Genomic DNA, 54,970 nt, shown 5'->3' on the forward strand with positions numbered 1-54,970 from the left:
GCGGCGAGGGAGGGCAGGAGTTCGCGGCGGGCGGTCCGCCACGGTCCGGAGCCGGCGAGCCGCGAGGCGGCGACGAAGTCGAGGCTGCGCAGGGTGAGGGTCTGGGCGCGGACGATCCGCGAGGTCCCGGCCCAGCCGAGGAGGCCGATGACGAGGACCAGCAGCAGGGGCCGGGGGAAGTCGCGCGGCACGACGGCGGTCAGGGCGACGGCGAGGACGAGCATCGGGAGGGCGACGAGGACGTCGGTGAGCCGGCCGAGGACGCCGTCGGCCCAGCGGCCGCCGAGCCCGGCGGCGAGTCCGACGAGGACGCCGACGAGGACCTGGACGACGGTCGCGCCGACGGCGACGAGCAGCGAGATCCGGGCCCCGTACAGGAGGCGGACGAAGAGGTCGCGGCCGGTGCCGGGCTCGACGCCGAGCCAGTGGTCGGCGCTCGCCCCGCCGAAGGCGCCGTACGGGACGCCGCCGCGGGCCGAGTCGACGAGGTCGTCGTGGTACGTGTGGGGGTCCTGGCCCTCCAGGGCCGCGAGCAGCGGTGCGGCGAGGGCGAGGACGACGAGCAGGAGGAGGACGGCGGCGGAGACGAGGGCGGCGGGGCGGGTGCGGAGCCGTCGCCACACCTGCCGGGCGGCGCCCGCGGCGGGGAGACCCGCCACGGGCGCCGTCGTGTCGGTCGGAGCGGTCACCTGACCGCGACCTGCGAGACGTCGAGGACGCCGGTCCAGTCGCTGATGACGACGTTCTTGACGTTCTTGCCGACCAGCCGCTTGTAGACGGGGTGGAAGAGCGGCACGTCGAGGGCCTGCTCGCCGATCTTCTTGTCGAGCGCGCCCCAGCGGGCGGCGGCGGCCTTGAGGTCGGTCAGCTTGTTGATCTCGTCGATCTCCCGGTTGACCGCCGGGTCGTTCAGCTGGGCGTGGTTGTAGTTGGAGCCGTCGGCGACGATCTGCCGTCCGTCGAAGATCGGCGCGAGGAACGGTCCGCCGGCGGGCCAGTCGGCGCCCCAGCGGGAGAGGAAGAAGCCGGGGGCGTTCTTGACGCTCCAGCGCTTCTCGTTGAAGGAGTTGGGCTCCTGGCCGTCGAGCTCGACCGTGATGCCGGCCTTGCCGAGGGCCTCCTGGACGGCGGTGGCGATCTCGGGGCTCGTGGTGCGGTTCTGCGCGGTGGAGTGCAGCAGGGTGACGGTGAGCCCGTCGGGGTGGCCGGCCTCCTTCAGGAGCTGCCTGGCCTTCTCCGGGTCGCCGGTCTTCCCGGCCGGGAAGTGGTCGTACGGCGTGTGGCCGAAGGCCTTCTGCTCGGGCAGGAAGGTGGTGGCGGGCTCGGCGAGCGCGGAGCCGCCGGCCGCGTTGACGACGCTGGTGCGGTTGATCGCGTACGAGATCGCCTGGCGGACCTTGGGGTTGTCGAAGGGCTTCACCTTGGGGTTGAAGGCGATGTAGTTGGTGAAGCCGAAGTGGCCGGTGCCGACGCGGGCGGCGAGGGCCTTGTCGGAGCCCACCTGGGCGAGCTCGGCCGGGCCGAGGTTGGTGTCGGTGGTGACGGCGGAGGCGTCGGCGCCGGAGGAGGTGGCGAGGCGCTGGTTGATGACGGCCTCGTCGAGCCCGGACCGGACGTCGATCCGGTCCGGGTAGGCCTTGCGCTCCTGGTCGGTGGCGGGGTCCCAGTGCTCGTTGCGCTCCAGGGTGAGGCGCTCGCCGTCGTTCTCGTTCCTGACGACCTTGTACGGGCCGGAGGAGACGGGGTGCTCCTCGTACGTCGCGCCGGTGTCCTTGGCCTTAGGCACCGGGGTGAACTGGGTCTGGGTGGCGACGAAGGGGAACTCGCCCTCGGGCTTGCGCAGCTTGAAGACGAGGGTGCGGGCGTCGGGGGTGACGATGGACGCCAGGCCCTTCTTGTCCTTGTAGGGGCCCTGGTACGTGTCCCCGCCGATGAGCCAGTCGCGCAGGTAGGGGGCGCCGCCGGAGAGTTCGGCGGCGAAGGACCGCTCGATGCCGTACTTGACGTCGGCGCTGGTGATGGGCGTGCCGTCCTCGAACTTCAGGCCCTCCTTCAGCGTGTACGTCCACTCGGTGGCGTCCTTGTTGGGGCGGCCGGTGTCGGTGGCGAGGTCGGGGACGACCTGGGTGCCGGCGGCGCCCGCCTCGCGGTTGCGGGTGGTGAGCGTGCGGAAGACGAGCGAGGGGACGTTGCCGCCGCCGGAGGTGTAGAGGCGGGCGGGGTCGAAGTCGGTCTGGGCCTCGGAGTTGAGGACGGTGAGCGTGCCGCCCTTCTGCGGGGCGCTCGCGGCCTTGCCGGAGGTGCCGCCCGCGGCGCCGGTGTCCTCGGGTCCGGCGCAGGCGGTGACGCCCAGGGTCAGGACGAGACCGGCGGCGGTCGCCGCCACGCGGCGGGGGACGGCGGACGATTGACGCATCGGAGAAAGCCTCTCGGAGAACTGCGGTCAGGGAGACGGGAGTTCCCCGCAGGCAGCGGCGAGCGGCGGCATTCGGGAGGAATGGCCGGGCAAGGGAGATCCGACGAGGGGAGCCGCGCCTGCGGGAATGGGGGACCCGGGCGCGGGAAACCGTCGGAATCGCGGGAGAAAGGCGGCTGACGGGGCGCTCGGGCCGGGGGTACCGCCCGGGCCGTCGGACCCGGGGGTGTCAGCTACAGAGAACGTCGGCGACGCAATGCCCGGCCACGCCGATGAGCGCCAGCTCGAAGGCGGCGCGATCGGAGACGACGTGACGGGGCGACATGCCGAGAAATATGAACGAACGCCCGAACGATGTCAACGCGAATCGATCATTCCTGAGACGCTCGTCTCGGCATGTGATCACCGGAGGATGAGGGGCCGTCTCAACTTCCCGGGTAGACCCAGGGGTTGGGGCGGCACTTGATTCCGCCGATGTCCAGCGACTTCGTCTGCTGCTGCATCACAGGGGCGAGGGCGCCCTCGGTGCCGCAGTTCACATGGCCGTGCCCGAGCCGGTGCCCGACCTCGTGGTTGATGAGCATCTGGCGGTACGCGAACATCGCCTTGGGGCCGAAGGTCTCCGAACCCTGCGCCCACCGGTACGCGTTGATCATCACCCGGTCCGTCTGGGCCGAGTCGCAGGACACGTTCTCGGCCAGGGTGTCGAGCCCGGACTTGGCGCACCAGACGCCGGTGGTGCCCGGACTGGCCAGCGTGATGACGAACTGGGGCTCTCCGCTGGAGACGCGCTCGAAGGTCATCTCGCCCTTGCCGGCCCAGCTGCGACGGTCGTTGAGGGTCTTGAAGACCGTCGTGGCGAAGAGGTTCTGGTCGAGGCCGAGCCCCTCCTCGACGTCGATCCGGTAGCGGACCAGATTCCCCTTGCCGGGGGCCTTCTGGAAGCCCGGCACCGCCTTGAACCTGCCGTTCCCCTTGAGCTTCGGGTCGATCGGGAACTGGCGGGCGATGAGCTGCTCGTACGTGGGCGGCGGCTTGACGGCCGCGGAGGGCGCGTTCGACGGGACGGCCCGCTGGTCGGAGCGGGACGCGGAGTCGTCCGAGGGCCGCTCGCCCGGCTGCTCGGCGGCGTGGGCGGTGCCCGGCGCCTCGTCCTTCTCGGCGACCTGTCCGGTGACGACGACGGCGAGGACGGTGGCGACGGCGGCGGCCGCGACACCGGTGAGGGTGCGGCCGAGACCGCCCCGGGCGGCCTGCTCGTCGGCCTCGGTCCCGGTCTCGTGACGGGGACCCGGGACGATCGGCGCCTCGGCGGCTTCGTCGTCGGCCCCGGCGGGGCGGGGGGCGCCGGTCCGCGGCGCGTACGGCCGGGGGGCGGTGCCCTCCTGGTGCTGCGGGTGCCCGCCGCGGACGGATCCCCCGTAGACGGGGACGCCGTGCGCGGGCGTGCCGAGGGCCGCGTGCGAGCCGGTGTCGTGGACCCCGCCGCCGTAGGCGGGAGTGCCGTGCGCGGGGGTGCCGTGCGCGGGGGTCCCGTACATCGGCGTGCCGTGCGCGGGCGTCCCCGTCGGGTCCTGGCCCGCGGGCCTGCGGCGGCGTCCGGTGCCGCCCTGCGGCGCGCGGGCGGCCTGCGGGGCCGGGGCCGCGGCACGCGCGACCGCCGGTTGCTGCCCGGTGTCGGCCACCGAGGGCGCGGCGCCCTTGCGACTGTGTCGTCCCACGCCCCGGATCAGCTCCCGCCGTGATCGGCGATCAGGTCCCGGGCGGCCTGCGCGACCGTCTCGGGGTACTCCATCATCGCCACGTGCCCCGCCTCGGGCAGGGTCAGCAGGCGGGAGCCGCGGAACGCCGCGGCCGCCTTGCGGGCCATCCGGTACGAGACGAGCTGGTCGCGCCCACCGTAGACGAGGAGCGTCGGCGCGAGAACCCGTTCGGCCTGACGCCACAGGCCGTGCTGGCCGCCGAGCGTGTACGCGTCGACGATCCCGCGCGCGGAGCGGGCCATGACCTCCCAGAAGTAGGGGAGCTCCAGGCGCCGCTCCATCTCCTCCACCGCGTACCGCAGGCCCTCGTCGGTGACCCGGCCGGGGTCGCCGTAACAGAGGGAGAGGACACCGCGGACGCGCTGCTCGGGCGTCCAGTCCCTGGTGAGCCGCGCGAAGGCGGAGGCGACGCCGGGCACCGCGAGCAGCGCCGTGGGCCAGGCCGAGCGCTGGGCGCGCAGCTCGGGCAGCGCGGGCGAGACGAGGGTGAGGGTGCGGACCAGGTCGGGCCGGGCCGCGGCGACGCGGGTGGCGACGGCGCCGCCCAGCGAGTTGCCGAAGAGGTGGACCGGCCCGCGTCCCCGGGAGTCGAGCAGCCGGATGACCGCGCGCGCGTGCGCGGTCACGGAGTACCTGCCGTCGTCGGGCGGCGGCGAGTCGCCGAAGCCCGGCAGGTCGACCGCCTCGCCGTCGACGACGTCCGCGAGCAGCGGCATCAGCGCGGACCAGTTCTGCGAGGAACCGCCGAGGCCGTGCACGTACAGGGCGGGCGGCAGGCCGGGTTCGGCGCCCGGCCGGGCGCGCACGGTGAGGGTGAGTCCGGGCAGCGAGACGGAGCGGAGCTCCTCGCCGTCGGCGACCCGGACGGCGCGCACGGGGCGCGGCGAGGAGGGCGCGGCGGCGGTCCGGGTTTCCGGCAGCTCGGTCGACGACATGGCCGCAATATTACGAGACGATCACGCACGCGGGCGTGTGGGTGCCGTCACAGGTGCGTGTGCGGCGAGGCGCGTCTGCTCCTAGGCTCGAAGGGAGGGCCATCGGAGAGGACCGCGACCCGCGTGGCGGAGGGAACCGCATGACTGTCGATCCGACCGATCCGGACACATTCGCCGAGGAAGAGGACGTCGAGCTGGACGAGGAGACCCCGGAGGCCGACGCCGCCGAGCAGCACACCGAACTGCAGCAGCGGGACGACGAGCGGCGCACCCACGTGGAGCGCGACACGGCGAACGAGGCGGACTCGTCCGAGCAGGCGCGGGTCGTCGCCGTGGACGAGGACGACTACCGCTGAGCGGACGACTCCCGCTGATTTGTTCGGTTTAATCTTGAATCGACTGTCGACCCGAGCGTCCGGTCCGTGAAATTCTGCGTCCGCACCGCGCACAGCCGGGTTACCCAAAAGTACGATGGCGGCGCGCGCGACAGCGTGCATGGATCGATTCTTGGGAGGCCGCGTGAGCGCCATCGAGCAGACAGAGGCAGCACGCCCTCGGGGCACGCGCCTGCCGCGACGTGCCCGACGGAACCAGCTCCTCGGAGCCGCCCAGGAGGTCTTCGTCGCCCAGGGGTACCACTCGGCCGCGATGGACGACATCGCCGAGCGCGCGGGCGTCAGCAAGCCGGTCCTCTACCAGCACTTCCCCGGGAAGCTGGAGCTGTACCTCGCCCTGCTCGACCAGCACTGCGAGTCCCTCCTCCTGGCGGTGCGCACGGCCCTCGCCTCCACCACCGACAACAAGCTCCGCGTCGCGGCCACGATGGACGCCTACTTCGCGTACGTCGAGGACGAGGGCGGCGCCTTCCGGCTGGTCTTCGAGTCCGACCTGACCAACGAGCCCGCCGTCCGCGAGCGCGTGGACCGGGTCAGCCTGCAGTGCGCCGAGGCCATCTCGGACGTCATCGCCGAGGACACCGGCCTCTCGAAGGACGAGTCGATGCTGCTCGCCGTGGGCCTCGGCGGCGTCTCGCAGGTCGTCGCCCGCTACTGGCTGTCGAGCGGGTCCGCCATCCCGCGCGACAAGGCGGTGGGACTGCTGACCTCGCTCGCCTGGCGGGGCATCGCCGGCTTCCCGCTGCACGCGGTGGACGGCCAGCTCAGCGCCGAGGGCCACTGACCGTTCCCGCGGTCTGTTCGCTCCTGGCGTGCGGCGACTGAGCCGTACCCGTCCCCTCACCGGGCTAATGTGTGCAGCGTACGGCGCGGTAGTCCGCGCAACGCTGACCGTTCGGAGGGACATAGCCGTGGAGGTCAAGATCGGCGTGCAGCACGCACCCCGGGAGATCGTTCTGGAGAGCGGGCAGTCCGCCGAGGAGGTCGAGCGCGCCGTGGCCGACGCGCTGGCCGGCAAGGCGCAGCTGCTCAGCCTCTCGGACGAGAAGGGCCGCAAGATCCTCGTGCCGGCCGAGAAGATCGCGTACGTGGAGCTCGGCGAGCCCGCCGTGCGTCGCGTGGGCTTCGGCGCTCTCTGAGCCCGGGATCTGACGGGAGGGGCCCGGTGGACCGTTCGGTCCGCCGGGCCCTTCGCCGTGCGGGTCGTCCGGGATCGCGCCGCGCCCCCGGTTGCCCGAATGACCACGTCAGGGGGTACGGGATGATTGCGTTCCGGGGCACTTGGGTAGGTACGCGTACGACCGCAACACCCGCCCCGCACCCCCCGCGAGGTGATTCGCTGTGCTCCTGGAAGCCCTCGGCTCCGCCCTCCTCGGCTTCGCCCTGGCCTGGGCCGCCGTGCACCGGCTGCCCGACCGCCTCCCCGTCCGGGCGAGGGTCCTCGCCACCGGCACGCTCGGCGCCGTCTTCGGCGCGCTCGTCACGCACGGGGCGCTCGGCCCCGGCCACTTCCTCGCCACCCTCGTCGGAGCGGTGGCCGTGGCGGCGGTTCTGCTCTCCCTGCTGATCCGGCCGGCCTCGCGCAGGCTGCGGCGATCAGCGGCGGCGTGAACAGCGCCGCACACCCCTCCCCCGTACGCGCGGCTCCGCGCCGGCGTACGGGAGCCCGTCCTCACGGGTAGGACTCAGGCGGCCAGACCGAGCGCGGCCATGCGCTTGGTGTGGGCCTCGGTGATCCGGGAGAACATCCGGCCGACCTCGGCCAGGTCGAACCCGTCCGCGACACCCCCGACCAGCATCGTCGACAGCGCGTCGCGCTCGGCGACCACCCGCTGCGCCTGCGAGAGCGCCTCGCCCATCAGGCGGCGCGCCCAGAGCGCGAGCCGGCCGCCGACGCGCGGGTCGGCGTCGATCGCGGCGCGGACCTTCTCCACGGCGAAGTTCCCGTGGCCGGTGTCGTCGAGCACGGAGACGACGAGCCCGCGGGTGTCGGAGTCGAGGCGGGCCGCGACCTCGCGGTAGAAGTCGCTGGCGATCGAGTCGCCGACGTACGCCTTGACCAGGCCCTCCAGCCAGTCCGACGGCGCGGTCTGGCGGTGGAAGTCGTCGAGCGCCTTGGCGAAGGGCTCCATGGCCTCGGTGGGCTCGGCGTCGACGGCGGCGAGGCGGTCGCGCAGCCGCTCGAAGTGGTGGAACTCGGCGGAGGCCATCTTCGCCAGCTCCGCCTTGTCCGCGAGGGTCGGCGCCAGCTTGGCGTCCTCGGCGAGCCGTTCGAAGGCCGCGAGCTCTCCGTAGGCGAGGGCGCCGAGGAGGTCGATCACGGCGGCGCGGTACTGCGGCTCGGCGGAAGCCGTCGCCCAGTCCTTGGCTGCGATCCCGGTCGGTGTGGCGTTGTCAGGCGTCTCCATGGAGCGCACAATAGCCCGCTCGGACCCCCCGTAAGGCGCTGGTCAGTCAGTGTGACCGTGCCCTCATCACCATTTCTCCCAACACACATGCGCGAATCCGGGGTACAGTGATAAGGCGCCCGCCGAGTATGCGGACATGCTTTCGCACGTTCGGACGTATGCGGTGGGCCGACTCATGAATGAGGATGCCCGGTCGGTGGCCCGATCGGCTCCGGCCCGACAGCCCTTCCGGCGGACCCGCGGAAGGGTCACCTCAGCGGTACGACGCTCGAGCGACGGCAGTGGTCCCGTGCCACCCGGCAGCGATCCCCCGGATCGCGCCGGCAGTTCCCGGCACGGTACGACCCCCTTCGTTCGCCTCGCACCGCGTCCACAGAAGAGGCAGCACCCTGACTACGACTTTCCGAGACCTCGGAATCCTTCCCGAGACGGCCGAAGCGCTTGAGGCCGTCGGCATCGTCAACCCCTTCCCCATCCAGGAGATGACCCTCCCGGTCGCCCTCACCGGCACCGACGTCATCGGCCAGGCCAAGACCGGCACGGGCAAGACCCTCGGCTTCGGTCTGCCCATCCTGGAGCGCGTCACCGTCCCGCTGGACGTCGAGGCCGGCCGGGCGAAGCCCGAGCAGCTGACCGACGCCCCGCAGGCGCTCGTCGTCGTCCCCACCCGCGAGCTGTGCCAGCAGGTCACCAACGACCTGCTCACCGCCGGCAAGGTGCGGAACGTCCGCGTGCTCGCCATCTACGGCGGCCGGGCGTACGAGCCCCAGGTCGAGGCGCTGAAGAAGGGCGTCGACGTCGTCGTCGGCACCCCCGGCCGTCTGCTCGACCTGGCCGGCCAGCGCAAGCTCGACCTGTCCCACGTCAAGGTCCTCGTCCTGGATGAGGCCGACGAGATGCTCGACCTGGGCTTCCTGCCCGACGTCGAGAAGATCATCAACATGCTTCCGGCGAAGCGCCAGACCATGCTGTTCTCGGCGACCATGCCGGGCGCGGTCATCGGCCTGGCCCGCCGCTACATGTCGCAGCCGACGCACATCCGCGCCACCTCGCCCGACGGCGAGGGCGCGACCGTCGCCAACATCAAGCAGCACGTCTACCGCGCGCACAACATGGACAAGCCGGAGATGGTCGCCCGCATCCTGCAGGCCAACGGCCGCGGGCTCGCGATGATCTTCTGCCGCACCAAGCGCACGGCGGCCGACATCGCCGAGCAGCTGGAGCGTCGTGGCTTCGCCTCCGGCGCCGTCCACGGCGACCTCGGCCAGGGCGCCCGCGAGCAGGCGCTGCGCGCCTTCCGCAACGGCAAGGTCGACGTGCTCGTCTGCACCGACGTCGCGGCCCGCGGCATCGACGTCGAGGGCGTCACCCACGTCATCAACTACCAGTCGCCCGAGGACGAGAAGACCTTCCTCCACCGCGTGGGCCGCACCGGCCGCGCGGGCGCCAAGGGCACCGCGGTGACCCTGGTCGACTGGGACGACATCCCGCGCTGGCAGCTCATCAACAAGGCCCTCGAGCTGGACTTCCACGAGCCGGTGGAGACGTACTCCTCGTCCCCGCACCTCTACGAGGAGCTGGACATCCCGGCGGGCACCAAGGGCATCCTGCCCCGCGCCGAGCGGACCCGCGCCGGTCTGGGCGCGGAGGAGCTGGAGGACCTGGGCGAGCCCGGCGGACGCCGTGGCCGCGGCCCGAAGAACGACCGGACCGAGGAGCGCCCGGAGCGGACGCGGACCCCGCGTCAGCGCCGGCGCACCCGTGGCGGCGAGCTCGGCGACGCGGCGGCCCCTGCCGCCGAGGCCGCGCCGGTGACGGACGAGGCGAAGGCCGAGTCCGGCCCGCGCACCCCGCGGCGCCGCCGCCGCACCCGCGTCGGCGCCCCCGGCTCCGCGCCCCAGGCCCAGGCGCAGGACGCCGCGTCGGCTCCGGCCGCGCAGGCCGCGCCCGCGCCGGTCGCCGAGACCGAGCGGAAGGCTCCGGCCGCCCGGACCGTGGTCGAGACGGCCGCTCCGGCGCCGGTGACCGAGGCCCCCGCCGCCGAGGCCCCGGCCGAGCCGAAGGCCCCGCGCCGCCGCAGCCGTACCGCGGCCCGTCCGGAGGCCGAGCGCACCGCGCCCGCCGCCCCGGCCGCCGCCGTCAAGGAGTCGGCTCCGGCCCCGCGCCGTCGTCGGCCCCGCGTCCTCCCGGTCGAGGACACCGTGTCGTTCCAGACGGTCGAGACGGCCGCGGCCGCCCTGCGCGCCGCGAAGGCCGTCGAGGCGCCCGTCGCCGCCCCGGTCGTCGAGGTCGCGGTCGTCGAGGAGCCCAAGAAGGCCCCCCGTCGCCGCACCGCGAAGAAGGCCGTGGCGGAGCCGGTGGCTGCCGTCGTCGCCGCTCCCGCGGTGGCCGAGCCGGTCGCGGCGGTCGTCGCCGCTCCGGTGGCGGCCGAGCCCGTGGTGCCGGTCGTCGAGGCCGTGGTCACGGCCGAGGTGCCCGCGCCGCGCCGCCGTCGTGTGGTGCGGAAGGCCGCCGGTTCGCCGGTGACCACCGCCCCGGTCGTCGAGCCCGTCGTCGAGCCGGCGCCCGCGCCGGTCGTCGAGGAGCCGAAGGCGCCGGTCCGGCGCCGTGTGGTCCGCAAGGCCGCCGGTTCGCCGGCCTCGTCGACCGCGGCCGCGACCGTGATCGTCACGAACCCGGTCGCGAAGGCCCCGGCGATCGTCGTCGAGACCGCCCCGGCTCCCGTGGTCGAGGCCGCCCCGGTCGCCGAGGTCGCGGTCGTCGAGGAGCCTAAGAAGGCCCCCCGTCGCCGTACGGCGAAGAAGGCCGTCGCGGAGCCGGTCGCCGAGACCCCGGCCGCCGAGGAGGCGCCGAAGGCCCCGCGCCGCCGCGCCGCCAAGAAGGCCGTCGCGGCCGAGGCTCCCGAGGCCTCGGAGCCGAAGGCGCCGGCCCGTCGCCGTACGACGAAGAAGGCCGTCGCGGAGCCGGTCGCCGAGACCCCGGCCGCCGAGGAGGCGCCCAAGGCCCCGCGCCGCCGCACCACGAAGAAGGCGGCGGCCGCTCAGCCCGAGAGCTGATCCCGCCCGCTCTCCACGGCCGAGGCCCGACCCCCGCTTCGGGGGCCGGGCCTCGGTCCGTCCGGAGGCGGGCGCCCCGGGCGTCGGCCCCGCGGCCGGGTGAGGTCCCCCGGGCCGGGCCCGGCGGGCGCGGTTACAGTCCAGACATGAGCAAGCCCCGGTCCCTCGTCCTGCCTGCCGGCACCCGTGCCCACCACCTCGTGACGGCCCGGGGGGACTTCGCCGTGCTCGACGCCGGGCCCCGCGGCGAGCGGCGCGGGACGGTGCTGCTGCTGCCCGGGTACACCGGCAGCAAGGAGGACTTCCTGGCGCTGCTCGGCCCGCTGAGCGAGGCCGGGTACCGGGCGGTGGCGGTGGACGGGCGCGGCCAGTACCAGTCCCCGGGGTCCCGCGGCCGGGCCGGCTACCGCCGCCGGGCGCTGGCGCTCGACGCGGTGGCGCAGGCGTCGGCGCTCGGCGACGGCCCGGTCCATCTGCTCGGCCACTCGTTCGGCGGCCTGGTCGCCCGCGCGGCCGCCGCGCTCGCCCCCGCCGCCTTCCGCTCGCTCACCCTGCTCTCCTCGGGCCCCGGCCGGGTCGCCCGGCCGCAGCGGGTCCGGGTGCGCGCGCTGCGCGTCGCTCTCGCGTTCCTGCCGAAGGAGCGGGTGTGGCAGGCGATGTGCTGGCTGGACAGCCGGGGCGAGGAGCCGGACACGGACGACGCGCCGGAGCTCGCGGGCTTCCTGCGGCGGCGCTGGATGCGGACCCGGATCGCGCAACTGGCGGGCGCGGGGAGGCTGCTGCTCAGCCGTCAGGACGGCACGGCGGAGCTCGCCGCGCTGCGGATGCCGCTGCACATCGCGTACGGGGCGGACGAGATGGTCTGGCCCACGGCGGTGCTCGCGGCGACGGCCGCCCGCACGGGCGCGCACCACACGGTCGTGGCGGGCGCCGGCCACTCCCCCAACGTGTCGCACCCGCGGGAGCTGACGGACCGCCTCACCGGCTTCTGGGAGCGGACGGCGGCCCCCGCCGGAGTCGGCTCCGCCCGCTGACCCCGGGTCACCGGCGCCGGCGGGCGGGGTTCAGAACTGCGCCTTGAGGTGCTGCCAGAAGCCGTCCCGCAGGGCCCGCCGGAGTCCCGCGTGGCCGCGCAGGGACCGGCTGAGCAGCCGCTCCGCCTCGACGAGCAGGTCCTGGTCGACGGGGCCGGGCAGATAGGGCGCGCCAGGCAGCAGCTCGGCGAGCCGGTCCCGGCCGCGTTCACCGAGCCAGGTCGCGGCGATCTGGGCGCCGACGAACCGCACCTCCTCGCGGGACGGCGGCGGCTCGCCCTCGTTCTCGTACGTGGTGACGGGACGGCGGGTGACGTACGGGCGGCAGAAGTCGAGCTCGAAGGTGCGCTGGCTGTCGACCTCCCAGAGGAGCGCCTCCGCCTGGTTGCGGCCCTCGGCGGCCTCGATGCCCCAGAGGTGGACGCGGGCACCGTACCCCTGGGCCGCCTCGACGGCCGAGACGAGGTCCTCGTCGCCGCCGACGAGGGCGGCGTCGCTGATGGCGCGGTGGCGGGCGAGCGACTCCAGGTCGGTGCGGATGAGGGAGTCGACGCCCTTCTGCTGGTTGTTGGCGTTGAGGTTGCCGAGGCGCACCTTGACGTCGGGAAGCTCGGCGATGGCCTGCTGCTCGGGGGTGTGGATGCGGCGTCTGGCCCCGTCGTACCAGTAGACGCGGAGCAGTCTGCTGTCGGCGAAGATCGTGCGGGCCTTGTCGATGAAGGCCTCGATGAGGCCCTCCGCGTCGAGGTCGAAGGAGCGCCGGTCCTCGGTTCCCGTCACCAGCAACCCGGCCGCAGCATGGACGTAACCTGCGTCGACGAAGATGGCATGGGTAGAAGGGGTCTTGGCGACCTCGGCCAGCATCCGCTGGAGGAGCTCATTGGTGCGCTCCAGGCGCCCGTCGAGGGCGCGCAGGCGGGCGTCGGTCTCGGTCACCTGAGTGGTGTCTGCGTCGTTCATACGGGGCTCATTCTCCGCCGCTCCGGGTCCGGCCGCCACACCCTCCTACCCGTCAGTAGTTAGACATCCGAAAATTTTCCTTAGCGTAAGGAATGTTTGCAGGATGCATGTCGTTGGACCCGTACGTAACGCAGTTCTCCACCAGGAGGATCAACTCAGACGAAGGGAGAAGCCTGTGCGCTTCGAAATCCTGCGACTCGACGACATCGACGGCACGCCCGTCGACCGGACCGTCGTGGACGCCGCCTCCGTCAACCGGATCGTGCAGCAGGCCGCCTCGATCGGCCAGCGCATCTGGATCCGCCCCGCCGAGACCTCGGCCTCGTAACAGGTCGGGTCCATCCCACGCACCGCGCCCCCGCACGGACTTCGCCAGAGCGGAATCCGTACGGGGGCGCAGTGGTGTCCGGGGGTCCCCCGGCGGGCCGGAGGGTGCCTCCCCGCGCGTCAGGCGTTCTGGACGACCTGCGTCACGCCGTTGATGATCTGCTGCACCGCGATGGCGGAGAGCATCATCCCGGCGAGGCGGGTGACGAGGACGACACCGCCGTCCTTGATGACCCGGATGATCACCAGCGAGTAGCGCATGGTCAGCCAGAGCACGACGTGCATGGCGACGATGGCGGCCCAGACGGAGACCTGCGCGGCCGCGCCGTCGGCGTTCTGGACGGCGAGGATCACCGAGACGATGGCGCCGGGCCCGGCGAGCAGCGGCATGCCGAGCGGGACCAGGGCGACGTTGACGTCCTTGGTCTGCTTGGGCTCGTCGGTCTTGCCGGTGAGCAGGTCGAGCGCGATGAGCAGCAGCAGGAGGCCGCCCGCGATCATCAGCGCGGGGACCGAGACGTGCAGGTAGTCCAGGATCTGCTGGCCGAGCAGACCGAAGACGGAGATGACCCCGAAGGCCACGGCGACGGCCTGCCAGGCCATCCGGCGCTGGACCTTGGCGGCGCGGCCGGAGGTGAGGGCCAGGAAGATCGGGGTGATCCCGGGGGGATCCATGATCACGAAGAGGGTCAGGAACAGCGAGCCGAAGACGGCGGCGTCGAACACGGTGGGGTGCCTTGCGGGAGAGGTCGAACGGTGGGGTGCGGCCCGGCCGCGGAATGCGGGATTCCGACGGCGGGGCGGGAGGAGGGCCGCCCCGCGTCACGGCACGGGGCCGTGCGGGGGCGGACCGGGAAGGAAGCGGAGCGCCGGGCGGACGCGGCACGGACCGCGCGGCCCGGCCCTCGGGGGCGGGACGCGGCGGACCTCCCGGCCGACCGGCCGGGGGAACGGGTCCCGCGGTGAGGATCCGGGCTCCGCGGAGCCCGGGGACCGGCGGCCGGAGCGGCCCGGCTACTCGGGGCCGGACGGGCCCTGGGCGGCGGGTCCGCCCGCGCCGGGGACGGGGAAGGCTCCGGCGGCACGGCGGGTGATCTCGCCGTAGATCTCGGGGTCGGTCGTGTACTCGCCGAGGCGGCAGGTCTTGCGGCTGCCGTGGTAGTCGCTGGAGCCGGTGGTCAGCAGACCCAGCTCCTTCGCGAGCCCGCGCAGCCGCGCCCGCGTCGCCTCGTCGTGGTCCATGTGGTCGACCTCGATGCCGTCGAGTCCGGCCTCGGCGAGCCGGGCTATCGAGGCCTCGGGCAGCACCTGTCCGCGCTTGACGGCGAGCGGGTGCGCGAAGACGGTGACGCCGCCGGCCGCCTTGACCAGGCGGATGGCGTCGATCGGGTCGAGCTCGTGCTTCCCGACGTACGCCCGGCCGCCGTCGGCGAGCCACTCGGGCGTGAAGGCGCCGGAGACGTCCCGGACGACTCCGAGCTCGACGAGGGCCTCGGCGACGTGCGGGCGGCCCACGGAGCCGTCGCCCGCGATCCGGGCGACCTGCTCCCAGGTGACGGGGACGCCGAGGTCCTGGAGTCTGCCGACCATGGCCCGCGCGCGGGGGACCCGGTCGTCGCGGACGAGTTCGCGCTCGGCGAGGAGGGCGGGCTCCTCGGGGTCGAAGAGGTACGCGAGCATGTGCAGGCCGACGCCGTCGATCCGGCAGGAGAGCTCGGCCCCGGTGACGAGGGTCAGCCCCTCGGGCAGCGCGGCGATCGCCTGGGCGTGGCCCCGGGTGGTGTCGTGGTCGGTCAGCGCGACGACGTCGAGTCCGGCGGCGGCCGCGTTGCGGACGAGCTCGGCCGGGGAGTCGGTCCCGTCGGAGGCCGTGGAGTGGGTGTGCAGGTCGATGCGCACGACGCGGTACTCCAGGGCTTCGGCACGGACGGGGGACGCTCCAGCATAACGGGCGAATCGAACACGCCCGTACGGCAGGAGGCGGCCGGACCGGCCTCCGGGACCCCTCAGCCCAGCAGACGCGGCGTCAGGGCTCCGCACGGCAGGAGCTCGACCTCGGCGCCGGCGTCCCGCAGGTCCGTCAGGACGAGCTCGTCGTACATCAGGAGGCCGGACTGCTCGGGCCAGACGATCGCCCACAGCCAGAGGCCGCGGGCCTCGCCCGCGAACACCGCACGGTCCTGCGGGGCGCCGTTGACGTGCCAGAGCGGTGTCGGGCGTCCGGCGGCGAGGACCTTCGTCTGCGGGGGCTTGTCGATGGCCATGCCCGCCCCGGGGTCGGGGCCGTCGATGCCGGCGTACCGCGCGCCGAGGCCGACGCCGAGCTCCTCGGCGACGAGGAGAAGCTCTCCGATGCCCCCGAGGGGGCCGGGTCCCGAGCAGGCGACGGCGGTCGCGCGCCCTCCACTGCGGTCGTCGCCCGCGTACGTGACTCCGGTGAAGAGCCAGCCGACGGGGAGGGGCCACGGCATCCACACCGGAACGTGGGACCGGTGCACCACGACGCCGAGGGCCTCGACGCTGGGCGGGATCACGGGCTGGAGCGGGTGCACCGAGCCGTGCACGTCACACTGCCAGGAGTCGGCGAAGAGTCCGGGCGCCCTGACCCGGCCACCGCACTTCGGACAACTGGGTTCGCCCCTCATAGGGCTCAACGGTCCTACCACGCGAGCCCCGCGTCAAGGACGGTCACCGACGATCACCCGTCCGGCCCGTGGCGTTCACCCCACGCCACCCGCCCATATAGATGTAACTTGCATCCATTAGCCTCCCTAACTTATTCTGTGTATATCGCAACGATCTCGACGCGGAGGAGCGGCACCCATGGAGAGAGCAGAGGAAGGCTTCGGCGGGGGCGGCATCCTGCGCCAGCCCCCGGCCGTCTGGGCCACGGCCGGGGCGTCCGTCGTCGCCTTCATGGGCATCGGCCTGGTCGATCCGATCCTGCCGTCGATCGCCCGGGGCCTGGACGCGACACCCAGCCAGGTGTCGCTCCTCTTCACGTCGTACTTCCTCATCACCGCCGTCGCGATGCTGGTGACCGGCTTCGTCTCCAGCCGGATCGGGGGCCGCCGGACCCTGCTCGCCGGACTCGCGCTGGTCGTCGTCTTCGCGGCCCTCGCCGGCACCTCGGACTCCGTCGGCGAGCTCGTCGGCTTCCGGGCCGGCTGGGGACTCGGCAACGCCCTCTTCGTCTCGACCTCGCTCGCCGTGATCGTCGGCGCCGCGGCCGGCGGCAGCGCGGCCGCGATCCTGCTCTACGAGTCGGCGCTCGGCCTCGGCATGGCCTGCGGGCCGCTGGTCGGCGCCGTGCTCGGCGACGCGAGCTGGCGCTACCCCTTCTTCGGTACGGCCGCGCTGATGGCCGTCGGCTTCCTCTGCATCACGGTCTTCCTCAAGGAGCAGCCGAAGCCGGCCCGCAAGACCTCGCTGCTCGACCCGATCCGGGCCCTGAGCCACGGCGGACTCGCCTCGGCCGCGGCCGCCGCGTTCTTCTACAACTACGCGTTCTTCACGGTGCTCGCCTTCACCCCGTTCGTCCTGGACATGTCCCCGTACCGGTCCGGCGCGGTGTTCTTCGCCTGGGGCGTGCTGCTCGCCGTCTCCTCGGTCCTGGTGGCCCCCCGGCTCCAGCGGCGCTTCGGCTCGCTCACGGTGCTCGGCGGCTCGCTCGTGCTCCTCGCGGCCGACGTGGTGGTGCTCGGCTACGGCAGCCACACGACCGCGGTCGTCTGCACGGTCCTGTCGGGCGTGTTCATCGGCGTCAACAACACCGTCTTCACCGAGCTCGCCCTGGGCGTCTCGGACGCCCCGCGCCCGGTGGCCAGCGCCGGCTACAACTTCGTCCGCTGGTTCGCCGCGGCGGCGGCCCCGTACTTCGCGCCGAAGATCGAGGAGTGGAGCGACGTCCACATGCCCTTCGTGGTGGCCGGCGTGGCCGCGGTGCTCGGCGCCCTGGTCGTCCGGGTCCGCCGCGGCTCCCTCGTCCCCGCGGCCGGGGAGCGCGCACCGGAGCGCGCCGCGCCGGAGGGCGCCGAGGTCCTCGCGGGCTGAGCCCGCCGGAGACCGGCCGCCGGAGGGGACGGACCCGCGGCGGCCGGTTTGGGGCGCACGGCCCGGGCAACACGGAATCCATGAGAGGCATCGACTCCGTCATAAGAACCGTGGCCCACGTCCTCGCGGGCATCCTGGTCGTCTGGATCGCCCTGGACCTGCTCGACGCCAACCGGGCGAACACCGTCGTGGGCTGGTTCCACAGCGCCGCGGACTGGCTCGCGGGCTGGTCGATCGGACTGTTCGACGTCGCCAACCACACCTTCCAGGTGCTGCTCGACTACGGCATCCCCGCGGTGGTCTACGTGGTGATCGCCAATCTCGTCGCCAGCAGGGCCGTCGCCCGGGCGTGACCGCGCCCCGGCGGACGGAACACCCGGACGGGCCGCGCGCACCGCGCGGAGCCGCCCCGGGGAATCCGTCGCGTCCGGCCCCCCGGCCGGGTCGCGGGGAGACCCGTCCCGCCGCCCGCGCCTCAGTCGAGCCGCACGGATCCGCGCAGCGGATCGCGCAGGTCGGTGCCCTGCGCCAGCCAGCGCTCCTCCAGCGCCTGGGCCCCGTGGACCCGCTTCCACGCCGCCTCGTTGGGGGTCATCGGCAGCAGCGGCAGGAAGCGCACCGGGTCCATCGGCTCGTCGAGCTCCAGATCCTCGACCAGGCCGCCCGACCCGGCGACCAGGACCGAGCTGAACGCGGCGCCCGGCCAGAGCGGGTCGCCGACGTCGAGCGAGGCGCCCGCGGCCACGACGACGCCCTCGACCTGCGGGGTCGCGGCGAGGACCGCGAGCGGGCGCAGCACCTTGTCGGTGTCGGCGAGCCCGGCCCGTACGGTCAGGACGAGCTCGGCGCGCGGGCCCTTGACGGGGTCGGCGAGCGGGGCGGTCGGATCGGCCATCGGCTGCGCGGACATGCCGAGGGTCGCGTACCGCACGAGGTCGCCCTCGACGAAGCGGAGCACCTCGATCCGGTCCGTCCCGAGGAACGTCACCGCGGCCCGCGCGTCCGGTTCCCCGAGCGCCGTGCGCAACCGGGCTTCGACCAGAGCAAGAACTTCTCCCATGTCTTGAGCATAAAGCGCGTATGGAACGGGCAAAGGAAGGGATTGACCCTCAGTCGGCTGATAGTCTTGGCCGCTGGTCGGGAGTCCCGAACTCCCGACTACTCGTCACATGTCATCCCTCACGAGGGACCGGCCGGAGGAGGTGGGGCTGCGATGGACCGAAGTCGATCGGGCAGTACCAGCCGCTCTTCCGCCCCGCACCCGAGCCCGGTGCGTACGCACTTCCGGTGATCCCGGCCCGTGTCTCCCACGGGGTCCGCCCTCTCCGGCATCTCGCACGACGGAAGAGCATCTCGCCTTTGCCTGTCTGTAGCGAACGCCGTCACCGCGATCCCTCGGTGCCGCCCGCTTTGTGGACGACGTAGCTCCACGTCCCCATTCCGGGCAGTTCCACGCTCGCCGACGGCTTCTCCGTGAAGGAGCATGCCCATGTCGATGATCCGTGACCTGCGCGCCGCCGTCCGTCCGAGCCTGCGGCACCCCCTGCGCAAGACCCCCACCACGTACACCTCGTACGACCCCACCCGCGACCACACGGCCTCCAGCGCCGTGGTCGACTGCGCCGTCTACCGCGACGGGCGCCGCGTCGACGACCGCGAGTGCCTCACCCCGCGCGGCGCCATGAGCCGGGTGCGGGAGAACGGCGGCTTCGCCTGGATCGGCCTGCACGAGCCGACCGAGGCCGAATTCGCGGGCATCGCGGCCGAGTTCGGGCTGCACCCGCTCGCCGTCGAGGACGCCGTCCACGCCCACCAGCGGCCCAAGCTGGAGCGGTACGACGACACCCTCTTCACCGTCTTCAAGACGATCCACTACGTCGAGCACACCGAACTCACCGCGACCAGCGAGGTCGTCGAGACCGGTGAGGTGATGTGCTTCACCGGACCCGACTTCGTCATCACCGTCCGGCACGGCGGCCAGGGCTCCCTGCGCAACCTCCGGCACCGCCTCCAGGGCGAGCCCGAACTCCTCGCCAAAGGGCCGTCGGCGGTGCTGCACGCCCTCTCCGACCACGTCGTCGACGGCTACATCGCGGTCGCCGACGCCGTCGAACTCGACATCGACCAGCTGGAGATCGACGTCTTCTCGCCGGCCGCGAAGGGCTCGACGCGCGGCACGGACACCGGCCGGATCTACCAGCTGAAGCGCGAGGTACTGGAGTTCAAGCGGGCCGTGACCCCGCTGCTCCGGCCGTTGCAGCTGCTCTCGGAGCGGCCGATGCGGCTGGTCGACCCCGACATCCAGAAGTACTTCCGGGACGTCGCCGACCACCTCGCACGCGTCCAGGAGCAGGTCGTCGGCTTCGACGAACTGCTGAACTCGATCCTCCAGGCCAACCTGGCGCAGGCGACCGTCGCGCAGAACGAGGACATGCGCAAGATCACCTCGTGGGCGGCGATCGTCGCCGTCCCCACGGCGGTCTGCGGCGTGTACGGCATGAACTTCGACCACATGCCCGAGCTGCACTGGAAGTACGGCTACCCGATGGTGCTGACCGGCATCGTCGCGATCTGCTTCACCATCCACCGCACGCTCAAGCGCAACGGCTGGCTCTGACCGCCGGGGCGCGTCCGGGCCGGGCCGGGGACACCGCCGGCCCGGCCCGGCCGGCGGGACATCCCCTAGGCTTCGGGCCATGACTGAAGAGCTGCTCGGGTCCGCCCTCGTCGAGGAGGCCACGAAGAAGTCCGGCCTGGTGTGGGTCCGCGGCACCGGCCCGGCCCGCGCGCTCTGGCACGTCTGGTCCGACGGCGCCGCGTTCGTCGTCGGCGACGGCCCCGGCGAGCAGCCGCTGCCCGGGCTGGTGGACGGCGGCACGGCCGAGGTCACGGTCCGCAGCAAGGACAAGGGCGGCCGGCTGGTCGCCTGGACGGCGGCCGTACGGGAGATCGCGCACGGCACCGGGGAGTGGGACGCGGCGGTCGCCGAGCTCAAGGGCAAGCGGCTCAACGCACCCGACGGCGAGGCCATGACGGACCGCTGGGGCCGCGAATGCCGCGTCCTGCGGCTCGACCCCCGCTCCTCGACCACGGAGCTGCCGGACGGCTCCCTGGCGGCCGTGCCGCTGCCCTCGCCGGCCACGACCCGCGACCCGGTGCCCGCCGGGCTCCCCCGGCTGCTGGTCAAGCGCCGCCGGCGCCGCTGACCCGTCCGCGGACCTCCGGCGGCACGCCCCGGGATCAGGTCCTGGGCAGCTGCTTGCCGTAGTCGAGGATCTCCTCCTTCGACGGCTCGGACAGCAGGAAGTCCTTGTTCCACTCGGAGAGCACGACGAGGCCCGCTCCCCCGCCCCGCGCGAACTGCAGCGGGTACGGGTCGCCCTGCAGGGCCACGTCGAGGGTGCCGCCCTCCCCGTCGGCGCCGCCCTTGACCTTGATCGTGCGGACCCCGCCGATCTGGTCACGGTCGCCCTTGACCTTCTCGCCGTGCAGCCCGGTGAGACCGTCGAGCAGCAGGTCCATGTCGGTGAACCCGCGCAGCTGCTTGTACGCGGGGTCGCCCTGCGGCACCTTCACGTACTTGTCGTCGAGCTTGTCGGCGGCCTCGGCGTCCGCCTCCGTCGGCTCCTCGCCGCCCTCCGCGCCGTGCGACCAGAAGTCCGCGTCCGCCTTCAGGTACAGCGCCTCGCCGACCCGCAGCAGCTCGAAGGTGCTGTTCTTCGTCGTCACCGAGCCGGTGGCGCCGTCCTGCCGCAGGCGCATGTTCAGCTTGAAGGTGTCGCCCTTGCTGACCAGGGTGCCGGAGAGCCGCACCGCGTCGGCGCCGTCCGCGGCGGACCGCGCCTTCCCCTCGATCTCGGCCGCCGACAGCCTCCCGACCCCGTTGGTCCCCTCGTCCGGATCCGCGGCGCAGGCCGTGAGCCCCACGGTCAGGCCGGCGCAGAGCGCGAGCGGCACGACGGCCCGGTGGATACGCGACGACGCGGCACGAACAGCCATCGGCGCTGCCTCTCATGTCGTGGGGGGACACGGGCCGCGGCCCCCTGCGGGGAGACCCGGGGCGGCGGCCCTCTGTGCTGCCAGTTGTCGCCGGGCGGACGGCCGGCGTGCCGGTGGGGACGGCAGACCGCAGCGTACCCGGGCCGGGCGACGCGCCCCGCAGCAGCCGTACGGAGGCGCTGCCGGGGCGGTGCGGAACGGCACGGGCTAGCCTGAACCCGGCAAAGCTCTGCAATGACTCGAATCGTGCGACACCGAGGAGGCGCGTGGCATGGCGGCAGGCGCCCCCCGGATCTTCGTCTCCCATCTCGCCGGGGTCCCGGTCTTCGACCCCGTCGGCGACCAGGTCGGCCGGGTCAGCGACCTGGTGGCGATGCTGCGCGTCGGCCGCAGGCCGCCGCGGCTGCTCGGCATGGTCGTGGAGGTCCTCAGCCGGCGCCGGGTGTTCGTCCCGATGACCCGGATCACGGGCGTGGAGTCCGGCCAGGTCATCACGACCGGTGTGGTCAACATGCGCCGCTTCGAACCGCGCCCCACCGAGCGGCTCGTCCTCGGCGAGCTCCTCGACCGGCGCGTCCGGCTCGTGGGGCCCGGCGGGCAGGAGGGCGAGGAGGTCACGGTCCTCGACGTCGCCATCCAGCAGCTGCCCGCCCGCCGCGACTGGGAGATCGACAAGGTCTTCGTCCGCAAAGGCAAGGGCGGGGTGCTGAGCCGCCGGGGCGAGACGCTGACCGTCGAGTGGTCGGGCGTCACCGGCTTCTCCCTGGAGGAGCACGGGCAGGGCGCCGAGAACCTGGTCGCCACCTTCGAGAAGCTGCGCCCCGCCGACCTCGCCAACGCCCTGCACCACCTCCCGCCCAAGCGGCGCGCGGAGGTGGCCGCCGCCCTGGACGACGACCGGCTTGCGGACGTCCTGGAGGAGCTGCCGGAGGACGATCAGATCGAGATCCTCGGCAAGCTGAAGGAGGAGCGGGCGGCCGACGTCCTGGAGGCGATGGACCCGGACGACGCGGCCGACCTGCTGTCCGAGCTGCCGGAGGAGGACAAGGAGCGGCTGCTGACCCTGATGCGGCCCGACGACGCGGCCGACGTGCGCCGCCTCCTGGCGTACGAGGAGCGCACGGCCGGCGGTCTGATGACGACCGAGCCGATCGTGCTGCGGCCGGACGCCACGGTCGCGGACGCGCTGGCCCGGGTGCGGCAGCAGGACCTGTCGCCGGCGCTCGCCGCGCAGGTGTACGTGTGCCGGCCGCCGGACGAGACGCCGACGGGGAAGTACCTGGGCACGGTGCACTTCCAGCGGCTGCTGCGCGATCCGCCGTTCACCCTGGTCAGCTCGATCGTGGACAGCGACCTGCCGCCGCTCGGCCCGGACACCCCGCTGCCGGCCGTCACCAGCTACCTCGCCGCGTACAACATGGTCGCGGCGCCCGTGGTCGACGAGAGCGGGTCGCTGCTCGGCGCGGTCACCGTCGACGACGTGCTCGACCACCTGCTGCCGGACGACTGGCGCGAGACCGAGTTCCACCAGGAGGGGGCCGGGCATGGCGGCTGAGCGCACGCAGGACCGCGAGCGGGACCGGGAGCGCGAGCGGCCGGGTCCCCGCATCCGGCTCGATCTGCCGCGCGAGAGGCGGGCCAAACTGCTGCCGGAGTACGACCCCGAGGCGTTCGGGCGGCTCTCGGAGCGGATCGCCCGCTTCCTGGGGACCGGGCGGTTCCTCGTCTGGATGACCCTGACGATCATCGTCTGGGTCGTCTGGAACATCTTCGCGCCGGGGGCGCTCAAGTTCGACGAGTACCCCTTCATCTTCCTGACGCTGGCGCTGTCCCTCCAGGCCTCGTACGCGGCGCCGCTGATCCTGCTCGCCCAGAACCGGCAGGACGACCGCGACCGGGTCAACCTCGAACAGGACCGGAAGCAGAACGAGCGGTCGATCGCGGACACCGAGTACCTCACCCGGGAGATCGCGGCGCTGCGGATGGGCCTCGGCGAGGTGGCCACCCGCGACTGGATCCGCTCGGAACTCCAGGACCTGATCAGGGAGCTGGAGGAGCGCAGGGATCTATTCCCGCCGGCGGACCCCCGGGGAAGTGACGTACCCGACCGTTGACAGGCCTTTCATGGGCCGGTGGTCGGCGCCGTACCATCGTCGGTATGGCTATGGAAGACGCGGTGCTCGAAGCACTGGCGACGGTGAACGACCCCGAGATCAACAAACCGATCACTGAGCTCGGCATGGTCAAGTCGGTGGAGATCGAACCGGACGGCAAGGTCGCCGTCACGGTCTACCTGACCGTCTCCGGCTGCCCGATGCGCGAGACCATCACCCAGCGGGTGACCGACGCCGTCGCCGGCGTCGAGGGCGTCACCGCGGTCGACGTCGCGCTGGACGTGATGAGCGACGAGCAGCGCAAGGAGCTGGCCGCTGCGCTGCGCGGCACGGGCGCCGAGCGCGAGGTGCCGTTCGCGAAGCCCGGCTCGCTGACCCGGGTGTACGCGGTCGCCTCCGGCAAGGGCGGCGTCGGCAAGTCCTCCGTCACCGTGAACCTGGCCGCGGCGATGGCCGACGACGGGCTGAAGGTCGGCGTCGTCGACGCCGACATCTACGGCCACAGCGTGCCGCGCATGCTGGGCGCGGACGGCCGTCCGACCCAGGTCGAGAACATGATCATGCCGCCGTCGGCGAACGGCGTGAAGGTCATCTCCATCGGCATGTTCACCCCGGGCAACGCGCCGGTGGTGTGGCGCGGCCCGATGCTGCACCGCGCGCTCCAGCAGTTCCTCGCGGACGTGTACTGGGGCGACCTGGACGTCCTTCTGCTCGACCTGCCCCCGGGCACCGGCGACATCGCGATCTCGGTCGCGCAGCTGGTCCCGAACGCGGAGATCCTGGTCGTCACGACCCCGCAGCAGGCGGCGGCCGAGGTCGCCGAGCGGGCCGGCTCCATCGCCGTCCAGACCCACCAGAAGATCGTCGGCGTGGTCGAGAACATGGCGGGCCTGCCGTGTCCGCACTGCGACGAGATGGTCGACGTGTTCGGCACCGGCGGCGGCCAGCGGGTCGCCGACGGCCTGACGCAGACCACGGGGGCGACGGTCCCGGTCCTCGGCTCCATCCCGATCGACGTCCGGCTCCGCGAGGGCGGTGACGAGGGCAGGCCCGTCGTGCTGTCCGACCCGGACTCGCCGGCCGGCGCGGCGCTCCGCGCGATCGCCGGCAAGCTCGGCGGCCGCCAGCGCGGCCTCTCCGGCATGAGCCTCGGCATCACGCCGCGCAACAAGTTCTGAGACGTGCCTCAGGGCCGCCCTCCCACGGGAGAGCGGCCCTGAGGCATGCCGTCAGGCGTACGCGTCGAGGTCCTTGATCTGGGCGAAGCCCAGCCCGTACGCGCTCATCCCGCGCCCGTAGGCGCCGATGTGCACCTCGCCCGCGGATCCCGCGAGGACCCAGCCGAACTCCGACTCGCGGTAGTGGAACGGCACCGGCACCCCGTCCACGGGGAGCGAGAGCGTCGTCCACTCCGCCCCGCCGAGGTCGTCGGCCAGCTCGAAGGCCGTCTCGGTCTGCTGGTCCAGCCAGTTGTCCCGCGTCGCGTGGTCCAGCGAGGGGGGCCAGGTGTGCACCAGCAGGCCCGAGCCGGCCAGCCAGGCCGCCGAGGACACGGTGGTGGCGTCGAGGACGCCCGTGCCGTCACCGGTCCGCCGGACCGGGCTCGCGGCCACCGTCACGACGACGGCGAACCGCTCCTTCTCCGCGCCGCTCGCGTCGGTCTTTATCGACGGCGTCTCCCCGTGCCCGGTCGAGCCGTGCTGCACGCTGCCGTCCGCCGCCGTCCCCACCTGCATCAGCCAGCGCGGCCCCGTGAACGCCTCGTCGAGGCCGTACCAGGGGAAGGGTGCCCGCAGATACCCCTCGGCGGTCCGCCGGGCCAGGGGCACGCCCTCCACCCGACTCGTGGTCTCCATCTCGGCCGCCTCCTCGTTCCGTCAACAGAGGGAGGATAGCCACCAGGACGCGTCGGGTCGGTGACAGCCCGTCGTCAGGTCGCGTCGGAGTCGTACGGAGGACGCTCGTCGGTGCCCGGCTTGTCCTGCTTCTTCAGCAGGTCCGGGGTGCCGTTGGCGGAGGTCACGGCGCCGGCCGCGGCCGAGCCGTTGACGGCCGAGGTCTGCGGCTCGCGGCCGTGGACCGCGTCGGCGACGTCGTTCATCTCCTTCTTGAGGTCGAAGCTGCCGCGCAGCTCCTTGAGCTCCCGGAGGTCCTCGTTCTGGTCCATCTGCTTGCGGAGGAACGTCTTCGGGTTGAGGTCCTCGAACTCGAAGTCCTTGAAGTCCGGCCCCAGCTCGCTCCGGATGTCCTCCTTCGCGCTGTCCGAGAAGTCCCGGACCTTCTTGACGAAGCGCGAGACGTCCTGGATGACCTTCGGGAGCTTGTCCGGCCCGAAGACGAGCACGGCGAGGACGACGAGCGTCACCAGCTCGAGTGCGCCTATGTCGCTGAACACCTAGTAGCTCCTTCATGCCGGTCAAGGGCCCGGTCCACGGTACCCGCCCAGACTGCCGGACGGGTACCTCCCGGTGTCCGCCACATGGCGCTCACGTGCCCTGGGACGAGCCGAGCGTCAGGGTCTTTGTCAGCTCTTTGCCACCGCGGGTCAGGGTGAGCTCCAGCCGGTCGCCGGGGCGGTGGGCGCGGATCTTCACGATCAGCTCCTCGCCGTTGTGCACGCGCTGGCCGTCGACCTTGGTGATGACGTCGCCGGGGCGGAGCCCGGCGGTCGCGGCGGGCCCGCCGGGCGTGACGGAGGCGGAGCCGTCCTTGCCCTTCTCGCCGACCCGGGCGCCGTCGCCGTTGAACTGCATGTCGAGGCTCACACCGATGACGGGGTGGGTGGCCTTGCCGGTGTTGATGAGTTCCTCGGCGACCCGCTTGCCCTGGTTGATCGGGATGGCGAACCCGAGCCCGATGGAACCCGGCTGGGAGGCGCCGTCGCCCTCCCCGTCGCCCGAGCCGCCGGCGGCGCGGATGGCGCTGTTGATGCCGATGACCCGGCCCTTGGCGTCCAGGAGGGGGCCGCCGGAGTTTCCGGGGTTGATGGGGGCGTCGGTCTGCAGGGCGTCGACGTAGCTGATGTCGCTGCCGTCGCCCTTCTCGCCGCCGGCGGTGATCGGGCGCTCCTTGGCGCTGATGATGCCGGAGGTGACCGTGTTGGAGAGGTCGAACGGGGCGCCGATGGCGACGACGGGGTCGCCGACGCGGACGTCCTCCGAGTTCCCCAGGGGCAGCGGCTTGAGGCCGGAGACCCCGGTGACCTGGACGACCGCGAGGTCGTAGCCGGTGTCCTTGCCGACGACCCTGGCACGGGCGGTCTCGCCGCTGGAGAAGGTCACCGAGATGTCCCGGGAGGACTCGGCGCCGTCCACGACGTGGTTGTTGGTGAGGATGTGGCCCTTGGTGTCGAGGACGAAACCGGTGCCGGTGCCGGACGAACCGCCGCCCTTCACGTGCAGGGTGACGACGCCGGGCAGGGCGCTCGCCGCGATCCCGGCCACGCTGTCCGGGGCGCGGTCGGTGTCGCCTCCCGCCGCCTGCGGCAGCTCGACGGTGGTGATCCCGCCGTTCCGCTCGACGTACGCGCCGATGCCGCCGCCGATGACTCCGGTGACGAGCGCGAGGAGGAGGGCGCCGGCCAGGGCGAGCCCCTTGCGGGACTTCCTCGGGGGCAGCGGCGGGAGCCCGGCGCCGCCGGCCGTCCAGGGGTCGTACTGCCCCCAGGGCGCGCCGGCCGGCGGCGGCACGGCGGCGCCCGGCGCGGGGTGCGGGGGTCCGTGGTGCGGCGGCGCGGGGGGTACGTGGCCCCGCGGCGGCGGTACGGGCGCCGGGTGGCGCTGTACGGGCGGCGCGGGCGCCCAGGGTCCGGGCTCGCCGTAGGGCGGCGTCCGGTACTCGTCGGGCGCGTGGAGGGGCGCCGGCGCGGGCTGGGCGGACTGCGGGGCGTCGGCCGCGGCGACTGGGAGCGTCTCGGTGGGGGCCGCGTCCGCGGGGGCCCCGGCGACCGGGAGGGTCTCGGTGGGGGCCGCGTCCGCGGGGGTCTCGCCCTTGGTCAGCCGGACGGCCGGCGCGTCGGCGGTCTCCCCCGTCGCCGCCTCGTCCGGCACATCAGTGGTGTCCGGCAGGTCCGGCGCCCCGGTGCGGGCCGCCGGATCCGTCACGTCGGGCGCCGCGGTGCCGGTGGCCGCGGGCGCCTCGGTCGGCGGCTGCGGCGCGGGCAGCGGGAAGTCGCCGTCGGTGTCATGCGTGCCGGTGGCGTCCTCCGCGCGGTCGCCCGTCGGAGGCGGCGTGGGTATCCGTGCCGCCTCCGGTGCGCTCGACGGCCGGCTCCACCAGTTCGGCTTCCCGTTCTCCATGCTCTCCCCGCAACCCGCTGACCCGTCCGCGCCCCCCTTGGGCGGGCGTCCCTGTCCCTGGATTCAACCAGGTCGCGGGTCAGCGGTGGGAGCCGAGCGGCGCGGTCGTCGGACCGGGCGCCGGAGCGGGCGCGGGGCCGAGGGCCAGCCGGAGCGCCGGAGCCGTCGGTCGCACGAACGGCGAGAGGGCCAGCAGCGACGGCGTGCCCGGCTCCCGGAACCGTACGGCCACCAGGGGCATCGCCGGGGAGCGCACCGCGTCCGGTGGGACGGCGCCGGCCGGCACCGTGCCGGGACCGAGCGGCGACACCGGTCCGTGCGGGAGGGCGGCCGGGATGCCGGGGGTCAGCGGGGCGCCGGGAAGCACGTGCCCGCCGTCGACGGACTGGGCGCCGCGCTCGCCGGAGCGGTTGCCCCGTCCGAGGGCGGTGCCGCCGCCGGGGCCGGTGGCGGTGGTGCGCAGCGGGGTGACCGCCGTGCCGGTGCCCTGGCCGCCGCGCGCGCTCGCGTTCACCGAGGCCTCCAGCGGCAGGGTGCCGCCGAGGGCGATGGCCGCGAAGGAGACGGCGCTGGCCGCCGCGAAGGCGAAGCGCCGGCCGCGCCAGGAGGATCCGGCGCGGTCGCCGACCTCGTGGATGCGGAAGCCGGTCTGCGGGCGGGGGTGCCCGGGGTGCGGGGTGACGACGGCGGCCGTGGCGAAGCCGTCGGAGCGCACGCCGCCCGTGCCGAGGAGCTCTTCGAGGGGGCCGCGCGGTCCGCCGGGCTCACCGGGGCCCCCGGGCAGTCCCTGGAGCCGGGCGAGGAACCCTTCCGAGGGCGGCGGCGGGGCCGCCGAGGCGAAGACGCTCTTGAGGGTGCGCTGCGCGTCGGCCTCCGACTTGCAGCGGGCGCAGGTCGCGAGGTGGGCGAGGACCCGCTCGCGGGCGTCATGGCCGAGTTCGCCGTCGACGAGCGCGGCCAGCCGGTCCCCGAGGTGGTGTTCCGCGGGGGTGGGAGAGGAGGGGGCTGTGCCGCTCACGCTGTGCCCGCCTCCCATCCGACGGAGGCCAGGGCACGCTCCGCCCGTGCTTCGGGCGAGCGGTGCTTGAGGGCCTTGCGCAGGTGGGAGCGGCCGCGGTGGATGCGGCTGCGGACGGTGCCGAGCTTGACGCCGAGGGTCGCGGCGATCTCCTCGTACGACAGTCCTTCGATGTCGCAGAGGACGACCGCGGCGCGGAACTCGGGCGCGAGGGTGTCGAGGGCCTGCTGCACGTCGGCGTCGAAGTGGGTGTCGTTGAACACCTGCTGCGGGGAGGGCTCGCGGCTGGGCAGCCGCTCGGCGGCGTCGTCGGCGAGCGCGTCGAAGCGGATGCGCTGCTTGCGGCGCACCATGTCGAGGAAGAGGTTGGTGGTGATGCGGTGGAGCCAGCCCTCGAAGGTGCCCGGCGTGTACGTCGACAGTGAGCGGAAGACGCGGACGAAGACCTCCTGGGTCAGGTCCTCGGCGTCGTGCTGGTTGCCGGTCAGCCGGTAGGCGAGGCGGTACACGCGGCCGCTGTGCGTGCTGACGATCTCCTCCCAGGTGGGCGGAGTCCACGCCTGCGATTCCGCATCCGATGCGAAGGTCGCGGTGGTGGGAGCGGAGTCGGCGGTGCGGATTCGGTCAGCGGTGTCGGTCACGGATTTCGGCTCACCCGCCGACCTGAGAAGACGCCTAAGCACTCCTCCCCGATCCACAGGCGCAGCCGCACCTCCCCTGTCGGCTCTGGTGGTGTCCAGTGGAGCCCCTACCATAGCCACCTCGCCCGTTAGCTCCGGATAAGAATCTTTACGCGAATTTGGAGCCGGGTCCCCCGGCTTCCTCGTGCGCGTCCTTCCCCTGGTGAACGCCCGGTCCCATCTGCGGGTTCCCGCTGACAGCGGATACAGTCACCGTTGCGTCAACTACGGGGACAGGAGAGGGCCATTACCGCCAACCGGCAGACGAGCTGGTCGTTCGCCGACGCCTTCGTCGCCGAGGACGAAGCTCTGCGCTGGGCCCGGGAGCGGGCCCGGGAGGCAGGGCTGCCCTCGGTGTCCCCGGGCACCGGTGGGGCGCTCCGCCTGCTCGCCGCCACGGCGGACGCGAAGGCGGTGGCGGAGATCGGCACGGGGACCGGCGTGTCGGGCATCTACCTGCTGCTGGGGATGCGGCCGGACGGCGTCCTGACCACGGTGGACCTCCAGCCGGAGCGGCAGCAGCTCGCCAAGACGGCGTTCCGCGCGGCGGGCTTCGCGGGGAACCGGGCCCGTTTCATCCCCGGCCGGGCCCTGGACGTCCTGCCGCGCCTGGCGGACGGCGGGTACGACCTGGTGTTCTGCGACGGCGACCGGCTCGAGTACCTGGACTACCTCGCTGAATCGTTGCGCCTGCTGCGACCTGGCGGGCTCGTCTGCTTCGAGGGCGTCTTCGCGGACGGCCGCACGGTCGACTCCGGGGCCCAGCCGGCCGAGGTCCAGCGGGTCCGCGAGCTGCTGCGCACGGTCCGGGAGAGCCAGGAGCTCATCCCCTCGCTGCTGCCGGTGGGCGACGGCCTGCTCTGCGCGGTCCGCCGCGGCTGAGCCGCCCGCCCGGCGGGGACGCGGTCCCGGGCCGGGCGCGGACCGCCCCGTACACGCCACCGCCCCGGTACGGGCGGAGCCGTACCGGGGCGGTGGTCAGGATGCGAGGGAGAGTCAGCCGACGACCTTCTTCAGTGCGTCGCCCAGCGCCTCGGCCTCGTCGGGGGTCAGTTCGACGACCAGCCGACCGCCGCCTTCGAGCGGAACGCGCATGACGATGCCCCGCCCCTCCTTGGTCACCTCGAGCGGGCCGTCACCCGTCCGCGGCTTCATGGCCGCCATGCTTGTTCCCCTTCCTGAAACCAGCTCTTTGTCAGCCGGGCAGCTCCATGACCTGGAGCACGCGTCACCGGCTTCGAACACATTGCTTCCAGGTCATTATCCCGCATGGCAGGACCCGATGACCAACATCGAATGGCATCGCTTGCGCAACGCGCTCTCTCAAAACCCCACATTTCGGCGATCGGCCTGCGATACTGCGCCGCTCGGAGTCCGGCCCGGCCCGTTGATTCTTTGACGCAGCTCACATGGGCGGGGCGGGTGATGTCCGCCATGCTGTGCAGGTCAACCACGCGAAGAGGCGAAGGGAACCCCATGGCCGACACGGTGCTCTACGAGGTGAGCGACGGGCTCGCCACCATCACGCTCAACCGGCCCGAGGCCATGAACGCGATGAACGTGGCGGCGAAAGTGGCCCTCCGGGACGCCGCCGAGACGGCCGCGTCCGACCCCGCCGTCCGGGCGGTGCTGCTCACCGCGGCGGGCGAGCGGGCGTTCTGCGTCGGCCAGGACCTCAAGGAGCACGTGGGCCTGCTGATGGCGGACCACGAGAACGGCACCCGCGAGACCATGACCACGGTCCGCGACCACTACAACCCCATCACCCGGGCCCTCGCGGGCATGCGGAAGCCGGTCGTGGCGGCCGTGAACGGCGTGGCGGCCGGGGCGGGCTTCGGCTTCGCGCTGGCGGCGGACTACCGGGTGGTGGCCGACACCGCCTCCTTCAACACGTCCTTCGCGGGGGTCGCCCTGACCGCCGACTCGGGCATGTCCTGGACGCTCCCCCGCCTGATCGGCCCGAGCCGCGCCGCCGACCTGCTGCTCTTCCCCCGGTCGATCACCGCGCAGGAGGCGTACGACCTCGGCATCGTGAACCGGCTGGTGCCGGCGGCCGACCTCGCCGGCGAGGCGGAGAAGGTGGCCCGCCGGCTGGCCGAGGGCCCGACGGTGGCGTACGCGGCCCTGAAGGAGTCCCTCGCCTACGGCGCCGACCACTCCCTGTCCGAGGCGCTCGACAAGGAGGAGGAGCTCCAGAGCCTCGCGGGCGCATCCGAGGACCACACGATCGCGGTCCGCGCCTTCATCGCCAAGGAGAAGCCGACGTACCTGGGCCGGTGACGGGACCGGAATCCCGTTCGTACGGGCGGGTGGGCGTGTCCGCGGGACCCGCCCACCGCTCGCGCCCTAGCGGCCGCCCCGGGCCAGGCAGCCCTCCAGGTGGTCGTCGACCAGGCCGCACGCCTGCATCAGCGCGTAGGCCGTGGTCGGGCCGATGAAGCGGAGGCCGCGCTTCTTGAGGGCCTTCGACAGGGCCGTGGACTCGTCGGTCACCGCCGGGACGTCGCCGAACACCCGCGGGGCGGGGCGGGTCGCCGGGTCGGGGGCGTGGGACCAGATCAGTTCGTCGAGTGCGCCGGGCGCCCAGTCGGTCAGCAGCCTCGCGTTGGCGAGGGTCGCGTCGATCTTGGCCCGGTTCCGGATGATGCCCTCGTCCAGCAGGAGCCGTTCGCGGTCGGCCTCGCCGAAGCCGGCCACCGAGGCGATCCGGAATCCGGCGAACGCCGCCCGGAAGCCCTCGCGGCGGCGCAGGATCGTGATCCACGACAGGCCCGACTGGAAGGCCTCCAGGCAGAGCCGCTCGAACAGCGCGTCGTCGCCGTGGACCGGGCGGCCCCACTCCTCGTCGTGGTACGCCACGTAGTCCTCGGTCGACAGGCCCCAGGGACAGCGCAGCCGTCCGTCCGGTCCCGCCACCGGCCCGCCGGCCGTCACGCCCGACCGTCCTCGCCGTCGCCGGCGGCGGCCGCCCCCGCGAGCGCCTCCTCCAGCTCCGAGATCCGGGCGTCCCGCTCGGCCAGCTCGGCGCCGAGGCGGACCAGCACGTCGTCCACGTCGGCCATCCGGTAGCCGCGGACCGCGACGGGGAGGCGGAGCGCCTCGACGTCCGCGCGGTCGACCGGGCGGGCCGCCGGGAGGGGGTCGACGAGCTCCTCCGGCGCCACGTCGGGCAGCACCTCGCTGTCGCCGCCGCCGACCACGGCCAGGGTCACCGCGGCCACGACCACGACCATCGTGATGAGCAGAAACCAGAACACCTGCGTGCCTCTCCCCGGAGTGGAAAACGTCCCGTGCCGATCGTGCCATGCGCCACCGACGGCTAGGGTCGCAGACGAGGCGGGCGACGGGCCGCGAGGGAGGACAAAAGGGATGCTGCGCTTGGGACGGCGTGAATTCGGGCCGCACGAGCCGGTGATCATGGCGATCGTGAACCGGACCCCGGACTCCTTCTACGACCAGGGCGCCACCTTCCGGGACGAGCCGGCGCTCGCCCGCGTCGAGCAGGCCGTGGCCGAGGGGGCCGCGATCATCGACATCGGCGGGGTGAAGGCGGGCCCCGGCGAGGAGGTCACGGCCGAGGAGGAGGCGCGCCGCACGGTCGGCTTCGTCGCGGAGGTCCGCAGGCGCCATCCCGAGGTCGTCATCAGCGTGGACACCTGGCGGGCGGACGTCGGCGCGGCGGTCTGCGAGGCCGGGGCGGACGTCCTGAACGACGCGTGGGGCGGGGTCGACCCGGAACTCGCCGCGGTCGCCGCGAAGTACGGCGCGGGCCTCGTCTGCACGCACGCGGGCGGCGCGGAGCCGCGGACGCGGCCGCACCGCGTCGTGTACGAGGACGTCATGGCCGACATCCTGCGCGTGACCGTGGGCCTGGCGGAGCGGGCGGTCGCGCTCGGGGTCCGGCGGGACGGGATCATGATCGACCCGGGGCACGACTTCGGGAAGAACACCCGGCACAGTCTGGAGGCGACCCGGCGCCTCGGGGAGATGGCGGAGACCGGGTGGCCGGTGCTCGTCTCCCTCTCCAACAAGGACTTCGTGGGCGAGACGCTCGACCGGCCGGTGAAGGAGCGGGTCCTCGGGACTTTGGCGACCACCGCCGTGTCCGCCTGGCTGGGGGCGCAGGTGTACCGCGTGCACGAGGTCGCCGAGACGCGGCAGGTGCTCGACATGGTGGCGTCCATCGCGGGGCACCGGGCACCGGCGGTGGCCCGCCGGGGGCTGGCCTAGGGGCTGTCCTGGGCTCGGTCCGCGCGGGGCGGGGTGGTGACGGAGGCGTCCGTCGCCCCCGCCCCGCGGACCGCTACTTGCCCGTCTCCTTCGTCACCAGCGCCACCGCCTCGTCCACGTCGTCCGTGACATGGAAGAGGAGCAGATCCCGCTCCGAGGCCTTGCCGCCGGCGACGACCGAGTCGCGGAGCCAGTCCACGAGGCCCTTCCAGTACTCCGTGCCGAACAGGACGATCGGGAAGCGGGTGACCTTGCGGGTCTGGACCAGGGTCAGCGCCTCGAAGAGCTCGTCGAGGGTGCCGAGTCCGCCGGGCAGGACGACGAACCCCTGGGCGTACTTCACGAACATCGTCTTCCGCACGAAGAAGTAGCGGAAGTTCACGCCGATGTCGACGTGCGGGTTGAGCCCCTGCTCGAAGGGGAGCTCGATCCCCAGGCCCACCGAGACGCCCTTGGCCTCCCGGGCGCCCTTGTTGGCCGCCTCCATGGCGCCGGGGCCGCCGCCCGTGATGACCGCGAAGCCGGCCTCCACGAGCGCCCTGCCGAGGCGGACGCCCGCCTCGTACTCCGGCGAGTCCGGCTTCGTGCGGGCCGAGCCGAAGACGCTGATCGCGCTCGGCAGTTCGGCGAGGGCGCCGAAGCCCTCGACGAACTCGGACTGGATGCGCATGACGCGCCAGGGGTCGGTGTGCACCCATTCCGAGTCGCCCTCGGTGTCGAGCAGCCGCTGGTCCGTGGTGCCCGGCTGGACCTGGTCCCTGCGCCTGAGCACCGGCCCGAGCCGCTGCTCCTCCGGCTTCGTCTCCCCGTCGGGGATCCCCATGGCCTGCTCCCTCCGTCGATCCAACGATCTTCTGGTCCGGTCAGAGTAGGACCACAGAGGTGACGAAACGCGAAATTACGGAAGTCGGGACGTGGGAAGTCCGGAGGTTCAGGCGGTCAGCCAGTCGCGGAGCCGCGCCTCGCAGTGGTGGATCCGGTCGACGGGCACGTGCTCGTCCCGCTTGTGCGCGTAGATCGGATCGCCCGGGCCGTAGTTGACCGCGGGCACCCCGAGGGCGCTGAAGCGGGCCACGTCGGTCCAGCCGAACTTGGGCTGGGCGCTGCCGCCGACGGCCTTCATGAAGGCCTCCGCCGCCGGGTGGGAGAGGCCGGGCAGGGCGCCGGGGCTCTCGTCGTCGACCACGAGGTCGGCGATGTCGCAGTCGGCGAAGAACTCGCGGACGTATGCCAGGGCCTCGGCCGGGGAGCGGTCGGGGGCGTAGCGGAAGTTGACCGTGACCGTGCAGGCGTCGGGGATGACGTTGGTGGCGACGCCGCCCTGAATGGCGACCGCGTTGAGGCCCTCGTGGTACTGGAGGCCGTCGATGACCGGCTTGCGCGGCTCGTACGCGGCGAGGCGGGCGAGGATCGGGGCCGCGGAGTGGATGGCGTTGGAGCCCATCCACGAGCGCGCGGAGTGGGCCCGCTCGCCCGCGGTGTGCAGGATCACGCGCAGGGTGCCCTGGCAGCCGCCCTCGACCTGGGCGTCGGAGGGCTCCAGGAGGACGGCGAAGTCGCCCTCCAGCCAGTCGGGGTGCGCGGCGGCGATCTTGCCGAGACCGTTGAGGTCGGCGGCGACCTCCTCGTTGTCGTAGAAGACGAACGTGAGGTCGCGGTTGGGCTCGGGGACGGTGGCGGCGATCCGCAGCTGGACGGCGACGCCGGACTTCATGTCGGAGGTGCCGCAGCCCCACAGGATGCCGTTCTCGTCGAGCCGCGAGGGCACGTTGTCGGCGATCGGCACGGTGTCGATGTGACCGGCGAGGACGACCCGCTCGCCGCGGCCGAGGCGGGTGCGGGCGACGACGTTGTTCCCGTACCGGTCGACGGTGAGGTGCGGCAGGCCGCGCAGGGCCTGCTCGATGGCGTCCGCGAGCGGCTGCTCGGTCCCGCTGACGGACGGGAAGTCGACGAGGGCGGCGGTGAGCGCGGCCCCGTCCTGGGACAGGTCGAGGGGCGCGTCGAGCGGGGTGATGTCAGCCATGTGCCGACCCTAACGCGGCCTCCAGTACGGTGGGCCCCGTGTCCGAGCCCACCCGCCCCCGCCGTCGCGGTCGCCTCGCCCGTTCCGCGGCCGCCCTCGCCGCGCTCCTCGGCCTCGCCTCGTACGTGGCCTTCCACCAGATGACGGGGAGTACCGGCACGCCCCGGTGCAGTGTGGGCAGCGGGGACAACCGGTACGAGTTCACTCCGGAGCAGGCGTCGAACGCCGCCGTGATCTCGGCCGTGGGCACCAGCCGGGGCCTGCCGGAGCGGGCGGTGACCATCGCGCTCGCGACGGCGCTCCAGGAGTCCGCCCTGCGGAACATCGAGCACGGCGACCGGGACTCGCTCGGCCTCTTCCAGCAGCGGCCCTCGATGGGCTGGGGCACGCCGGCGCAGATCATGGACCCGGTGTACGCGTCGGGGAAGTTCTACGACGGTCTGGAGAAGGTCCCGGGGTACTCGCGGCTGCCGCTGACGGTGGCGGCGCAGAAGGTGCAGAAGAGCGGTTTCCCGCAGGCGTACGCGAAGCACGAGCCGGACGCGACCCTGCTCTCGGCCGCGCTGACGGGCCGTTCCCCGGCCGCGCTCGTCTGCACGGCGAGCGATGTCGGGGGCCGGCCGGGCGATCCCGAGAAGGTGCGCGCGGAGCTGGTCCGGTCCTTCGGCGAGAAGGCGGCCCCGACGTCCGTGACGGGCGGCCCGAGCGCGGGCCGGTCGGCGGCCGAGCCGCCGGTGCTGGTGGTGCCGGTCAGGTCGGCGGGCGGGGGCGCGGCGCCGGACGGCCGGCGCGGCTGGGAGCTGGCTCAGTGGGCGGTGGCGCGGGCGGAGACGCTGCGCATCACGGAGGTCGTGTACGGGGACCGGGTGTGGCGCGCGGGTGAGGCCCGCGGGGGCTGGGCGGAGCTCCCGGGCGGCGCGAAGCCGGCCGAGGCCTCGGGCGCGCCGGCCTCGGGCGCGGAGTCCGTCCGCATGCGGCTCGCCCCGTAGCGGCCCGGAACCCTCCACACCCGGCAGGCCCATGATCGGGGTTCGGTCGGGCGACGATCCGGGGCCGACGATCGGGGTTCGGTCGGGCGACGATCCGGAACCGACCGGCCGATGATCCGGGCCGGTCCGCAGACGGTCGACGGACCGATCGACAGCCGATCGGCGGCCGATCACCCGTGCGGCGATTCACTCGCCCGTGGCATGCCGCCGGTGCCCGCCCCGAGGAATTCGCGACCTTTCCGCGCCCGGTTCTCCACCCCGCGCCCGGAACCCTGAATTCCCTTGCTGGACAAGGGAAGTGACGGTTCGCCAGCCGTCCCCGCAATGACGCGTTCGTCCAATTTCCTCCCCCTCCGACAATACGACGCATTGCCAATTCTTTACCTCTGGCCTCCGCAACCTCCCCCGCCCCAGGGCCGGTTGTCACTGCGTCCGAACAACACCTCGCACCTCGTCGAAGGAGCACCATGTCCCTCCCCCTGACCCGTCGGATCGCCCGCGCCGCCCTCCTCATCGCGGCCGGAGCAGCCCCCGTGGTCGGTGCGGCCGGCTCCGCGAGCGCCATGGACCACAACCTCGCGCCGACCGGCGCCCTCGGCGGCGTCACCGCCCTGGACGCCGCCGGTGCGGGCACCGCCGTCGACAGCGCCTCGCAGACCGCCACCGGCGTCGTCGGCGCCGCCGGCAGCGAGGCCGTCGGCACGGCCGTCCCCGCGGCCGGCAAGACCGTCGGCGCGGCGGGCCGTACCGCCACCCCGGCCGCCCAGCAGGTCGCCGGCGACACCGCCGGCAGCGCGGGCGAGGTCGTCGGCAAGACCGCCGGCGCCGCCACCGAGAGCGCCGAGGGCCCGACCGGCGGCGCCCTGGGCGGCGGCCTCGGCGGCCTGCCCACCGGTCAGACGCTCGGCGGCCTGCCCATCGGCGGCTGACCCGCAGGCGCCGCACGCACCACCGCCGCCCGGCACGAAGGCCGCGCGGCACACACGGCGAAGGGCCCGGGGAGCATCTGCTCCCCGGGCCCTTCCCGCACGGTCCACACCCCCCGGGCGCCCGTGACGGGCGCCCGTCACGGGGCTCTCGTCGCGGGGCTCCCGCCCCCGGCCGTCAGCCGAGCCGCTTGACCGCCGCCGCGACCCGCTCGTCCGTCGCCGTGAACGCGACCCGCACGAACCGCTCCCCCGCCTCGCCGTAGAAGTCGCCCGGCGCCACGAGAACGCCCTTCTCCGCCAGGTAGGCCACGGTGTCCCAGCAGGGCTCGTCCCGGGTCGCCCACAGGTACAGGCTCGCCTCGCTGTGCTCGATCCGGAAGCCGTGCGCCTCCAGGGCGGCCCGCAGGGCCTCGCGGCGGGCCGCGTACCGCTCCCGCTGCTCGGCCACGTGCGCGTCGTCGCCGAGCGCCGCGACCGTCGCCGCCTGCACCGGCGCCGCGGTCATCATGCCGCCGTGCTTGCGGATCTGGAGCAGCTCGCCGAGCACGGCCGCGTCGCCCGCGACGAACGCGGCGCGGTAGCCGGCCAGGTTGGAGCGCTTGGACAGCGAGTGCACGGCGACGATGCCCTCGTAGGAGCCGCCGCAGACGTCGGGGTGCAGTACGGAGACCGGGTCGGCCTCCCAGCCCAGCTCCAGGTAGCACTCGTCGGAGAAGACGAGGACACCGTGCTCGCGCGCCCAGGCGACGATCCGGGTCAGCTCCTCCTTGGCGAGGACCTTCCCGGTCGGGTTGGACGGGGAGTTGAGCCAGAGCAGCCTGAGCCCGGCCGGGTCGAGCTCCGTCGGGTCGTCGTAGACGACGGGCGTCGCGCCGCAGAGCCGCGCGCCGACCTCGTACGTCGGGTAGGCGAGCCGGGGGTACGCCACCGTGTCGCCCGCCCCGAGACCCAGCTGGGTCGGCAGCCAGGCCACCAGCTCCTTGGAGCCCACCACCGGCAGCACGTTCTCGTGGGCGAAGCCCACCGCGCCCAGCCGCCGCTCGCACCAGCCGGTCAGCGCGTCGCGCAGCTCCGTCGTCCCCCACACCGTGGGATAGCCCGGCGAGTCCGCCGCCGCGACCAGGGCCTCCTGGATCAGCGCGGGGACCGGGTCGACGGGCGTGCCGACCGAGAGGTCCACGATTCCGTCGGGGTGCGCCACGGCCGTCTTCTTGTACGGCTCCAGCTTGTCCCAGGGAAAGACGGGCAGGCGCGAGGAGACTGCGCTCACGGTTGGCTCTCACTTCCTGTGCGTGCGCGGGTCGGCGTCGGAGAACGCCGCGGTCCCGTACGGCGGCCGACGCCGTACGGGACCGGATGCCGCCGGACGGGGCCGGCAGCGATCGTGGTGCGGTCGATCAGCCGTTCTGCGGGGGCAGGGCGGCGATGAAGGGGTGGTCGCGCTCGATCTCGCCGAGCTTGGAGGCACCACCGGGCGAACCGAGGTCGTCGAAGAACTCGACGTTCGCCTTGTAGTAGTCCTTCCACTCCTCCGGGGTGTCGTCCTCGTAGAAGATCGCCTCGACCGGGCAGACCGGCTCACAGGCCCCGCAGTCGACGCATTCGTCCGGGTGGATGTACAAGGACCGCTTGCCCTCGTAGATGCAGTCGACGGGGCACTCCTCGATGCACGCCTTGTCCTTCACGTCGACACAAGGCTGCGCGATGACGTAGGTCACGCTGTCGTTCCTCCTCGATAGGGCTGGTCTGCGCGGGAGCGCGGCGTCGTCGATGCCCGCACCTAGTATCTCCGTTCTTGGGGGCGATCCGAACAGGAGGGGCGGAGAAGCTGTGGAATTCACCGGCGGAGCACGCCTTGAGGTCCGAATTACCAGCGCTGACGTGGGAAAACGTGTCTCCGTTCGGTACGTGACGGACTCGGCGACGGAGGGTGGGAAGTTCACCGACGCGGTCGGAGTTCTCACATCATGGGACAACGATGTGCTGCTGATCACACGAAAGGACGGCCGGAGCGTCCGGATCGCGGGATCCGCGCTGGCCGCCGGGAAGGTCGTGCCGCCCGCCCCGGCGCGCCGCCGCGGGCCCTCCGCCACCTTCCCGGAACTGGCCCGGGCCACCGCGCGCGCGTGGCAGCCGGTCGAGACCGAGGCGCTCGGCGACTGGACCCTGCGGGCCGCCGACGGATTCACCCGGCGGGCCAACTCGGTGCTCCCGCTCGGTGATCCGGGGCTGCCGACCGCCGACGCCCTCGCGCACGTGCGCGCGTGGTACGCGTCCCGGGGTCTCCCGGCGTACGTCCAGGCCGCCACCGGCGCCGAGGGCACCCAGGAGCTGCTCTGCGCGGAGCTCGAGCAGCACGGCTGGCGCCGCGAGGTCTCCGCCGAGGTGCGGATCGCGGCCCTGGCCCCCCTCGGCGACCTGGACGCCGACGTCTCCGCCGTACGCCTCTCCCGCACCGTCGACGAGTCGTGGCTGCACCGGTACCAGCGCTTCGGCGAGCCGGGCCCGGCGGTGCGGCCGGTGCTCCGGTCCGGGCCGAGTGTGTGGTTCGCGTCCGTGGCGGGCACGGGAGGGGTACCGGCGGCGATCGGGCGGTGCGTGGCCGACGGCCGCTGGGCCGGCTTCATGGCCGTCGAGGTGGACCCGGAGCAGCGGCGCCGGGGCCTGGCGACCTCCGTCATGACGGCGCTCGCCCGGCAGGCCCTCGACGAGGGCGCGTCGGCGGCCTGGCTCCAGGTGGAGGCGGACAACGACGGCGCGCGGGCGCTGTACGACGGGATGGGCTTCGCGCCGCACCACCACTACCACCACTACCGATGGGCGGAGGCGTGACGGAGGACGTACCACCACCGGACGGACCGGCGGACGGACCGGCGGACGGACCGGAGGGCCCGGAGGGCGGACCGCCCCGGCAGGGCGGGGACGCCGGCGAGAGCCCGGACCCGCCCGACTGGCGGCGCGAGTTCGCGGAGGAGGCGCGGTCGGAGCGGCCCGACCTCGCCCGGCTCTGCCTGCTGATCGGCGCGGTGGCCGACCCCGCCGTCACCCGGCACGTCCTGAACGAGGCCGAGATCGAGCTGGACCGCCTCGCCGGGCTCGTCCCGTACGCCACCCGGGCCGTCGGCGACTGGGCCACCGCCCTCGCCGCCCTCCTCGGCGGCCGTGAGGGCTTCGAGGGCGTGCCCGCCGACTACCAGCGCCTGGAGTCCTCCCTCCTCCACGAGGTGCTCAGGCGCCGCCGGGGCCTGCCGATCCTGCTCTCCGTCGTCTGGATGGAGGTCGCCCGCCGCGCCGGTGCCCCGGTGTACGGACTCGGGCTGCCCGGCCACTTCGTCGTGGGCTTCGGGGACCCCGCCGACCTGAACCTCGCCGACCCCTTCGCCGGCGGCCGTGCCATGACGGGCCCGGACGCCGAGCTGCTGGTGACGAGCACGACCGGCGAGGCCCTCGACCGCTCCATGCTCCGTCCGGCGGAGCCCGGGGCGATCGTGCTGCGGGTGCTCAACAACATCCGCGCGTGGGCGGCCTCCCGCCCGGAGCGCTCCGACGTGGCCCTGTGGGCGGTGGAACTCTCGCTGCTGCTCCCCTCGCACCCGGCGAGGCTCCGCTACGCGCGCGCCGAGCTGCTGGTCCAGCGCGGGGACTTCCTGACCGGTGCGGCGGAGATGGAGGCGTACGCGCAGGTCATGGACGCGGTGGACCCGGAGTCGGCGACGACGGTCCGCCGCCGGGCCCAGGCGGCCCGGGCGCGACTGAACTAGGCACGGGCCGTCCGTCCGCGCCTGAGGGTCCTGCGGCGGGCGTCACGAGGGGCGGGCCCCGGTGTGGTGCGCCGGGGCCCGAGAGCTGTGGAGGGGGCGGGGCGACCGGATTCGAACCGGCGTCCTCCGAGATGTCATCGCGGCGCATTACCTCTGTGCTACGACCCCGCCCTTGCGATGATCGTAACGGCTGAAGCGGCCGTGCGGCGACGGGGTTTCCGCCCGCCCGGGGTGCCGCGCCGCCCGCCGGGCGTCCCCGGTTCGGGCGGTGCGGCGGGGTGGATCAGACCTGCCAGTACTTGCGGATGTATCCCGTCAGCGTGGCGCTCGCGTGGTCGTGGTCGAGCAGGTTGACCTTCGCGCTCATCTGACCGCCGCCGGTCGAGTCCTCGAAGTTGCCCTCGCCCTTGAGGATCTTGAACGTGCCCGACGGGTACACCATGGTGTCCGAGGTCAGCGGCGCGGACAGCTCGTAGCTGATGTAGAGCTTGTCGCCGTCGCTCTCGGTGAGCGTCGCCGTCCCCTTGATGTCGTACTTGCCGGGGACGGTCGCGGTACAGGCCGTCTCGTCCTGGGCCCAGACGGCTCCGTTGACCGGCGCCCCGCCCGCGGTCCCCGCACCGGTCACCTTGTAGCCGTTGCAGCCGACGGTGTCCGGGTGTGTGGTCGCGACCACGCCGAAGTTGACGCTGATGGTGACTGTGGGCGGGTTCTCGATAGCGAACGAGGTGCCCGTCGTCAGTCCTGAGACCAGCACCGTCGCGACCCCCAGGCCCGCTGCGCGCGCAGCCCGACGCCGTGTGTTTCCTGCCATGTTCTCCCCCGGATGTGATGTGGACTGTGTCCAACGAGGCCTGTGTACAGGCCTGTTGACGACAGTTTCGCGGCCCGGGGGTCGCTCCGTCGAGCTTTTGAGACTGTTTTCTGGTTTTCCGTTTCAGATCCGGAATTTGCCGTTCATTCCCGCGAACCGCCCCGGGCGCGCCGGTGCGCGCCTCCCACCGGCCGCCGGACGTCCGGCGGCAGAATGCGGCCATGCCGCTGACCGCAGACATCCTCGTCGCCCTCGTCGCCCTGCTGCACGCCTACATCCTGGTGATGGAGATGTTCCTGTGGGAGAAGGACATCGGCCGCCGCTTCTCCGGGTTCGACGCGAAGACGGCACGCACCACCGCCGCCATGGCCGCGAACCAGGGGCTCTACAACGGCTTCCTCGCCGCCGGCCTCGTCTGGGGTCTCGTCGCGGACGACCCGGTCGCCTTCCCCGTCCGGGTCTTCTTCCTCGTCTGCGTGGTCGTCGCCGGCCTGTACGGCGCCGCCACCGCCAACCGGCGCATCCTCTTCGCCCAGGCACTGCCCGGCGCGCTCACGCTGTCCGCCGTCCTCGTCGCCCACTACTGAGGCGCACGGGGCCGCGAGGCCGCCCCGCGGGCGGGGTGGCCGTCCCCCGTCGCGGCACGCGCCGAGCCCCCGGCCGGGGTCTTCGGGCCGGGGGCTCGGGGAGCGCGGTCGGGGCCGTCAGCCCTTGGGGTTCAGCTCGATCGTCCTGGTGCGTTCGGCCTTGGTCTTGCCGAGGAGCGCCTCGTCCATCACGGACGCCACGTCGTCGGCCGAGACCTCCCGCTTGGTGCCGTCGGCGGCGGTGATCATGATGCCCTTGAAGGCGCCGTCGAGGAGGCGGTCGATCGCCTTGGTGTCGTAGACCGCGACCAGGCGGCCCTCGCTGGCCTTCATGGAGATGATCTGCGGCAGCGAGCGAGCGGGGCCGAACTGGATCTCCTTGCCGCCCGCCCGGACGGTGATGCGGTCGGACATGGCGGGTGTCGCGAACTCCTTCATCGCCCGGTCCAGTTCCGCCTTGCCGACGCTCGGCTGCCGGGTGGTGACCGGCAGCTCGACCAGCTTGCCCAGGCCGGTCTCCACCTGGGCGCGGAAGGCGTCCCGGACGGAGATCATCGAGCGCTGGACGTCGAGGCCCTTGCCGGGCTTGCCCTCGACGGGAGTCACCTTGTTCGGCGCGAACAGGATGGTGCCCTCGGTCGCCGAGCCGGACGCTCCCGCGAGGTCGGTGAGGGTGACGGCGAGCTTCTCCTCGTCGACCGGGAAGACCGGCTTGGCCACGCGCTCACCGCCGAAGAGGGAGCCGATGACCGAGACGGGGTTGTAGTCGCTGCCCGCGGCGGCGCGGACGGTCTCCACGCTGTCGAGGGCCAGGCCCGCGCGGTCCGGGGCGAGCTGGACCTGCTTGCCGTCGATGCCGAGCCGGATGGGGGCCCCGGCGCGCTTGCCGAGGGCCGCGTCCAGCTTGTTGACGGCCTCCTCCCTCGTACCGCCGCCGATGTCCACGCCGAGGACGGTGGTCCCCTTGGGAACGTCGGAGTGGTTGAGGAGCAGCCCGGCGCCGTAGGCGACCCCGGCCAGGCCGACGAGGCCGGCGGCGGCGAGGACCAGCTTGGAGCGGCCCTTCTTCGCCGGGGCGCCGCGGTCGGGCGCGGGAGCGGGTCGCGGAGCGGGGGCCGGGGCCGCCTGCTCCTCGATGCGGGGCGTGAGGTTCGGGCGGGCCGCCTTCGGCGGGACGACCGGGATGCCGCTGGTGAGGGTGTCGCCGGAGACGTGGCCGCCCCCGCCGTCGGCCGGCCGTCCCGGTCCGCCGGGACCGCCCCGGCCGGGGCCGGTCGGCGCGGGCGCCTGCGGGGTGAGGATCGCCGTGTCGTCGGACATGCGGGGAGCGCCGCCGGGGACGCCGCCGCCGGGGAACGGCGAGGCCGCGCCCTGGCCGGGGCCCGCCGGGCCGGGCCGGGCGGCCGGGCGGCCGCCGAGTGCCGCGGTGCCGGTGACCGGGCCGGTCGTGGGGCCGGTCGGGGCGTCGGGGCCGCGGTACGCGGGCGTGCCGCCGGCCGGGGTGCCCGTGTACATCGGGGTGCCGGCGGCCGGCGTGCCGGCGTAGAGCGGGTTCCCGGCGCCCGGGTGGGCGCCGCCCGCGGGGCCGTCGTACACCGGGGTGCCGCCGGCCGGGGTCCCCTCGTACACCGGGGTGCCGCCGGCGGGGGTCCCGTCGTGGACCGGGGCGCCGCCCGGCGGCGTGCCCGGGTGCATCGGGGTGCCGCCCGCGGGGGTGCCCTGGTACATCGGAGTGCCGGCGGCGGGCGTGCCGCCGTCGTAGAGCGGGTTGCCGCCGGTGGGCCTGCCCTGGGCGACCGGACGGCTCGACGGAGCGGTGCCGACCGTCGGGACGCCCGAGGTGGCGGAGCCGGCGAAGCCGGTGCCGCGGTCGTCCGGTCCGCCGGCGGCCGGGTGGGGCCGGGGGGCCGGCGCGGGGGCCGGGGGCAGCGCGGGCTCGGGGGCCGCGCTCGGGGGCGCCGACTTGCGCGGCGCGAACCAGTCGCTCGTCTCCTTCGCCTTGGGAGCCTCCTCGGCCTGCGGCGGCTCGGGGGCCGCCGTCGGCTCCGGCTCCGGCTCCGGCGCGGGAGCGGGCTCCGGCGCGGCGGCCGGGGAGGCCGTGGACGACTCGTTGACCGTGGTGCGGACCACGACGGGCGGGATCGGACGCGAACCCGGGATGTTGATCCGGATCCGGGTCGTCAGCGTCGTCTCGGTCTTGGGCTCCTCGGGCGCGGACGCGGCGGCACTCTCCTCCGGCGCGTCCTGCGTGGGGTGGAGCGACGGATACTGGCGGGATCCGTACGGCGGTGTACCCGAGGGGTACGCGGCTCCACCGCGCCCCTGGGCGCCGGAGGACGAACTGTCAGTCTCTCGACCAGTTTCACGACTCAAAGCAGGATCTCCCGGTTGGCTCCACCGCCCGCTCTTGCTGATGCTCGTATGACCCGGGCGGTTCGGCGGCGCGCACCACCATACTGGGCGCCGCCCTCGCATAGCTGACCCGTGGGTGGCTGACGACGGTCAATCCGGCCGAAGTCAGGGCGTCCGCGGACTCAACTCGTCCTGTTCACGGGATCGGTCGGGGCAGCCGGGCCAGCGTGGTGCACATCACAGCGATCGCCATGCCCCCGAAGAGGTAGAGCAGCTCGCCGACGCCGCCGGCGAACGCCCCGTCGCCCTCCGGGCGTCCGAGGCTGAGGAGGATGACGGCGAGGAGCCAGCCGACACCGCCCGCGACGACGCCGACCTGGGTCTCGGTGGCCCGGAGTCCCCCGTAGAAGAGGGCGGCCGTCGCGAGGAGGGCGAGGATCAAGCCCAGCGGGAGCCAGGCGGCTTGGACGAGGGAGCCCGCGGTCCCGACGAGCAGTCCGAGGACGCCGAGGCCCGCGTACCAGGCGAATCGGACGTTGCGGGAGACGGCGGGCGTACGGGGCGCGGAGGGCCTGCCGGGGGCGGGCTTCGCGGACGGCGTGGGGCTCATGGGGTCACTCCGGCGAAGAGGTCCGTCTCGCGGGTGCCCGCGGGGGCGCCGGGGACGCCTCGGACCAACTCGTAGTACTCGGTGGTGAGGATCGGCTGGCCGAGGTCGTTCGAGAGGGCGAAGAACGGGCCGTCGACCGCGACTTGGGTGGCGTGCGCGGCCATCGCCGCGCTCTTGGCCGCGATGTGCTCCGGTCCGGCGGCGATCTCGGCGGTGATCCGGTCCTCGTCGACGACGCCGGGGACGTCGCCGACGGCGGCGACGGCCGGGAAGGCGGAGCCCTCGGCGCGGAGCCGGGCGAAGCCGGCCTCCACGACCGGCCGCGGGACCCGGTTCCAGTAGATCTTGGCGATCGTGTGGGCCGCTCCGAGGTCGGGGCGGTAGGCGGGGTCGGCGGCGAGGTCCGCGGCGCGCATGGCGACCCGGTGGGCCTGGATGTGGTCCGGGTGGCCGTAGCCGCCGTCGGGGTCGTAGGTGACGAGGACCTGCGGGCGGGTCTCCCGGACGACCTCGACGAGAGCGGGGGCCGCCGTGTCGACGTCGGTGTTCCAGAAGGCGTCGGCGCGCTCGTTCTGCTCGGCGCCCATCATTCCGGAGTCGCGGAAGCGCCCGGGGCCGCCGAGGAACCGGTGGTCGGTGACGCCGAGCTCGGCCATCGCGGCGGCGAGTTCGCCGACCCGGTGCGGGCCGAGCCGGTCGTCCCGGTCGGGGGCCAGGTGGGCGAGCTCGGGCGGGATGACCTCGCCCTCCTCGCCGAGCGTGCAGGTGACCAGGGTGACGAGGGCGCCCTCGGCCGCGTACCTGGCCATGGTGGCGCCGTTGTTGATCGACTCGTCGTCCGGGTGCGCGTGCACGAGCAGCAGACGGCGGGCGGGGAGATCGGACATGTCCCCACCCTACGAGGTCGGCACCCCGCGGGGTCGGCGCGCGGGGGGCACCGTCAGAACTTGAGGCCGCCGACCATGTTCGCCACGTTCGTGGTGAGGGTGCTGATGGACGGGGCGATGGACGAGCTGGCCAGGTAGAAGCCCAGGAGCGCGCTGATCGCCGCGTGTCCCGCCTTCAACCCGGATTTCCGGATCAGAAGGAAGACGACGATCGCCAGCAGCACCACCACGGAGATCGAGAGTGCCACGGCGGTTCACCTCCACACTTCTTCGGTCGGATATTCGAGTGGTTCGGTCGATCAGCATGTGCCAGGGGACAGGCCCGTCGGATGCATACCCACCTAGCGCTACGGATCATAACTATCCGTGCGGCCGCATCGATCGGCGGACGGAGGCACGAGGGGGGCGCACAGCGCTAGTTTCAGCCGCATGACCTCGTCTCGACAGCAGCCGGCCCCACCCACCGCCGCGCTCTCCTTCCCCCGCCGCCACGCCCGGACCCAGCGGTTCACCCTGGGGGTCCCGCGCGCCTTCTCGGTCTCCCCGGACGGGGAGCGCGTCGTCTTCGTCCGGGCCGCGTCCGGCGCGGACCGCACGCACCGGCTCTGGGTCCTCGACCTTCCCCGCGGCGGCGCGCCCGCCGAGCGGGTCGCGGCCGACCCGGAGGTGCTTCTGGCGGGCGGCGAGGAGGAGTTGTCGGCACAGGAGCGGGCGCGCCGGGAGCGGAGCCGGGAGGGCTCGGCCGGCGTGGTGGCGTACGCGGTGGACGGAGCCGTGGAGTTGGCGGCCTTCGCCCTGTCGGGGCGGCTGTTCACGGCGGAGCTGCGGGCGGGCACGGCGCGGGAGCTGCCGGTGCCGGGGCCGGTGATCGACCCCCGGCCCTCGCCGGACGGCCGCCTCGTCGCGTACGTGGCGGAGGGCGCGCTGCGGGTGGTGGGGGCGGACGGTTCGGGCGACCGCGGGGTGGCCGTTCCGGAGGAGCCGGAGGTGACCTACGGATTGGCCGAATTCATCGCCTCCGAGGAGATGAGCCGCGACCGGGGCTTCTGGTGGTCCCCGGCCTCGGACCGGCTGCTCGTGGCGCGCGTCGACGACCGGGCGGTGGGGCGCTGGTGGATCGCGGACCCGGCGCGTCCGGACCGGGAGCCGCAGCCGGTGGCGTACCCGGCGGCGGGGACGGCCAACGCCGACGTGCGGCTGTTCGTCGTGGGCCTCGACGGGTCCCGCACGGAGGTGCGGTGGGACCGCGAGCGGTACCCCTACCTCGCGCGCGTGCACTGGTCGGGCGGCGGGGCGCCGCTGCTGCTCGTCCAGGCCCGGGACCAGCGGGAGCAGGTGTTCCTGGCGGTGGACACGGAGTCCGGGGAGACCGCGGCCGTGCGGGAGGAGCGGGACCCGGTGTGGCTGGAAGTGCTGCCCGGGGTGCCGGCCTGGTCCCCGGACGGTGCGCTGGTGCGGCTCACGGACGAGACCGGGGCGCGGGCCCTGGCCGTGGGCGACCGGGTGCTGACCGACGCCGCCCTGCATGTCCGGGCCGTGCTCGACGTCGGCGAGGAGGACGTGCTGGTGTCGGCGTCGGCGGGCGAGGACGCGGCGCTCCCGGAGACCGGCGAGGTCCATGTGTACCGGGTGACCGGCCGGGGCGCGGAGCGGCTGTCCGAGGGGCCCGGGGTGCACGGCGCGGTGCGGTCGGGGGCGGTGACCGTCCTGGTGTCGGCGCGGCCGGAGGAGCCGGGTGCGGTGGCGCGGGTGCTGCGGGACGGCGAGCAGGTCGCGGTCGTGGCCTCGTACGCCCAGGATCCGGTGCTCCGCGCGCGCGTGCGGCTCACGCAGGCCGGCGAGCGGCGGATCCCCTGCGCGGTGCTGCTGCCCTCGGGATACACGGAGGGGGACGGGCCGCTGCCGGTCCTGATGGATCCGTACGGGGGGCCGCACGGGCCGCGGGTGCTCGCCGCGCACAACGCGCACCTGACGTCCCAGTGGTTCGCCGACCAGGGCTTCGCGGTGGTCGTGGCGGACGGCCGGGGGACCCCGGGCCGCTCCCCCGCCTGGGAGAAGGCGGTCGCCCGGGACTTCGGGCCGACCCTCGACGACCAGGTGGACGCCCTCCACGGCCTGGCGGGGCGCTTCCCGCTGGACCTGGGACGGGTGGCGGTCCGGGGCTGGTCGTACGGCGGCTACCTGGCCGCTCGGGCGGTGCTGCGGCGGCCGGACGTGTTCCACGCGGCGGTGGTGGGGGCGCCGGTGACGGACTGGCGGCTGTACGACACGCACTACACCGAGCGGTACCTCGGCACTCCGCAGGACGATCCCGGGGTGTACGCGGCGCAGTCGCTGCTCACCGACGACGGGCTGTCCGCGCCGGAGGAGCCCGCCCGTCCGATGATGATCGTGCACGGTCTCGCGGACGACAACGTGGTCGTCGCGCACGCGCTGCGGCTCTCCTCGGCCCTGCTCGCGGCGGGCCGGCCGCACGAGGTGCTGCCGCTGTCCGGGGTCACCCACATGACACCGCAGGAGCAGGTCGCGGAGAACCTGCTGCTGCTCCAGGTCGACTTCCTGAAGCGGTCCCTGGGCTCGCCGCGGGACTGAGTCACCAGCCGGGCGGCGGCGGGTAGGGCGGGGCCGGGGCCGGCATCCCGGCCGGCGGGCGGGGGCCGGGGGCGCCTGCGGGGGCGCCGCGCCCGGCGAGGAAGACGAGGACCGCGAGGCCGCCGAGGAGTCCGAAGAAGGCGGTGAGGACGGTCAGCCGGCCGTAGGCCGGCAGGTCGGCGAAGTGGCCGACCAGTTCGTAGCGGGTGGTCCTGGCCACCGCGGCGAGTCCGCCGGCCGTCAGGAAGGCCCCGCCGAGCAGTCCGAAGGCCCGGCTGTGGCGGGCCCGTAAGAAGGCGGAGACGGCGCCGGTCCCGTACAGGCCGACGAGGGTCAGCGCCAGCCAGGCGGGCGGCGGCGCGAGGCCCGCCTTCATGATCGAGCGGCCGCCGGTGAAGCGGTCGACGGTGGCCTCCAGGGGGAGCTCGCCGGCCCAGTACAGCTCCCACAGGGTCAGGACGAGCGCGCCGGTCGCGAGGAGGGCGCCCGCGGCGACGGCGGGGCCGGTGCGCGGGCGCCCGGGCAGCGGCTCGCGCGAGGCGGCCGCGGGGCCGCGGCCGACGGCGGCGGTGACGACCAGGGCGGCGGCCAGGGCGAGTTCGACCAGGGCGGTGAGCAGGGCGCCGCTGTCGGGCTCCCAGAGTCCGGGGAGCCGCAGGGCGAGCGTGACGGTGCCGGTGGCGGCGAGCGCGGAGGCCGCGTGCCGGGACCGGAGGGCGGCGACCGCGGCGGCCGAGGAGGCGACGAGCAGCACGGCGTCGACCAGGGAGGTGGCGGGCCGGCCCCGGACGGGCAGGTGCGAGTCGCCGGCCCAGTGCCAGGCGAGGTCGACGGGCGAGCCGAGCGCGGCGAGGTCCTTGAGGATCCACCCGGCGCAGGTGAGGGCGAGCGCGGCGCAGAGCGCGGCGCCCGTGAGACGTGCCGGTCGTGTCACAGTCACGGACCCGATACTCACGGTCGCCACGGAGCGAGACAAGCGGTTCCGCGAAACCCGTGGGACGGGGGGAACGCACGGGTCCGGGCCGGGGCGACAAGGCTCGCCCCGGCCCGGCTCACGGCACCCGCACGGCCGTACGCTGGACAGCCTGGCGTGTTCGTATATCGGATCCGATTCCGTCGAGTTGCCGCGGGGTTACGGCGCGTCGGGCTTCCTGAACGGGTCCGTGCCCTCATCCGGCGGCGCGTCGGTGGAACCCGGCCGTACGCCGGGGCCCGGGTCGCCCGGCTCCGGGGGGACGACCTGCTTCTCCTCCGCGAAGTGGCAGGCCGAGTCGTGCCTGGCCGGGCTGTCCGTGAGGCGGAAGACGGCCGGGACGGCCAGCTCCGGCACCTCCAGGGCGCAGCGCTCCTGGGCCTTCCAGCAGCGGGTGCGGAAGCGGCAGCCGGAGGGGATGTTCGCCGGGGAGGGCACGTCGCCGGTGAGGATGATGCGTTCGCGGTGGGCGCGGGCCTCGGGGTCGGGGACGGGGACGGCGGAGAGCAGCGCCTGGGTGTAGGGGTGGGTGGGGTGGTCGTAGATCTGGGCGTCGGTGCCGATCTCGACGATCCGGCCGAGGTACATGACGCCGACCCGGTCGGAGATGTGGCGCACGATCGAGAGGTCGTGGGCGATGAAGACGTAGGACAGGGAGAACTCGGACTGGAGGTTCCCCATCAGGTTGATGACCTGGGCCTGGACGGAGACGTCGAGGGCGGAGACCGGTTCGTCGGCGACGATGATCTCGGGCTGGAGGGCGAGGCCGCGGGCGATGCCGATGCGCTGGCGCTGGCCGCCGGAGAACTGGTGCGGGTAGCGGTTGATGTACTCGGGGTTGAGTCCGACGACGTCCAGGAGGTCCTGGACCTTGCGGCGCCGGTCGCCCTTGGGGGCGACCTCGGGGTGGATCTCGTACGGCTCTCCGATGATGTCGCCGACGGTCATGCGGGGGTTGAGCGAGGTGTACGGGTCCTGGAACACCATCTGGATGTTGCGGCGGACCGCCTTGAGCGCGCGCGGGGAGAGCTTGCTGATGTCCTCGCCCTTGTAGCGGATCGAGCCGGAGGTCGGCCGCTCCAGGTTGACGAGCATCTTCGCGACCGTCGACTTTCCGCAGCCGGACTCGCCGACGATGCCGAGGGTCTCGCCGGCGTGCAGGTCGAAGTCGACTCCGTCGACGGCCTTGACCGAGCCGACCTGCTTCTTGAAGACGATGCCCTGGGTGAGCGGGTAGTGCTTGTGGAGGTCCCGGACTTCGAGAATCGCCTCAGCCATGGAGGCACTCCTTCCAGAAGTGGCAGGCGCTGGAGCGCGGTACCGGGGACTCGGTCACGTCGTAGAGCGGGGGCACGTCGGTGCGGCAGACGTCCTGTGCCATGGGGCAGCGGGGGTTGAAGGCGCAGCCGGGCGGGATGGCGAGGAGGTTGGGCGGGAGTCCCTTGATCGCGTAGAGCTCCTGGCCCTTCTGGTCCAGCCGCGGGATGGAGTCGAGCAGGCCGCGGGTGTAGGGATGGGCGGGCGCCTTGTAGATCTCGTGGACGGGGGCCTGTTCGACGATCCGGCCGGCGTACATGACGGCGATCTTGTCGGCGACGTCGGCGACGACGCCGAGGTCGTGGGTGATGAGGATCAGCCCCATGTTGAGTTCGCGCTGCAGTTCGGCGAGGAGGTCCATGACCTGGGCCTGGACGGTGACGTCGAGGGCCGTGGTGGGCTCGTCGGCGATGATCAGCTCGGGTTCGAGGGCGAGCGCCATCGCGATCATGATGCGCTGGCGCATACCGCCGGAGAACTGGTGCGGGTACTGGCCGACGCGTTCCTTGGCGGCGGGGATGCGGACCCGGTCCATCAGTTCGACGGCCTTGGCCCGGGAGTCCTTCCGGGACATGCCCTGGTGGACCTGGAACATCTCGCCGAGCTGGTCGCCGACGCTGAGGACGGGGTTGAGGGAGGACAGCGCGTCCTGGAAGACCATCGCCATCTTGGCGCCGCGGATCTTGCGCCGCTCGTCCTCCTTGAGCTTCAGCAGGTCCTGGCCCTGGAAGAGGATCTCGCCCCGGCTGATCCGGCCCGGGGGGATGTCGAGGATGCCCATGACGGCCTGGGCGGTGACGGACTTGCCGGAGCCGGACTCGCCGAGGACGGCGAGGGTCTCCCCCGCGTCGACGGAGTAGTCGACGCCGTTGACGGCCTTGGCCACCCCGTCGCGGGTGTGGAACTCCACGTGGAGGTCGCGCACTTCGAGCAGCATGGGTCGCTACCTCAGCTTCGGGTCGAGGGCGTCGCGGACGGCGTCGCCGAGCATGATGAAGGCGAGCACGGTGATGGCGAGCGCGCCGGCCGGCCAGAGCAGCATGTGGGGCGCGTTGCGGATGTACTGGGAGGCCGAGGAGATGTCGATGCCCCAGGACACGGTCGGCGGCTTCAGCCCGACGCCGAGGTAGGACAGTGTCGCCTCCAGCGCGATGTACGTGCCGAGGGCGATGGTCGCGACGACGATCACCGGGGCGATGGCGTTGGGCGTGATGTGCCGGAGCATCATCCGGGAGTTGGAGGCTCCGAGGGCCCGGGCGGCCTGTACGTAGTCGTTCTGTTTGGCGGTGATGACGGAGCCGCGGGCGATGCGGGAGAGCTGCGGCCAGCCGAGCAGGACCATGAAGCCGATGACGGGCCAGACGGTGGAGCTGGTCACCACGGAGAGCAGCACCAGGCCGCCGAGGACGACGGGGATGGCGAAGAAGACGTCGGTGATCCGGGAGAGGACGCCGTCCCAGGCGCCGCCGAAGAAGCCGGCGAGGCCGCCGAGGATGCTGCCGAGGACGGCGACGCCGAGGGTGGCGAGGACGCCGACGGTGACGGAGGTGCGGGCGCCGTAGACGGTGCGGGTGTAGACGTCGCAGCCCTGGCCGTTGAAGCCGAAGGGGTGGCCGGGCTGGGAGCCCTCCTGTGCCTTGGCGAGGTCGCAGTCGAGCGGGTCCCCGGAGGCGATCAGCTGGGGCCAGATGGAGATGACGACCAGGAAGAGGATCACCAGCGAGGAGACGATGAAGATGGGGTTGCGGCGCAGGTCGCGCCAGGCGTCGGACCACAGGGAGCGGGGCTTCTTGTCGGCGCCGGTGCCGAGGGGGCCGCCGGGCGTCCGCTCCAGGGTCTCCCCCTCGGCCGTCGCGAGGTCGGACGCGCCTCCGGCGCCGGTGGGCGCGATGGCGCGGCCCTCTTCGTACGACTCCAGCGGCTCGGGCTGCTCAGGCATAGCGAATCCTCGGGTCAAGGACGGCGTACAGGAGGTCGACCAGGAGGTTGGCCAGCAGGAACACCAGCACGAGGATGGTCACGAAGCCCACCACGGTCTGGGTGTTCTGGCGGACGATGCCCTGGTAGAGCTGGTAGCCGACGCCGTGGATGTTGAAGATCCGTTCGGTGACGATGGCTCCGCCCATCAGAGCGCCGACGTCGGCGCCGATGAACGTCACGACGGGGATGAGGCTGTTGCGCAGCAGGTGCCGGCTGATGACGCGGCGGCGGGGCAGGCCCTTGGCGACGGCGGTGCGGACGTAGTCGGCGCGCTTGTTCTCGGCGATCGAGGTCCGGGTGAGCCGGGTGACGTAGGCCAGCGAGACCGAGGCGAGGACCAGGCCCGGGACGATGAGTTCGGAGAAGGTGGCCTCGGGCGAGACCGCCGGTTTGATCCAGCCCCACTTGACGCCGAGGAGCAGCTGGACGAGGAGGCCGGTGACGAAGGTCGGGACGGAGAGGACGACCAGGGTCAGCAGCAGGACGGTGGTGTCGACGGGGCGGCCCCGCTTGAGGCCGGTGACGACGCCGAGGCTGATGCCGATGACGATCTCGAAGAGGATCGCGACGATGGTGAGCCGGATGGTGACGGGGAAGGCGCTGGCCATCAGTTCGGTGACGGGCTGGCCGTTGAAGGCGGTGCCGAAGTCTCCGGTGAAGACGTTGCCCATGTAGGTGAGGTATTGCTGCCAGACGGGCTTGTCGAGGCCGAACTCCTTCTCCAGCTGGGCGGCGGTCGCCGGGTCGCACTGGCGGTCGCCGCACAGTCCGGCGATGGGATCGCCCATCACGTTCACCATCAGGAAGATCAACAGCGTGGCGCCGAAGAAGACCGGGATCATCTGCAGCAGCCGCCGGATCACATATCGACCCATGGGGGGCTCCGGGGGTTGGCTCCGGGAAGGGGGGTGGCTCGGCGTGGCGGGGTGCGGGGAAGTCGTACGGCCCGGCGGCGCGGGGGGTCCGCGGGCCGGGCCGTACGCCTCCGACCTGCTACGACGTCAGTTGACCTTGATCTGGTCGTAGACCGGGACGCTGAACGGGTTCAGGGTGACGTTGCCGACCCGCTCCGAGTAGCCGGCGCTGCCGTTCTGGTACCAGAGCGGGATGGCCCCCATGTCGTCGCGGAGGACCTCCTCCGCCTGCTGGAAGAGGCCGATGGCCTTCGCGGTGTCGGCCTCGGCGTTCGCCTCGTTCACCAGCTTGTCGAACTGCGGGTCGGTGTACTTGCCGTCGTTGGACGAGGCGTTGGTGTAGTACAGCGGCTGCAGGAAGTTCTGGATGAGCGGGTAGTCCATCTGCCAGCCGGCCCGGAAGGGGCCGTCCATCTTCGACTGGGTGACCTGGTTGCGGAAGTCGGCGAAGGTGCCGACCGGGTTGCCGACGCAGGCCTTGTTGTTGCCGAGGGCGCGGTTGATGGAGTTGCAGACCGCGTCGACCCATTCCTTGTGGGAGCCGGTGTCGGCG

Annotated in this window: 58 protein-coding genes and 1 tRNA gene (2 of these 59 cut by a window edge); 23 read left to right on the forward strand and 36 right to left on the reverse strand. The window is 73.4% G+C overall.

What is annotated here, in order from left to right; genetic code table 11:
* From ACF09E_RS17900 to ACF09E_RS17920, 5 genes are all read right to left on the reverse strand, one after another.
* Positions 1–689, reverse strand: partial view of an ABC transporter permease gene (locus tag ACF09E_RS17900; protein ID WP_392206029.1) — the 5' portion only. It extends 286 nt beyond the left edge of the window; 689 of the gene's 975 nt are visible here — the first part of the coding sequence; the start codon lies at positions 687–689; its stop codon lies beyond the left edge, outside the window.
* Positions 686–2,416, reverse strand: coding sequence for an ABC transporter substrate-binding protein (locus ACF09E_RS17905; protein ID WP_392206030.1), 1,731 nt, complete (start codon positions 2,414–2,416; stop codon positions 686–688). The genes ACF09E_RS17900 and ACF09E_RS17905 overlap by 4 nt, the downstream gene beginning before the upstream one ends.
* Positions 2,417–2,645: 229 nt before the next feature.
* Positions 2,646–2,741 carry an Ms4533A family Cys-rich leader peptide gene (locus ACF09E_RS17910; RefSeq protein WP_388793252.1) on the reverse strand — a complete coding sequence of 32 codons (96 nt, stop codon included), beginning with the start codon at positions 2,739–2,741 and terminating at the stop codon, positions 2,646–2,648.
* A 100-nt stretch (positions 2,742–2,841) separates the two neighbouring features.
* Positions 2,842–4,137: a DUF3152 domain-containing protein gene (locus ACF09E_RS17915; protein WP_392206031.1), complete on the reverse strand. Its 1,296-nt coding sequence runs from the start codon at positions 4,135–4,137 to the stop codon at positions 2,842–2,844.
* 8 nt (positions 4,138–4,145) lie between these two features.
* Entirely contained in the window at positions 4,146–5,114 is a 969-nt protein-coding gene (locus ACF09E_RS17920) for an alpha/beta fold hydrolase (protein WP_392206032.1), read from the reverse strand.
* A 140-nt stretch (positions 5,115–5,254) separates the two neighbouring features.
* Between ACF09E_RS17920 and ACF09E_RS17925 the strand changes: the two genes are divergently transcribed.
* From ACF09E_RS17925 to ACF09E_RS17940, 4 genes are all read left to right on the forward strand, one after another.
* Entirely contained in the window at positions 5,255–5,470 is a 216-nt protein-coding gene (locus ACF09E_RS17925) for a hypothetical protein (RefSeq protein ID WP_392206033.1), read from the forward strand.
* Positions 5,471–5,633: 163 nt separating this feature from the next.
* Positions 5,634–6,293, forward strand: coding sequence for a TetR/AcrR family transcriptional regulator (locus tag ACF09E_RS17930; RefSeq protein WP_030320731.1), 660 nt, complete (start codon positions 5,634–5,636; stop codon positions 6,291–6,293).
* Between the two features lie 127 nt (positions 6,294–6,420).
* Positions 6,421–6,648 (forward strand): DUF3107 domain-containing protein, encoded by a 228-nt coding sequence (locus ACF09E_RS17935; RefSeq protein ID WP_187284102.1) that lies wholly within the window; start codon positions 6,421–6,423, stop codon positions 6,646–6,648.
* Positions 6,649–6,850: 202 nt separating this feature from the next.
* Positions 6,851–7,120 carry a hypothetical protein gene (locus ACF09E_RS17940; RefSeq protein ID WP_392206034.1) on the forward strand — a complete coding sequence of 90 codons (270 nt, stop codon included), beginning with the start codon at positions 6,851–6,853 and terminating at the stop codon, positions 7,118–7,120.
* Between the two features lie 74 nt (positions 7,121–7,194).
* Here the strand turns inward: ACF09E_RS17940 and ACF09E_RS17945 are convergent, their stop codons facing one another.
* Positions 7,195–7,917 (reverse strand): ferritin-like fold-containing protein, encoded by a 723-nt coding sequence (locus tag ACF09E_RS17945; protein WP_361861638.1) that lies wholly within the window; start codon positions 7,915–7,917, stop codon positions 7,195–7,197.
* Between the two features lie 482 nt (positions 7,918–8,399).
* Between ACF09E_RS17945 and ACF09E_RS17950 the strand changes: the two genes are divergently transcribed.
* Together ACF09E_RS17950 and ACF09E_RS17955 are read left to right on the forward strand one after the other, a co-directional pair.
* Entirely contained in the window at positions 8,400–10,973 is a 2,574-nt protein-coding gene (locus ACF09E_RS17950; protein ID WP_392206035.1) for a DEAD/DEAH box helicase, read from the forward strand.
* A gap of 146 nt (positions 10,974–11,119) precedes the next feature.
* Positions 11,120–12,007, forward strand: a complete 888-nt coding sequence (locus ACF09E_RS17955; RefSeq protein ID WP_392206036.1) for an alpha/beta fold hydrolase — start codon at positions 11,120–11,122, stop codon at positions 12,005–12,007.
* Between the two features lie 30 nt (positions 12,008–12,037).
* Here the strand turns inward: ACF09E_RS17955 and ACF09E_RS17960 are convergent, their stop codons facing one another.
* Positions 12,038–12,967 carry an NYN domain-containing protein gene (locus tag ACF09E_RS17960; RefSeq protein ID WP_361850591.1) on the reverse strand — a complete coding sequence of 310 codons (930 nt, stop codon included), beginning with the start codon at positions 12,965–12,967 and terminating at the stop codon, positions 12,038–12,040.
* A 175-nt stretch (positions 12,968–13,142) separates the two neighbouring features.
* Here ACF09E_RS17960 and ACF09E_RS17965 point away from each other — a divergent pair, with 175 nt between their 5' ends.
* On the forward strand, positions 13,143–13,295 hold the full coding sequence (locus ACF09E_RS17965) for a hypothetical protein (protein ID WP_086024648.1): 153 nt from the start codon (positions 13,143–13,145) through the stop codon (positions 13,293–13,295).
* A gap of 119 nt (positions 13,296–13,414) precedes the next feature.
* Here the strand turns inward: ACF09E_RS17965 and ACF09E_RS17970 are convergent, their stop codons facing one another.
* From ACF09E_RS17970 to ACF09E_RS17980, 3 genes are all read right to left on the reverse strand, one after another.
* Complete coding sequence (locus ACF09E_RS17970) at positions 13,415–14,020, reverse strand: MarC family protein (RefSeq protein ID WP_361850593.1); 606 nt, start codon at positions 14,018–14,020, stop codon at positions 13,415–13,417.
* 288 nt (positions 14,021–14,308) lie between these two features.
* A complete protein-coding gene (locus tag ACF09E_RS17975) occupies positions 14,309–15,193 on the reverse strand; it encodes a PHP domain-containing protein (RefSeq protein WP_392206037.1) in 885 nt (294 codons plus the stop codon).
* A gap of 107 nt (positions 15,194–15,300) precedes the next feature.
* Entirely contained in the window at positions 15,301–15,939 is a 639-nt protein-coding gene (locus tag ACF09E_RS17980) for a DUF6758 family protein (protein ID WP_392206038.1), read from the reverse strand.
* Between the two features lie 178 nt (positions 15,940–16,117).
* On the opposite strand from ACF09E_RS17980, the gene ACF09E_RS17985 reads away from it, so the two are divergent.
* Both ACF09E_RS17985 and ACF09E_RS17990 read left to right on the forward strand, forming a co-directional pair.
* On the forward strand, positions 16,118–17,347 hold the full coding sequence (locus ACF09E_RS17985; RefSeq protein ID WP_392206039.1) for an MFS transporter: 1,230 nt from the start codon (positions 16,118–16,120) through the stop codon (positions 17,345–17,347).
* Positions 17,348–17,457: 110 nt separating this feature from the next.
* A complete protein-coding gene (locus ACF09E_RS17990; RefSeq protein WP_388793234.1) occupies positions 17,458–17,700 on the forward strand; it encodes a hypothetical protein in 243 nt (80 codons plus the stop codon).
* A 122-nt stretch (positions 17,701–17,822) separates the two neighbouring features.
* Here the strand turns inward: ACF09E_RS17990 and ACF09E_RS17995 are convergent, their stop codons facing one another.
* Positions 17,823–18,407: a suppressor of fused domain protein gene (locus ACF09E_RS17995; protein WP_392206040.1), complete on the reverse strand. Its 585-nt coding sequence runs from the start codon at positions 18,405–18,407 to the stop codon at positions 17,823–17,825.
* Positions 18,408–18,836: 429 nt separating this feature from the next.
* On the opposite strand from ACF09E_RS17995, the gene ACF09E_RS18000 reads away from it, so the two are divergent.
* Both ACF09E_RS18000 and ACF09E_RS18005 read left to right on the forward strand, forming a co-directional pair.
* On the forward strand, positions 18,837–19,964 hold the full coding sequence (locus ACF09E_RS18000; RefSeq protein ID WP_355962391.1) for a magnesium and cobalt transport protein CorA: 1,128 nt from the start codon (positions 18,837–18,839) through the stop codon (positions 19,962–19,964).
* A gap of 79 nt (positions 19,965–20,043) precedes the next feature.
* Positions 20,044–20,553, forward strand: a complete 510-nt coding sequence (locus ACF09E_RS18005; protein WP_392206041.1) for a hypothetical protein — start codon at positions 20,044–20,046, stop codon at positions 20,551–20,553.
* A gap of 34 nt (positions 20,554–20,587) precedes the next feature.
* Here the strand turns inward: ACF09E_RS18005 and ACF09E_RS18010 are convergent, their stop codons facing one another.
* Positions 20,588–21,346: a hypothetical protein gene (locus ACF09E_RS18010; RefSeq protein ID WP_392206042.1), complete on the reverse strand. Its 759-nt coding sequence runs from the start codon at positions 21,344–21,346 to the stop codon at positions 20,588–20,590.
* Positions 21,347–21,617: 271 nt separating this feature from the next.
* Here ACF09E_RS18010 and ACF09E_RS18015 point away from each other — a divergent pair, with 271 nt between their 5' ends.
* From ACF09E_RS18015 to ACF09E_RS18025, 3 genes are read left to right on the forward strand one after another with little or no spacing between them, the layout of a single operon-like run.
* Positions 21,618–22,901, forward strand: coding sequence for a magnesium transporter MgtE N-terminal domain-containing protein (locus ACF09E_RS18015; RefSeq protein WP_388793231.1), 1,284 nt, complete (start codon positions 21,618–21,620; stop codon positions 22,899–22,901).
* Positions 22,891–23,460 (forward strand): DUF1003 domain-containing protein, encoded by a 570-nt coding sequence (locus ACF09E_RS18020; RefSeq protein ID WP_388793230.1) that lies wholly within the window; start codon positions 22,891–22,893, stop codon positions 23,458–23,460. Before ACF09E_RS18015 ends, ACF09E_RS18020 begins: the two co-directional genes overlap by 11 nt.
* A 44-nt stretch (positions 23,461–23,504) precedes the next feature.
* Positions 23,505–24,638, forward strand: a complete 1,134-nt coding sequence (locus tag ACF09E_RS18025; protein WP_392206043.1) for an Mrp/NBP35 family ATP-binding protein — start codon at positions 23,505–23,507, stop codon at positions 24,636–24,638.
* Positions 24,639–24,689: 51 nt separating this feature from the next.
* Here the strand turns inward: ACF09E_RS18025 and ACF09E_RS18030 are convergent, their stop codons facing one another.
* The 5 genes from ACF09E_RS18030 to sigE form a co-directional block, all read right to left on the reverse strand.
* Positions 24,690–25,316, reverse strand: a complete 627-nt coding sequence (locus tag ACF09E_RS18030) for a hypothetical protein (protein WP_361859279.1) — start codon at positions 25,314–25,316, stop codon at positions 24,690–24,692.
* Positions 25,317–25,390: 74 nt separating this feature from the next.
* Positions 25,391–25,855, reverse strand: a complete 465-nt coding sequence (locus ACF09E_RS18035; protein ID WP_392206044.1) for a sec-independent translocase — start codon at positions 25,853–25,855, stop codon at positions 25,391–25,393.
* A 91-nt stretch (positions 25,856–25,946) separates the two neighbouring features.
* Positions 25,947–27,758, reverse strand: coding sequence for a trypsin-like peptidase domain-containing protein (locus tag ACF09E_RS18040; protein ID WP_392206045.1), 1,812 nt, complete (start codon positions 27,756–27,758; stop codon positions 25,947–25,949).
* A gap of 79 nt (positions 27,759–27,837) precedes the next feature.
* Entirely contained in the window at positions 27,838–28,776 is a 939-nt protein-coding gene (locus tag ACF09E_RS18045; RefSeq protein WP_392206046.1) for an anti-sigma factor family protein, read from the reverse strand.
* A complete protein-coding gene (gene sigE, locus ACF09E_RS18050) occupies positions 28,773–29,531 on the reverse strand; it encodes an RNA polymerase sigma factor SigE (RefSeq protein ID WP_073912007.1) in 759 nt (252 codons plus the stop codon). Before sigE ends, ACF09E_RS18045 begins: the two co-directional genes overlap by 4 nt.
* A gap of 141 nt (positions 29,532–29,672) precedes the next feature.
* On the opposite strand from sigE, the gene ACF09E_RS18055 reads away from it, so the two are divergent.
* Positions 29,673–30,338 carry an O-methyltransferase gene (locus ACF09E_RS18055; RefSeq protein WP_073912004.1) on the forward strand — a complete coding sequence of 222 codons (666 nt, stop codon included), beginning with the start codon at positions 29,673–29,675 and terminating at the stop codon, positions 30,336–30,338.
* A 114-nt stretch (positions 30,339–30,452) separates the two neighbouring features.
* Here ACF09E_RS18055 and ACF09E_RS18060 read toward each other — a convergent pair whose 3' ends face one another.
* The gene (locus ACF09E_RS18060; protein ID WP_009997451.1) at positions 30,453–30,620 is read right to left on the reverse strand and encodes a DUF3117 domain-containing protein; all 168 of its coding nucleotides are present in this window, start codon (positions 30,618–30,620) and stop codon (positions 30,453–30,455) included.
* Between the two features lie 312 nt (positions 30,621–30,932).
* Here ACF09E_RS18060 and ACF09E_RS18065 point away from each other — a divergent pair, with 312 nt between their 5' ends.
* Positions 30,933–31,736: an enoyl-CoA hydratase/isomerase family protein gene (locus ACF09E_RS18065; protein ID WP_392206047.1), complete on the forward strand. Its 804-nt coding sequence runs from the start codon at positions 30,933–30,935 to the stop codon at positions 31,734–31,736.
* A gap of 66 nt (positions 31,737–31,802) precedes the next feature.
* Here the strand turns inward: ACF09E_RS18065 and ACF09E_RS18070 are convergent, their stop codons facing one another.
* Positions 31,803–32,390, reverse strand: a complete 588-nt coding sequence (locus ACF09E_RS18070; RefSeq protein ID WP_392206048.1) for a DNA-3-methyladenine glycosylase I — start codon at positions 32,388–32,390, stop codon at positions 31,803–31,805.
* Entirely contained in the window at positions 32,387–32,713 is a 327-nt protein-coding gene (locus ACF09E_RS18075) for a hypothetical protein (protein ID WP_388793219.1), read from the reverse strand. Before ACF09E_RS18075 ends, ACF09E_RS18070 begins: the two co-directional genes overlap by 4 nt.
* Positions 32,714–32,825: 112 nt before the next feature.
* Between ACF09E_RS18075 and folP the strand changes: the two genes are divergently transcribed.
* On the forward strand, positions 32,826–33,686 hold the full coding sequence (folP, locus tag ACF09E_RS18080) for a dihydropteroate synthase (RefSeq protein WP_392206049.1): 861 nt from the start codon (positions 32,826–32,828) through the stop codon (positions 33,684–33,686).
* Between the two features lie 73 nt (positions 33,687–33,759).
* Here folP and ACF09E_RS18085 read toward each other — a convergent pair whose 3' ends face one another.
* Positions 33,760–34,509, reverse strand: a complete 750-nt coding sequence (locus ACF09E_RS18085; RefSeq protein ID WP_388793215.1) for a TIGR00730 family Rossman fold protein — start codon at positions 34,507–34,509, stop codon at positions 33,760–33,762.
* 108 nt (positions 34,510–34,617) lie between these two features.
* Positions 34,618–35,712, reverse strand: coding sequence for a succinyl-diaminopimelate desuccinylase (gene dapE, locus ACF09E_RS18090; RefSeq protein ID WP_392206050.1), 1,095 nt, complete (start codon positions 35,710–35,712; stop codon positions 34,618–34,620).
* A gap of 29 nt (positions 35,713–35,741) precedes the next feature.
* Here dapE and ACF09E_RS18095 point away from each other — a divergent pair, with 29 nt between their 5' ends.
* On the forward strand, positions 35,742–36,701 hold the full coding sequence (locus ACF09E_RS18095; protein ID WP_392206051.1) for a hypothetical protein: 960 nt from the start codon (positions 35,742–35,744) through the stop codon (positions 36,699–36,701).
* A 467-nt stretch (positions 36,702–37,168) separates the two neighbouring features.
* Positions 37,169–37,630, forward strand: a complete 462-nt coding sequence (locus ACF09E_RS18100) for an ATP-binding protein (RefSeq protein WP_388793209.1) — start codon at positions 37,169–37,171, stop codon at positions 37,628–37,630.
* Between the two features lie 175 nt (positions 37,631–37,805).
* Here the strand turns inward: ACF09E_RS18100 and ACF09E_RS18105 are convergent, their stop codons facing one another.
* Entirely contained in the window at positions 37,806–38,900 is a 1,095-nt protein-coding gene (locus ACF09E_RS18105) for a bifunctional succinyldiaminopimelate transaminase/glutamate-prephenate aminotransferase (protein WP_392206052.1), read from the reverse strand.
* A 127-nt stretch (positions 38,901–39,027) separates the two neighbouring features.
* Entirely contained in the window at positions 39,028–39,348 is a 321-nt protein-coding gene (gene fdxA / locus ACF09E_RS18110) for a ferredoxin (RefSeq protein ID WP_030207635.1), read from the reverse strand.
* Between the two features lie 112 nt (positions 39,349–39,460).
* Between fdxA and ACF09E_RS18115 the strand changes: the two genes are divergently transcribed.
* Both ACF09E_RS18115 and ACF09E_RS18120 read left to right on the forward strand, forming a co-directional pair.
* On the forward strand, positions 39,461–40,462 hold the full coding sequence (locus ACF09E_RS18115) for a GNAT family N-acetyltransferase (protein ID WP_392206053.1): 1,002 nt from the start codon (positions 39,461–39,463) through the stop codon (positions 40,460–40,462).
* Positions 40,459–41,391, forward strand: coding sequence for a tetratricopeptide repeat protein (locus ACF09E_RS18120; RefSeq protein WP_392206054.1), 933 nt, complete (start codon positions 40,459–40,461; stop codon positions 41,389–41,391). The genes ACF09E_RS18115 and ACF09E_RS18120 overlap by 4 nt, the downstream gene beginning before the upstream one ends.
* A gap of 95 nt (positions 41,392–41,486) precedes the next feature.
* Here the strand turns inward: ACF09E_RS18120 and ACF09E_RS18125 are convergent.
* Both ACF09E_RS18125 and ACF09E_RS18130 read right to left on the reverse strand, forming a co-directional pair.
* Positions 41,487–41,561 (reverse strand) — tRNA-Val (locus ACF09E_RS18125).
* Positions 41,562–41,674: 113 nt separating this feature from the next.
* Positions 41,675–42,148 carry a hypothetical protein gene (locus tag ACF09E_RS18130; RefSeq protein ID WP_392206055.1) on the reverse strand — a complete coding sequence of 158 codons (474 nt, stop codon included), beginning with the start codon at positions 42,146–42,148 and terminating at the stop codon, positions 41,675–41,677.
* A 278-nt stretch (positions 42,149–42,426) separates the two neighbouring features.
* Here ACF09E_RS18130 and ACF09E_RS18135 point away from each other — a divergent pair, with 278 nt between their 5' ends.
* Positions 42,427–42,792, forward strand: coding sequence for a DUF1304 domain-containing protein (locus tag ACF09E_RS18135; protein WP_392206056.1), 366 nt, complete (start codon positions 42,427–42,429; stop codon positions 42,790–42,792).
* Positions 42,793–42,909: 117 nt separating this feature from the next.
* Here ACF09E_RS18135 and ACF09E_RS18140 read toward each other — a convergent pair whose 3' ends face one another.
* The 4 genes from ACF09E_RS18140 to ACF09E_RS18155 form a co-directional block, all read right to left on the reverse strand.
* Positions 42,910–45,267 carry a hypothetical protein gene (locus ACF09E_RS18140; RefSeq protein ID WP_392206057.1) on the reverse strand — a complete coding sequence of 786 codons (2,358 nt, stop codon included), beginning with the start codon at positions 45,265–45,267 and terminating at the stop codon, positions 42,910–42,912.
* Between the two features lie 73 nt (positions 45,268–45,340).
* Entirely contained in the window at positions 45,341–45,754 is a 414-nt protein-coding gene (locus ACF09E_RS18145; RefSeq protein ID WP_392206058.1) for a DUF6113 family protein, read from the reverse strand.
* Positions 45,751–46,641 carry an N-acetyl-1-D-myo-inositol-2-amino-2-deoxy-alpha-D-glucopyranoside deacetylase gene (gene mshB / locus ACF09E_RS18150; RefSeq protein ID WP_392206059.1) on the reverse strand — a complete coding sequence of 297 codons (891 nt, stop codon included), beginning with the start codon at positions 46,639–46,641 and terminating at the stop codon, positions 45,751–45,753. The genes ACF09E_RS18145 and mshB overlap by 4 nt, the downstream gene beginning before the upstream one ends.
* 53 nt (positions 46,642–46,694) lie before the next feature.
* Positions 46,695–46,889, reverse strand: coding sequence for a hypothetical protein (locus ACF09E_RS18155; protein WP_030320669.1), 195 nt, complete (start codon positions 46,887–46,889; stop codon positions 46,695–46,697).
* Positions 46,890–47,070: 181 nt separating this feature from the next.
* Between ACF09E_RS18155 and ACF09E_RS18160 the strand changes: the two genes are divergently transcribed.
* Entirely contained in the window at positions 47,071–49,233 is a 2,163-nt protein-coding gene (locus tag ACF09E_RS18160) for a prolyl oligopeptidase family serine peptidase (protein WP_392206060.1), read from the forward strand.
* Between the two features lies 1 nt (position 49,234).
* On the opposite strand, the gene ACF09E_RS18165 is transcribed toward ACF09E_RS18160, so the two are convergent.
* The 6 genes from ACF09E_RS18165 to ACF09E_RS18190 form a co-directional block, all read right to left on the reverse strand.
* Positions 49,235–50,173 carry a hypothetical protein gene (locus ACF09E_RS18165; RefSeq protein ID WP_392206061.1) on the reverse strand — a complete coding sequence of 313 codons (939 nt, stop codon included), beginning with the start codon at positions 50,171–50,173 and terminating at the stop codon, positions 49,235–49,237.
* Positions 50,174–50,365: 192 nt separating this feature from the next.
* On the reverse strand, positions 50,366–51,484 hold the full coding sequence (locus ACF09E_RS18170; RefSeq protein ID WP_392206062.1) for an ABC transporter ATP-binding protein: 1,119 nt from the start codon (positions 51,482–51,484) through the stop codon (positions 50,366–50,368).
* Positions 51,477–52,460 (reverse strand): ABC transporter ATP-binding protein, encoded by a 984-nt coding sequence (locus ACF09E_RS18175; RefSeq protein WP_392206063.1) that lies wholly within the window; start codon positions 52,458–52,460, stop codon positions 51,477–51,479. The genes ACF09E_RS18170 and ACF09E_RS18175 overlap by 8 nt, the downstream gene beginning before the upstream one ends.
* Positions 52,461–52,466: 6 nt before the next feature.
* Entirely contained in the window at positions 52,467–53,462 is a 996-nt protein-coding gene (locus ACF09E_RS18180) for an ABC transporter permease (protein ID WP_361861249.1), read from the reverse strand.
* Positions 53,455–54,378: an ABC transporter permease gene (locus ACF09E_RS18185; RefSeq protein WP_073911962.1), complete on the reverse strand. Its 924-nt coding sequence runs from the start codon at positions 54,376–54,378 to the stop codon at positions 53,455–53,457. The genes ACF09E_RS18180 and ACF09E_RS18185 overlap by 8 nt, the downstream gene beginning before the upstream one ends.
* 126 nt (positions 54,379–54,504) lie before the next feature.
* On the reverse strand, positions 54,505–54,970 hold the 3' end of the coding sequence (locus ACF09E_RS18190; RefSeq protein WP_392206064.1) for an ABC transporter substrate-binding protein. The gene runs 1,160 nt beyond the window's last position; 466 of the gene's 1,626 nt are visible here — the last part of the coding sequence; the start codon falls outside the window, past its right edge — the gene reads right to left on this strand; it ends in the stop codon at positions 54,505–54,507.

This window comes from Streptomyces sp. NPDC014891, from assembly GCF_043081085.1.
Classification (GTDB): Bacteria; Actinomycetota; Actinomycetes; order Streptomycetales; family Streptomycetaceae; genus Streptomyces.

Coding starts and splice junctions, on each gene's coding strand:
- ACF09E_RS18100 (WP_388793209.1), top strand. CDS start 37,169: ATGTCCCTCCCCCTGACCCGTCGGATCGCCCGCGCCGCCCTCCTCATC.
- ACF09E_RS18170 (WP_392206062.1), bottom strand. CDS start 51,484: ATGGCTGAGGCGATTCTCGAAGTCCGGGACCTCCACAAGCACTACCCG.
- folP (WP_392206049.1), top strand. CDS start 32,826: ATGCTGCGCTTGGGACGGCGTGAATTCGGGCCGCACGAGCCGGTGATC.
- ACF09E_RS18025 (WP_392206043.1), top strand. CDS start 23,505: ATGGCTATGGAAGACGCGGTGCTCGAAGCACTGGCGACGGTGAACGAC.
- ACF09E_RS17920 (WP_392206032.1), bottom strand. CDS start 5,114: ATGTCGTCGACCGAGCTGCCGGAAACCCGGACCGCCGCCGCGCCCTCC.
- ACF09E_RS18175 (WP_392206063.1), bottom strand. CDS start 52,460: ATGCTGCTCGAAGTGCGCGACCTCCACGTGGAGTTCCACACCCGCGAC.
- ACF09E_RS18145 (WP_392206058.1), bottom strand. CDS start 45,754: ATGAGCCCCACGCCGTCCGCGAAGCCCGCCCCCGGCAGGCCCTCCGCG.
- ACF09E_RS17925 (WP_392206033.1), top strand. CDS start 5,255: ATGACTGTCGATCCGACCGATCCGGACACATTCGCCGAGGAAGAGGAC.
- ACF09E_RS17950 (WP_392206035.1), top strand. CDS start 8,400: ATGACCCTCCCGGTCGCCCTCACCGGCACCGACGTCATCGGCCAGGCC.
- ACF09E_RS18160 (WP_392206060.1), top strand. CDS start 47,071: ATGACCTCGTCTCGACAGCAGCCGGCCCCACCCACCGCCGCGCTCTCC.
- ACF09E_RS18085 (WP_388793215.1), bottom strand. CDS start 34,509: ATGGGGATCCCCGACGGGGAGACGAAGCCGGAGGAGCAGCGGCTCGGG.
- ACF09E_RS18185 (WP_073911962.1), bottom strand. CDS start 54,378: ATGGGTCGATATGTGATCCGGCGGCTGCTGCAGATGATCCCGGTCTTC.
- ACF09E_RS17945 (WP_361861638.1), bottom strand. CDS start 7,917: ATGGAGACGCCTGACAACGCCACACCGACCGGGATCGCAGCCAAGGAC.
- ACF09E_RS18140 (WP_392206057.1), bottom strand. CDS start 45,267: ATGCGAGGGCGGCGCCCAGTATGGTGGTGCGCGCCGCCGAACCGCCCG.
- ACF09E_RS18065 (WP_392206047.1), top strand. CDS start 30,933: ATGGCCGACACGGTGCTCTACGAGGTGAGCGACGGGCTCGCCACCATC.
- ACF09E_RS17955 (WP_392206036.1), top strand. CDS start 11,120: ATGAGCAAGCCCCGGTCCCTCGTCCTGCCTGCCGGCACCCGTGCCCAC.
- ACF09E_RS17910 (WP_388793252.1), bottom strand. CDS start 2,741: ATGTCGCCCCGTCACGTCGTCTCCGATCGCGCCGCCTTCGAGCTGGCG.
- mshB (WP_392206059.1), bottom strand. CDS start 46,641: ATGTCCGATCTCCCCGCCCGCCGTCTGCTGCTCGTGCACGCGCACCCG.
- ACF09E_RS18180 (WP_361861249.1), bottom strand. CDS start 53,462: ATGCCTGAGCAGCCCGAGCCGCTGGAGTCGTACGAAGAGGGCCGCGCC.
- ACF09E_RS18040 (WP_392206045.1), bottom strand. CDS start 27,758: ATGGAGAACGGGAAGCCGAACTGGTGGAGCCGGCCGTCGAGCGCACCG.
- ACF09E_RS17985 (WP_392206039.1), top strand. CDS start 16,118: ATGGAGAGAGCAGAGGAAGGCTTCGGCGGGGGCGGCATCCTGCGCCAG.
- ACF09E_RS17980 (WP_392206038.1), bottom strand. CDS start 15,939: ATGAGGGGCGAACCCAGTTGTCCGAAGTGCGGTGGCCGGGTCAGGGCG.
- dapE (WP_392206050.1), bottom strand. CDS start 35,712: ATGGCTGACATCACCCCGCTCGACGCGCCCCTCGACCTGTCCCAGGAC.
- ACF09E_RS18020 (WP_388793230.1), top strand. CDS start 22,891: ATGGCGGCTGAGCGCACGCAGGACCGCGAGCGGGACCGGGAGCGCGAG.
- sigE (WP_073912007.1), bottom strand. CDS start 29,531: ATGGTAGGGGCTCCACTGGACACCACCAGAGCCGACAGGGGAGGTGCG.
- ACF09E_RS17960 (WP_361850591.1), bottom strand. CDS start 12,967: ATGAACGACGCAGACACCACTCAGGTGACCGAGACCGACGCCCGCCTG.
- ACF09E_RS18060 (WP_009997451.1), bottom strand. CDS start 30,620: ATGGCGGCCATGAAGCCGCGGACGGGTGACGGCCCGCTCGAGGTGACC.
- ACF09E_RS18030 (WP_361859279.1), bottom strand. CDS start 25,316: ATGGAGACCACGAGTCGGGTGGAGGGCGTGCCCCTGGCCCGGCGGACC.
- ACF09E_RS17905 (WP_392206030.1), bottom strand. CDS start 2,416: ATGCGTCAATCGTCCGCCGTCCCCCGCCGCGTGGCGGCGACCGCCGCC.
- ACF09E_RS17995 (WP_392206040.1), bottom strand. CDS start 18,407: ATGGGAGAAGTTCTTGCTCTGGTCGAAGCCCGGTTGCGCACGGCGCTC.
- ACF09E_RS18000 (WP_355962391.1), top strand. CDS start 18,837: ATGTCGATGATCCGTGACCTGCGCGCCGCCGTCCGTCCGAGCCTGCGG.
- ACF09E_RS18005 (WP_392206041.1), top strand. CDS start 20,044: ATGACTGAAGAGCTGCTCGGGTCCGCCCTCGTCGAGGAGGCCACGAAG.
- ACF09E_RS18015 (WP_388793231.1), top strand. CDS start 21,618: ATGGCGGCAGGCGCCCCCCGGATCTTCGTCTCCCATCTCGCCGGGGTC.
- ACF09E_RS18135 (WP_392206056.1), top strand. CDS start 42,427: ATGCCGCTGACCGCAGACATCCTCGTCGCCCTCGTCGCCCTGCTGCAC.
- ACF09E_RS18010 (WP_392206042.1), bottom strand. CDS start 21,346: ATGGCTGTTCGTGCCGCGTCGTCGCGTATCCACCGGGCCGTCGTGCCG.